At 43.5% G+C, this 57,671-nt stretch carries 57 protein-coding genes; 8 read left to right on the top strand and 49 right to left on the bottom strand.

Features of this window, described 5'->3' with window-relative positions; all coding sequences use genetic code 11:
• Nucleotides 1–457: 457 nt before the first annotated feature.
• The gene (gene proC / locus V1500_RS18540; RefSeq protein ID WP_409301531.1) at nt 458–1,312 is read left to right on the top strand and encodes a pyrroline-5-carboxylate reductase; all 855 of its coding nucleotides are present in this window, start codon (nt 458–460) and stop codon (nt 1,310–1,312) included.
• A gap of 93 nt (nt 1,313–1,405) precedes the next feature.
• Nucleotides 1,406–2,422 carry an NADPH dehydrogenase NamA gene (namA, locus tag V1500_RS18545; RefSeq protein ID WP_409301532.1) on the top strand — a complete coding sequence of 339 codons (1,017 nt, stop codon included), beginning with the start codon at nt 1,406–1,408 and terminating at the stop codon, nt 2,420–2,422.
• 142 nt (nt 2,423–2,564) lie between these two features.
• Here the strand turns inward: namA and V1500_RS18550 are convergent, their stop codons facing one another.
• From V1500_RS18550 to V1500_RS18565, 4 genes are all read right to left on the bottom strand, one after another.
• Nucleotides 2,565–2,801, bottom strand: a complete 237-nt coding sequence (locus tag V1500_RS18550; RefSeq protein ID WP_409301534.1) for a hypothetical protein — start codon at nt 2,799–2,801, stop codon at nt 2,565–2,567.
• 119 nt (nt 2,802–2,920) lie between these two features.
• Nucleotides 2,921–3,046: a hypothetical protein gene (locus tag V1500_RS18555; RefSeq protein WP_409301535.1), complete on the bottom strand. Its 126-nt coding sequence runs from the start codon at nt 3,044–3,046 to the stop codon at nt 2,921–2,923.
• Entirely contained in the window at nt 3,043–3,987 is a 945-nt protein-coding gene (gene rnz, locus V1500_RS18560) for a ribonuclease Z (RefSeq protein ID WP_409301537.1), read from the bottom strand. Before rnz ends, V1500_RS18555 begins: the two co-directional genes overlap by 4 nt.
• Before the next feature lie 20 nt (nt 3,988–4,007).
• Nucleotides 4,008–4,133: a hypothetical protein gene (locus tag V1500_RS18565; RefSeq protein ID WP_409301538.1), complete on the bottom strand. Its 126-nt coding sequence runs from the start codon at nt 4,131–4,133 to the stop codon at nt 4,008–4,010.
• A gap of 186 nt (nt 4,134–4,319) precedes the next feature.
• Here V1500_RS18565 and zwf point away from each other — a divergent pair, with 186 nt between their 5' ends.
• Nucleotides 4,320–5,819, top strand: a complete 1,500-nt coding sequence (gene zwf, locus V1500_RS18570; RefSeq protein ID WP_409301540.1) for a glucose-6-phosphate dehydrogenase — start codon at nt 4,320–4,322, stop codon at nt 5,817–5,819.
• Nucleotides 5,820–5,926: 107 nt separating this feature from the next.
• On the top strand, nt 5,927–6,139 hold the full coding sequence (locus tag V1500_RS18575) for a hypothetical protein (RefSeq protein ID WP_409301542.1): 213 nt from the start codon (nt 5,927–5,929) through the stop codon (nt 6,137–6,139).
• A gap of 486 nt (nt 6,140–6,625) precedes the next feature.
• Here the strand turns inward: V1500_RS18575 and gndA are convergent, their stop codons facing one another.
• From gndA to mce, 5 genes are all read right to left on the bottom strand, one after another.
• Complete coding sequence (gene gndA, locus V1500_RS18580; RefSeq protein ID WP_409301543.1) at nt 6,626–8,038, bottom strand: NADP-dependent phosphogluconate dehydrogenase; 1,413 nt, start codon at nt 8,036–8,038, stop codon at nt 6,626–6,628.
• Between the two features lie 102 nt (nt 8,039–8,140).
• Entirely contained in the window at nt 8,141–9,409 is a 1,269-nt protein-coding gene (locus tag V1500_RS18585) for a DNA polymerase IV (RefSeq protein WP_409301545.1), read from the bottom strand.
• Nucleotides 9,410–9,653: 244 nt separating this feature from the next.
• Entirely contained in the window at nt 9,654–10,775 is a 1,122-nt protein-coding gene (locus V1500_RS18590; protein WP_409301547.1) for a tripeptidase T, read from the bottom strand.
• 86 nt (nt 10,776–10,861) lie between these two features.
• Nucleotides 10,862–12,412 carry an acyl-CoA carboxylase subunit beta gene (locus V1500_RS18595; protein WP_409301549.1) on the bottom strand — a complete coding sequence of 517 codons (1,551 nt, stop codon included), beginning with the start codon at nt 12,410–12,412 and terminating at the stop codon, nt 10,862–10,864.
• Nucleotides 12,409–12,831 (bottom strand): methylmalonyl-CoA epimerase, encoded by a 423-nt coding sequence (mce, locus tag V1500_RS18600; RefSeq protein WP_409301550.1) that lies wholly within the window; start codon nt 12,829–12,831, stop codon nt 12,409–12,411. Before mce ends, V1500_RS18595 begins: the two co-directional genes overlap by 4 nt.
• A gap of 188 nt (nt 12,832–13,019) precedes the next feature.
• Here mce and prli42 point away from each other — a divergent pair, with 188 nt between their 5' ends.
• A complete protein-coding gene (gene prli42 / locus V1500_RS18605) occupies nt 13,020–13,115 on the top strand; it encodes a stressosome-associated protein Prli42 (protein ID WP_409301552.1) in 96 nt (31 codons plus the stop codon).
• Between the two features lie 173 nt (nt 13,116–13,288).
• Here prli42 and V1500_RS18610 read toward each other — a convergent pair whose 3' ends face one another.
• The 12 genes from V1500_RS18610 to V1500_RS18665 all read right to left on the bottom strand — a co-directional run bounded on the left by V1500_RS18610 (nt 13,289) and on the right by V1500_RS18665 (nt 29,762).
• Nucleotides 13,289–13,798 (bottom strand): L,D-transpeptidase, encoded by a 510-nt coding sequence (locus V1500_RS18610; protein ID WP_409301554.1) that lies wholly within the window; start codon nt 13,796–13,798, stop codon nt 13,289–13,291.
• Between the two features lie 49 nt (nt 13,799–13,847).
• Nucleotides 13,848–14,816 carry an aromatic acid exporter family protein gene (locus tag V1500_RS18615; protein ID WP_409306041.1) on the bottom strand — a complete coding sequence of 323 codons (969 nt, stop codon included), beginning with the start codon at nt 14,814–14,816 and terminating at the stop codon, nt 13,848–13,850.
• A 64-nt stretch (nt 14,817–14,880) separates the two neighbouring features.
• On the bottom strand, nt 14,881–15,318 hold the full coding sequence (locus V1500_RS18620) for a BrxA/BrxB family bacilliredoxin (protein ID WP_409301555.1): 438 nt from the start codon (nt 15,316–15,318) through the stop codon (nt 14,881–14,883).
• 223 nt (nt 15,319–15,541) lie between these two features.
• The gene (gene meaB / locus V1500_RS18625) at nt 15,542–16,660 is read right to left on the bottom strand and encodes a methylmalonyl Co-A mutase-associated GTPase MeaB (protein ID WP_409301557.1); all 1,119 of its coding nucleotides are present in this window, start codon (nt 16,658–16,660) and stop codon (nt 15,542–15,544) included.
• Nucleotides 16,660–18,852 (bottom strand): methylmalonyl-CoA mutase, encoded by a 2,193-nt coding sequence (scpA, locus tag V1500_RS18630; protein WP_409301558.1) that lies wholly within the window; start codon nt 18,850–18,852, stop codon nt 16,660–16,662. Before scpA ends, meaB begins: the two co-directional genes overlap by 1 nt.
• A complete protein-coding gene (locus tag V1500_RS18635; RefSeq protein WP_409301560.1) occupies nt 18,839–20,722 on the bottom strand; it encodes a methylmalonyl-CoA mutase family protein in 1,884 nt (627 codons plus the stop codon). Before V1500_RS18635 ends, scpA begins: the two co-directional genes overlap by 14 nt.
• Before the next feature lie 239 nt (nt 20,723–20,961).
• Entirely contained in the window at nt 20,962–22,245 is a 1,284-nt protein-coding gene (locus V1500_RS18640) for a dihydrolipoamide acetyltransferase family protein (RefSeq protein WP_409301562.1), read from the bottom strand.
• A gap of 101 nt (nt 22,246–22,346) precedes the next feature.
• Nucleotides 22,347–23,330 carry an alpha-ketoacid dehydrogenase subunit beta gene (locus V1500_RS18645; RefSeq protein ID WP_409301564.1) on the bottom strand — a complete coding sequence of 328 codons (984 nt, stop codon included), beginning with the start codon at nt 23,328–23,330 and terminating at the stop codon, nt 22,347–22,349.
• Nucleotides 23,331–23,342: 12 nt separating this feature from the next.
• Entirely contained in the window at nt 23,343–24,338 is a 996-nt protein-coding gene (locus V1500_RS18650) for a thiamine pyrophosphate-dependent dehydrogenase E1 component subunit alpha (RefSeq protein WP_409306043.1), read from the bottom strand.
• Nucleotides 24,339–24,366: 28 nt separating this feature from the next.
• On the bottom strand, nt 24,367–25,788 hold the full coding sequence (gene lpdA, locus V1500_RS18655; protein ID WP_409301567.1) for a dihydrolipoyl dehydrogenase: 1,422 nt from the start codon (nt 25,786–25,788) through the stop codon (nt 24,367–24,369).
• Nucleotides 25,789–26,053: 265 nt separating this feature from the next.
• Nucleotides 26,054–27,151, bottom strand: a complete 1,098-nt coding sequence (gene bcd, locus V1500_RS18660) for a branched-chain amino acid dehydrogenase (protein WP_409301569.1) — start codon at nt 27,149–27,151, stop codon at nt 26,054–26,056.
• 538 nt (nt 27,152–27,689) lie between these two features.
• A complete protein-coding gene (locus tag V1500_RS18665; protein WP_409301571.1) occupies nt 27,690–29,762 on the bottom strand; it encodes a sigma 54-interacting transcriptional regulator in 2,073 nt (690 codons plus the stop codon).
• A gap of 159 nt (nt 29,763–29,921) precedes the next feature.
• On the opposite strand from V1500_RS18665, the gene V1500_RS18670 reads away from it, so the two are divergent.
• On the top strand, nt 29,922–30,152 hold the full coding sequence (locus V1500_RS18670) for a DUF2627 domain-containing protein (RefSeq protein ID WP_409301573.1): 231 nt from the start codon (nt 29,922–29,924) through the stop codon (nt 30,150–30,152).
• A gap of 62 nt (nt 30,153–30,214) precedes the next feature.
• Here the strand turns inward: V1500_RS18670 and V1500_RS18675 are convergent, their stop codons facing one another.
• From V1500_RS18675 to V1500_RS18810, 28 genes are all read right to left on the bottom strand, one after another.
• A complete protein-coding gene (locus V1500_RS18675; protein WP_409301575.1) occupies nt 30,215–30,943 on the bottom strand; it encodes a glycerophosphodiester phosphodiesterase in 729 nt (242 codons plus the stop codon).
• Between the two features lie 697 nt (nt 30,944–31,640).
• Nucleotides 31,641–32,435 carry a sporulation transcription factor Spo0A gene (spo0A, locus tag V1500_RS18680; RefSeq protein ID WP_409301576.1) on the bottom strand — a complete coding sequence of 265 codons (795 nt, stop codon included), beginning with the start codon at nt 32,433–32,435 and terminating at the stop codon, nt 31,641–31,643.
• Between the two features lie 262 nt (nt 32,436–32,697).
• Nucleotides 32,698–33,999 (bottom strand): SpoIVB peptidase, encoded by a 1,302-nt coding sequence (gene spoIVB, locus V1500_RS18685; RefSeq protein WP_409301578.1) that lies wholly within the window; start codon nt 33,997–33,999, stop codon nt 32,698–32,700.
• A 120-nt stretch (nt 34,000–34,119) separates the two neighbouring features.
• A complete protein-coding gene (recN, locus tag V1500_RS18690; RefSeq protein ID WP_409301580.1) occupies nt 34,120–35,838 on the bottom strand; it encodes a DNA repair protein RecN in 1,719 nt (572 codons plus the stop codon).
• Nucleotides 35,839–35,859: 21 nt separating this feature from the next.
• Nucleotides 35,860–36,309 carry a transcriptional regulator AhrC/ArgR gene (gene ahrC / locus V1500_RS18695; RefSeq protein ID WP_409301582.1) on the bottom strand — a complete coding sequence of 150 codons (450 nt, stop codon included), beginning with the start codon at nt 36,307–36,309 and terminating at the stop codon, nt 35,860–35,862.
• A gap of 237 nt (nt 36,310–36,546) precedes the next feature.
• Nucleotides 36,547–37,407, bottom strand: a complete 861-nt coding sequence (locus tag V1500_RS18700; protein ID WP_409301584.1) for a TlyA family RNA methyltransferase — start codon at nt 37,405–37,407, stop codon at nt 36,547–36,549.
• Nucleotides 37,408–37,411: 4 nt separating this feature from the next.
• Nucleotides 37,412–39,304, bottom strand: a complete 1,893-nt coding sequence (dxs, locus tag V1500_RS18705; protein WP_409301586.1) for a 1-deoxy-D-xylulose-5-phosphate synthase — start codon at nt 39,302–39,304, stop codon at nt 37,412–37,414.
• Between the two features lie 540 nt (nt 39,305–39,844).
• Complete coding sequence (locus V1500_RS18710; protein WP_409301588.1) at nt 39,845–40,738, bottom strand: polyprenyl synthetase family protein; 894 nt, start codon at nt 40,736–40,738, stop codon at nt 39,845–39,847.
• Nucleotides 40,739–40,742: 4 nt separating this feature from the next.
• Nucleotides 40,743–40,976, bottom strand: a complete 234-nt coding sequence (locus V1500_RS18715) for an exodeoxyribonuclease VII small subunit (RefSeq protein WP_409301590.1) — start codon at nt 40,974–40,976, stop codon at nt 40,743–40,745.
• Nucleotides 40,969–42,324 (bottom strand): exodeoxyribonuclease VII large subunit, encoded by a 1,356-nt coding sequence (gene xseA, locus V1500_RS18720; protein WP_409301592.1) that lies wholly within the window; start codon nt 42,322–42,324, stop codon nt 40,969–40,971. The genes V1500_RS18715 and xseA overlap by 8 nt, the downstream gene beginning before the upstream one ends.
• Before the next feature lie 148 nt (nt 42,325–42,472).
• Complete coding sequence (gene folD, locus V1500_RS18725; protein WP_409301594.1) at nt 42,473–43,345, bottom strand: bifunctional methylenetetrahydrofolate dehydrogenase/methenyltetrahydrofolate cyclohydrolase FolD; 873 nt, start codon at nt 43,343–43,345, stop codon at nt 42,473–42,475.
• A gap of 54 nt (nt 43,346–43,399) precedes the next feature.
• Entirely contained in the window at nt 43,400–43,792 is a 393-nt protein-coding gene (gene nusB / locus V1500_RS18730; protein WP_409301596.1) for a transcription antitermination factor NusB, read from the bottom strand.
• 492 nt (nt 43,793–44,284) lie between these two features.
• Entirely contained in the window at nt 44,285–44,689 is a 405-nt protein-coding gene (locus tag V1500_RS18735) for an Asp23/Gls24 family envelope stress response protein (RefSeq protein ID WP_409306044.1), read from the bottom strand.
• A 33-nt stretch (nt 44,690–44,722) separates the two neighbouring features.
• Complete coding sequence (gene accC / locus V1500_RS18740) at nt 44,723–46,075, bottom strand: acetyl-CoA carboxylase biotin carboxylase subunit (RefSeq protein WP_409301598.1); 1,353 nt, start codon at nt 46,073–46,075, stop codon at nt 44,723–44,725.
• A gap of 15 nt (nt 46,076–46,090) precedes the next feature.
• Complete coding sequence (accB, locus tag V1500_RS18745; RefSeq protein WP_409301600.1) at nt 46,091–46,594, bottom strand: acetyl-CoA carboxylase biotin carboxyl carrier protein; 504 nt, start codon at nt 46,592–46,594, stop codon at nt 46,091–46,093.
• 706 nt (nt 46,595–47,300) lie between these two features.
• Entirely contained in the window at nt 47,301–47,867 is a 567-nt protein-coding gene (locus tag V1500_RS18750) for a SpoIIIAH-like family protein (RefSeq protein ID WP_409301601.1), read from the bottom strand.
• A 15-nt stretch (nt 47,868–47,882) separates the two neighbouring features.
• Entirely contained in the window at nt 47,883–48,551 is a 669-nt protein-coding gene (gene spoIIIAG, locus V1500_RS18755; protein WP_409301603.1) for a stage III sporulation protein AG, read from the bottom strand.
• A 1-nt stretch (nt 48,552) separates the two neighbouring features.
• A complete protein-coding gene (gene spoIIIAF, locus V1500_RS18760) occupies nt 48,553–49,167 on the bottom strand; it encodes a stage III sporulation protein AF (RefSeq protein ID WP_409301605.1) in 615 nt (204 codons plus the stop codon).
• A gap of 17 nt (nt 49,168–49,184) precedes the next feature.
• Nucleotides 49,185–50,378, bottom strand: a complete 1,194-nt coding sequence (gene spoIIIAE / locus V1500_RS18765; protein ID WP_409301607.1) for a stage III sporulation protein AE — start codon at nt 50,376–50,378, stop codon at nt 49,185–49,187.
• Nucleotides 50,379–50,442: 64 nt separating this feature from the next.
• Nucleotides 50,443–50,832 (bottom strand): stage III sporulation protein AD, encoded by a 390-nt coding sequence (gene spoIIIAD, locus V1500_RS18770; RefSeq protein WP_409306045.1) that lies wholly within the window; start codon nt 50,830–50,832, stop codon nt 50,443–50,445.
• 13 nt (nt 50,833–50,845) lie between these two features.
• A complete protein-coding gene (spoIIIAC, locus tag V1500_RS18775; RefSeq protein ID WP_409301608.1) occupies nt 50,846–51,049 on the bottom strand; it encodes a stage III sporulation protein AC in 204 nt (67 codons plus the stop codon).
• 21 nt (nt 51,050–51,070) lie between these two features.
• On the bottom strand, nt 51,071–51,586 hold the full coding sequence (spoIIIAB, locus tag V1500_RS18780) for a stage III sporulation protein SpoIIIAB (protein WP_409301610.1): 516 nt from the start codon (nt 51,584–51,586) through the stop codon (nt 51,071–51,073).
• Nucleotides 51,587–52,510 carry a stage III sporulation protein AA gene (spoIIIAA, locus tag V1500_RS18785; protein ID WP_409301612.1) on the bottom strand — a complete coding sequence of 308 codons (924 nt, stop codon included), beginning with the start codon at nt 52,508–52,510 and terminating at the stop codon, nt 51,587–51,589. It abuts the gene before it with no gap.
• 290 nt (nt 52,511–52,800) lie between these two features.
• Nucleotides 52,801–53,358, bottom strand: coding sequence for an elongation factor P (efp, locus tag V1500_RS18790; RefSeq protein WP_409301614.1), 558 nt, complete (start codon nt 53,356–53,358; stop codon nt 52,801–52,803).
• A 19-nt stretch (nt 53,359–53,377) separates the two neighbouring features.
• The gene (locus V1500_RS18795) at nt 53,378–54,439 is read right to left on the bottom strand and encodes a M24 family metallopeptidase (RefSeq protein ID WP_409301616.1); all 1,062 of its coding nucleotides are present in this window, start codon (nt 54,437–54,439) and stop codon (nt 53,378–53,380) included.
• Entirely contained in the window at nt 54,440–54,886 is a 447-nt protein-coding gene (gene aroQ / locus V1500_RS18800; RefSeq protein ID WP_409301618.1) for a type II 3-dehydroquinate dehydratase, read from the bottom strand.
• Between the two features lie 24 nt (nt 54,887–54,910).
• On the bottom strand, nt 54,911–55,099 hold the full coding sequence (locus tag V1500_RS18805; RefSeq protein WP_409301620.1) for a hypothetical protein: 189 nt from the start codon (nt 55,097–55,099) through the stop codon (nt 54,911–54,913).
• Nucleotides 55,100–55,183: 84 nt separating this feature from the next.
• Nucleotides 55,184–55,708 carry a YqhR family membrane protein gene (locus V1500_RS18810; RefSeq protein WP_409301621.1) on the bottom strand — a complete coding sequence of 175 codons (525 nt, stop codon included), beginning with the start codon at nt 55,706–55,708 and terminating at the stop codon, nt 55,184–55,186.
• A 205-nt stretch (nt 55,709–55,913) separates the two neighbouring features.
• On the opposite strand from V1500_RS18810, the gene V1500_RS18815 reads away from it, so the two are divergent.
• Together V1500_RS18815 and V1500_RS18820 are read left to right on the top strand one after the other, a co-directional pair.
• On the top strand, nt 55,914–56,867 hold the full coding sequence (locus V1500_RS18815; protein ID WP_409301623.1) for a DUF1385 domain-containing protein: 954 nt from the start codon (nt 55,914–55,916) through the stop codon (nt 56,865–56,867).
• A 251-nt stretch (nt 56,868–57,118) separates the two neighbouring features.
• Entirely contained in the window at nt 57,119–57,520 is a 402-nt protein-coding gene (locus tag V1500_RS18820; protein WP_409301624.1) for an SA1362 family protein, read from the top strand.
• Nucleotides 57,521–57,671 lie beyond the last annotated feature (151 nt).

Consider the following 57,671-nt stretch of genomic DNA (forward strand, 5'->3'; position numbering starts at 1 on the left):
ATATTACCTCTTCCAAAATAAAATGTCATTATTTTCACATAATTAATCTTCTATTTACAGAAATTCCCCTGCAAAAAGAGGTTGACAAAAGGCCTGTCCATGCCACATAATCACTAGTAATTTAACATTTCGGCACTTGAGTAAGGCCAGTAAATACCATATGGCGAAAGAGAGTGAAGCCCTCCGGCTGAAAAGCTTCACCGTCCTCTATTGTATTGAACCTACCTTATGAGCCTTCAGGACAACCTGACGTAAATTCGGCGATAACGGATCTAAAGCTGCATCTTCCGGCAAAAACTGAAGATGAACAAAGGTGGTACCACGGAAGCATGGCCTTTCGTCCTTTACGGATGAAGGGCCTTTTTGTTTTTATTGCCGTTCGTTTCACATTTAACGGGTGGATAATTTCCTAATTCGATGCGCAAATACATCATTACTGATCAAGGAGGGGATAATCATGAAAAAAATCGCATTTATTGGTGCGGGTTCAATGGCTGAAGCCATTATATCAGGATTGATAACCGGGGGTGTTGTCACCCCGAGCCAAATATATGTTAGGAACAGAAACAATCAGGACCGCCTTGCCAAGCTAAAACGGCAGTACAAAATAAATATTTGCACAGCACTGGATGAACTTCTTGAAGGAGCCGACGTTGTCTTATTAGCTGTAAAACCGAAAGATGTACTCGCAGCAATGAATACGATCCATCCCTATATCCAGGAACACATGTTATTCATCTCTGTCGCAGCGGGAGTAAGTACAAAAAGCCTTGAGGAAGTTTTGCAGAAAGAAATGGCTATTGTGAGGGCCATGCCGAACACATCTGCTGCTGTTGGAAAATCCGCCACGGCGATTGCTGCGAATAAATATACCGATCAAAGCCAACTGGAACTGGCAAAAAGATTATTCGATACCATCGGCTTAGCAACCGTTGTGGATGAGCATCATTTGGATGGCGTAACTGGTCTATCCGGAAGCGGTCCTGCTTATATTTATTATCTGGTTGAAGCAATGGAGAAATCATCAGAAAGTCTTGGCCTGGATAAAGCCACCTCAAAACAGCTCATAATCCAAACATTGATTGGGGCGGCTGAAATGCTGAACCGGACGGAAAAGACACCTGCCACGCTTCGGAAAGAGGTTACATCGCCTGGAGGGACGACTGAAGCTGGCATAAAGGTATTGGAAGCACATGGTGTCAAGGAAGCCCTGATCTCGTGCATACAGGAAGCAGCACTGCAGTCTCAGCGTATGGGAATGCAAATCAGCAGCGAGATGCTGCAGCCAAAAGCCATCAAAAAAAATGCATAACCTATCACGCAAGTCAAAGCTTTGGATTTTGTTCCCACTCCATTGCTATACTATCCTTGGATAAAAATTCTAGTTTCCGAGGAGATGAATCTTGTGAGTGCTAAGCTATTGTCACCCTATACCGTTAAAAATGTCACATTAAAAAATAGAATTGTGATGTCGCCAATGTGCCAGTACTCATGCCCTGAAGAAGACGGCATAGTACAAAATTGGCATAGAACCCATTATACGAGCCGGGCAGTTGGTCAGGTAGGACTGATTATTGTCGAAGCCACAGCAGTTACCGCCCAGGGAAGGATTTCCCCAAATGACCTTGGCATATGGAGCGATGACCATGTCCAGGGATTGAGGGAACTGGTGAACTTAATGAAAGAACACGGATCCAAAACGGGAATCAAGCTGGCACACGCAGGAAGAAAATCCGAAGTAAAGGAAGAAATCATAGCACCTTCCTCCATCGCTTTCAACGAGAAATATAAAACTCCACGGGAAATGACAAAGCAGGATATTGAAGAGACCATCAAAGCGTTCCAAATAGGTGCCATCCGCGCTAAAAATGCCGGGTTTGATATAATCGAACTTCATGGCGCTCATGGATACCTGATCAATGAATTCCTTTCGCCACTTAGCAACAAAAGAACGGATGAGTATGGCGGCAGTTCCGAAAATCGCTATCGCTTCTTAAAAGAGGTCATAATATCTGTCAAAGAGGTTTGGGATGGTCCGCTATTTGTCAGAATATCCGCGCATGATTATCAGGAAGACGGCATGACAGCCGAGAAATACACAGAAATGGCAAAATGGATGAAGGAAGACGGGGTGGATTTGATTGATGTTAGTTCCGGTGCTGTGGTTCCTGCATCTATCAGGCCTTATCCAGGCTACCAGGTTCCGTTAAGTGAGACCATCAAGCATGGGGCCCGCATCCATACAGGCGCCGTTGGCTTAATCACAACAGGAGTTCAGGCGGAGGAGATTCTCCAAAACGATCGTGCCGATTTAGTATTTATTGGACGTGAATTGCTTAGAAATCCATACTGGGCAAGGACTGCAGCGCAGGAAGTCCGAGGTGAAGTGGAAGGACCCATCCAATACCACAGAGCCTGGTAGCAGACTAGCAGCAGGTTATCAGGCTTTTGCAAGAATAATATCTGTATGAAAATAGCATCCGACAAAAAATCGGATGCTATTTTCATACCCCCATATTCTTACTATACGGCTGGCCTGCCCGTCCAGCACTATTTCAAATACATCAGGATTGGTCATCGCCATCAATTGTTCGAAGCCCATGGGAATCATCTAAAAGCTTTAAGAGAAGAGTGAGAAGATTGCCATGCGTGCCTGCGACAAGGATAGATTTCGGCAGGCTTTTAACATCATCAAGAAACTGTGCCGCCCGCGCCATTCCCGGGCGATTTGACTCTCCGCCCTCGATGATTAAATCCAGATCATCAAAAGAGCTGCGCAGGACCTCCTGCAAATTATCCAATGACCTTTCGCTCATCATTCTTTCTGCAAGCCTTATATCATTCATGACAGGAAGCGATGTGGTTGTGGATAATGGCTGAATTGTATCCAGCGCCCTTTAAACGGGTCGAATAGACTTTATCAACCTTCGGTGCCCATAAAGAATTCAGCAAGATTTACAGACTGCTGTTTTCCAAGAGCAGTAAGGAGAGAAATGGCCGGCTGACCTTTGGCCAGTGCATGCCGAATGAGATATAAGCGTTTCATTCTTCCAGCCTCCCGTCTACATAAAGAGGAATCTTAACCCTCATTAAATCGTGGGCGACGACCGTTTCAGGAAAAATGGCGGCACTCTCCTTTTGAAGGGCCTGGGAATCCTCCAATGTATAGCGGGAACTGATATGTGTGAGAATCAGCTTTGCAGCGTTGGCGTCTTTTGCAATTTGGGCAGCCTGAGCCGTAGTGGAATGAAAGTAGCTGTAGGCCATCTGTGTTTCATTTTCAGAAAATGTAGCTTCATGTACAAGATAGTCTGCATCCCTTGCAAGCTGAACGGCATTTTCACAGGGCCGGGTATCACCAAGGATTGCGATCACCCGGCCTCTTTTTGGCCTGTCAAGGTAATCGCCCCCATTCAGTACACGTCCGTCTTCCAGTGTAATGGTTTCTCCGCTCTTTAAAGCTTTGAAATGCGGTCCTGGTTTAACCCCTTCATCCTTCAGCTTCTCCACAAGAAGACGCCCTGGCCGCTCCCTTTCAGCAATCCGATATCCAATAGTGTATATGCCATGTTCAAGCGGAAGTGCTGATACAATAAACTGTTCATCTTCAAAGACCGTACCCTGTTTTATTTCCATAATGGATAATTTGTATCTTAAATGAGTCCCGCTTACCTTCAAACTGGTTTGAATGTACTCTTTAATCCCCTTTGGCCCATAAACTGTAAGCTCATCCGTGCCCCCCTGGAAAGAACGGCTTCCTAGCAGTCCCGGCAGTCCAAAAATATGATCCCCATGTAAGTGCGTTATAAAGATCTTTTCTATTTTCCCGGGTTTTACGGGAGTCCTAAGAATCTGATGCTGAGAGGCTTCTCCACAATCAAACAACCAGCTTGTTCCCCGTTCTTCCAGCAGCTGCAGCGCTATAGAAGATACGTTCCTCGCTTTAGCCGGAACTGCTGCACCTGTCCCTAAAAATATTAAATCCACACAAAAACCTCCGTACACTTTTAATCTCCTGGTTTGCCCAGGATGAAAATTCCTGTCTTAACTATAGCATAAATGTCGCCGCTTAGCCGGAAGGACCATCCCGGTCCCTTGTATTCGTTAGACGCAGCGGATTTGTGTAATTCCATCCAACACAGTCCCCAATCCGATTATTTTACTCACAAAGAATATAATGATATTCTTTGAAAAAGAATAACAAGGTATAACGCAATACGTTTGCGTTCCAGCCCAACAAACCTTACAATTTGTATTTGATGGGTATGCCAAAATAGTGAACATCAAGAGTGATCAAATAGAAAAGTGAGGTCCTGACTTTGGAACAAAACAATAAACCAACTGCATTAATCATGATTTTTGGAGCCACGGGCGATTTAGCCAAGCGGAAGCTTTTCCCTTCCCTATATAGATTATTCCAAAAAAATAGTATCGACAAATTTGCGGTAGTAGGTGTCGCGCGCCGCCCATTAACGAACCAGGAGTTCCAGGAAAATGTGAAAGACTCCATCACCACATTTACAGACGCCAAAGAAAATATTGATGAATTCGTATCCCATTTTTATTATCATTCTCATGACGTTTCTAGTTCAGAATCTTACATACAGTTAAAAGGGATTTGCGACCGGCTCGACAGCCACTATGAACTTCAAGGCAACCGTATTTTCTACCTGGCTATGGCTCCTGAATTTTTTGGTACCATCGCAGAACAAGTAAAAGAGCAAGGTCTTACAGATACTCAAGGCTATAAGCGTCTTGTGATCGAAAAGCCTTTTGGCCATAGCTTTGAATCGGCGCTTGAATTAAACGAACGGATTAGGACTGCATTTGCAGAAGATGAAATTTACCGGATTGACCATTATCTCGGCAAGGAAATGGTACAAAACATTGAGGTCATCCGTTTTGCTAACGCATTGTTTGAACCATTGTGGAACAGCCGCTATATTTCTAATATCCAGGTTACCTCCAGTGAGATTCTTGGTGTGGAAGAACGCGGACGGTACTATGAAAAAAGCGGGGCACTGCGTGATATGCTGCAGAATCATATGATGCAGATGGTTGCTCTTCTTGCGATGGAACCGCCGATTAAATTAACAACTGATGAAATCCGCAGTGAAAAAGTGCGCGCACTCCGTTCCCTTCGCCCTATGTCCAAGGAAGAAGTGGGCAACTATTTTGTAAGGGGTCAATATGATGCCGGTACAGTGAATGAAAAAGAAGTCCCTGCATACAGAACAGAACCTATGGTTGACCCAAATTCAAATACAGAAACATATGTAGCTGGTAAGTTAATGATTGATAACTTCCGCTGGGCTGGTGTGCCGTTCTATATCCGTACAGGAAAAAGAATGGATGTTAAATCAACATATATCGTGGTACAGTTTAAGGATATACCTATGAATCTATACTACAAGACGGGCGAAACACTGCATCCGAACCTCCTTGTAATCCATATCCAGCCAGATGAAGGAATCACCCTCCTTCTCAATGCCAAAAAGACAGGAAACGGTGTGAAGTCTACACCTATTCAATTGTCTTACTCCAACAAGGGCGTGGACAGCCTGAATACTCCTGAAGCGTATGAAAAACTATTGTTTGATAGCATGCGCGGAGATGCCACAAACTTCACCCATTGGGATGAAGTAGCGCTTTCATGGAAATTTGTCGATACAATATCTGAGGTTTGGGAAAACACAAAAGATGAAACATTCCCTAATTATCCGGCTGGCACTACCGGACCAAAATGCGCAGATTATCTCCTTGCAGAGGACGGCCATTTCTGGTGGCCTGTGGAAAATCTTGACCTGCAGGATTGCTAAAAAAAGCTCAGCCTTGAAAAAGGCTGAGCTTTTTTGTTAGTTACCAAGGGAGCTTTTAAGTGTGTTTATGTATAATCGTGCTATCTGGTCAGGAGGCACCCCTTTTTATGAATCTGTTTTTTATGGCCAGCACTTTATCACTTTTTACTTTCGTCTCAGAAGGGGCAGAGTTGTCATTCAGCCAGTATGATACCCCTGTTTCAAACAATGCCAGTAAAAGAAATACACATATCAGCACCCATATCACAAGCATTCAAGACCTCTCCTTTTTACTTTCGAAAGCATTTCCTGGTTCTTATATAGATGGTATGTATGGTTGAATTTGACTTTTATTAGTCAAAAACGCATCGCACTAGTAATTCTATGAATATATATTGAAATGTATCCAGGCGTATAACCATATTATTCAGCTGGCATGTATTGAAGGAACCTGCTCAAAAGTTATTAGACATAATATCTGTTTTGCATATACCCTATATTATGAAGATATAAACCAAACTTGATAAATTCCGGACGTATCTTCCCGATTGCTGTAAAAAGCCGCATCCAGTCTGTCGTTTTACAGCAAATTGCTGCCCCCTTTTATTAGTGTGGCCGCTATTCTTCTGCTCTCGTTTATTTAATCCAGTTAGTACAATTGATTGAAAAAAAACACCCCCAAACCGAAGCCAAATTGGCAGTTTAGGGGGTGTTTTATTTTTTCGGTTTATGAAACATCTGTGTGGCAAATCATATTTACTGTTCGTGTATGCCTGTCAAACTGTGTTGTAAAAAATGAACAGGAAAATACGCCGACGCCGTTTTAATTATTTTTCCATCCATTCAGTATGGAACGTACCGTCTTTGTCTATCCGCTGATAAGTATGTGCCCCGAAATAATCGCGCTGCGCCTGAATCAGGTTGGCAGGAAGGGTTTCTGTCCGGTAGCTGTCATAATAAGCAAGAGCAGCAGAGAAGCATGGTACAGGAATACCGTTCATGACTGCTGCAGCAATCACTTCACGAAGGGCTGATTGATACTGGTCAGCTATTCCTTTAAAGTACTCATCCAGGAGCAGGTTGTTCAGGTTTCCGTTTCTATCGTAGGCATCTTTAATCTTTTGCAGGAATTGTGCACGAATAATGCAGCCCCCGCGGAAAATCATAGCGATTTCTCCGTAATTCAAATCCCAGCCGTATTCCTGTGAAGCCGATCTCATTTGGGCAAATCCTTGTGCGTAAGAGCAAATCTTGCTCAGATATAAAGCTCTCCTGATATTTTCTATGAACTCCTGCTTATCACCCTGGAACGGGGATGTCTCAGGTCCAGTTAAAATCCTGTTTGCTTCAACACGTTCCTCTTTCAAAGCTGAAATAAATCTGGCGAATACTGATTCAGTGATGATTGGCAGAGGGACTCCCAGGTCAAGCGCACTCTGGCTTGTCCATTTTCCAGTTCCCTTTTGGCCCGCCTTGTCCAAGATGACATCAACCATTGGTTTCCCTGTTTCTGGGTCATACTTTTTGAAGATATCTGCTGTAATTTCTATTAAATAGCTGTCGAGCTCTCCTTTATTCCATTCTGCGAAAACCTCATGCAATTCTTCTGCATTCAGTCCCAGCAGGTTTTTCAAAAGGAAATAGGACTCAGAGATTAGCTGCATATCCCCATATTCTATCCCATTATGAACCATCTTTACGTAATGGCCGGCTCCATTAGGGCCAATGTATGTACAGCAAGGTTCACCGTCTACCTTAGCCGAGATATCCTTTAAAATAGGGGCTACAAGTTCATACGCCTCACGCTGTCCTCCAGGCATGATTGATGGACCTGTAAGCGCTCCTTCCTCTCCCCCGGACACGCCAGTGCCTATAAAATGGATTCCCAGCTGTTGCAGCTCTTCGTTACGGCGCTGAGTATCCTTAAAAAATGTATTTCCTCCATCAATAACGATGTCTCCCTGTTCAAGCAAAGGCTTTAATTGCTCAATCGTGGCATCGGTAGGTTTTCCCGCCTTAACCATCAATAAAACCTTGCGCGGCTTTTCCAGGGATTGGACAAATTCCTCCAGGTTATACGCCGGAACAATATTCTTTCCCTCCGCTTCGCGCATCATTTCATCTGTTTTCTCTCTAGAACGGTTGAAGACAGAAATAGAATAGCCGCGGCTTTCAATGTTGAAAGCAAGGTTCTTTCCCATGACTGCCAGTCCAATTACACCAATTTGCTGTTTTGCCATTTTTATTCTTCCTTTCACTTTTTATTTGAAAACCTCTTATTAAGGATTTGTTTACTCAGACGTAACACACAAATGCACTTAAAAGGAGATGATCCGACAATTTCAGTCTTGCAGTCTGCTATCCTTTAAAGAATAGTTATCAAAAAAATCCTTGCTGAAGCTTGTGTCCGCTCCCGAAGCAGTCTCAGCTTTAACCCCTTTTTGGATGATCTCCGGCCCATATTTGACTTTCAGATGATCGACCGCTTTGATTAAAGGTTCCTTTGCCGCATCGTCATGAAAGGAAAACAAATCGAGCTGCTTAAATGCAGACTCTCTCTCCACAACATCGAACGCAGTTACTCCTAACAGTCTGATTGCTTCGCCATTCCAATTTTTTAAGAATAATGAGTTTGCTAAGTCATGAATTTCCGTGACACTGGAAAAGGGATTCTCGGCTATTCTGCTCCTTGTTATAGTCGTTCTATCCTTGTAACGGATTGTAACACCAATTTTTTGTCCCAGGAGTCCTTTATTTTTGAGCCGGACGGCAACCTTTTCTGAAAGCTGTTTTAATGTGTCAATAAGCTCTTTTTGATTAGAGGAATCGTGCGGCAAAGTCGTAGAATTGCCGACACTTTTGTAATCAAAAATGGACTCGGGATCGACAGGCCTTTTATCAATTCCATTGGCCCTTTCTTTTAAACGAATGCCATTTATGCCGAGGACATTCCTAAGTTGAACATCGTTTGCAGCCGCAAGGTCGCCTATGGTGAGTATCCCGATCTTCTCCAGTTTTTCGGCCGTTTTAGCGCCGATTCCATGCATGTCGCCGACTCCAAGGGACCATAATAAATTCGGAACATCCCTTTTTCTTAAAATGGTGATTCCCAAAGGTTTCTTCATATCAGAAGCTGTTTTGGCCAGGAATTTATTAGGGGCAATACCTATGCTGCAGGGCAGGTCCATTGTTTCATAGATCCTAGCCTGGATACTTTTGGCAATTTCCAGCGGCGACCCTAAATGTGCACAGCCAGAGATGTCGAGGTAGCCCTCATCGATAGAAACAGGCTCTATGCAATCGGTATATGTCCTTAGTAAATCGAATATCGCAAGGGAGGCTTTTCGGTACCTATCGAAATTCGGCTTTCGGATTATGAGCTGTGGACAGAGTTTTTTTGCCTGCCAGATTGGCATAGTCGTTTTTACCCCAAATTTCCTGGCTTCATAGCTGCAGGTTACGATAATTCCCCTGCGTTCTTCCACATTGCCAGCAATCGCAAGCGGCTTTCCTTTTAATGAGGGATCATACGCCATTTCAACGGAGGCATAAAAGCTATTCATATCCACATGTAGAATGACCCTGCCATTTTTCGGATACATGCCATTCACTGTTACCCACCACCCTTGCTTATTCCTTTATTGTAACAAAACTTGTTCCTGCTTACACTTTTTAGCCCATATTGTCCGGCTGGTTGTACAGGGCTTGCGGCCAGTCGGAATGAATCCGGGATATATAAGGGATATCAAACTATCTAAAGTGCTCTAAAAGAAAATACAGCCATCTATAAGATGACTGTATTTTGATTGGATTATTCAATAGCTGCAGTGCGCCTCCCTAAGCCAAGCTTTATTTTTATTGGCCCGCTACCTCCCCGATAATCGCAATCACCATCTCTGCAAGCTTGGATAGCTCTTCAAGCGGCATTCTTTCATTTGTAGTGTGGATTTCTTCATATCCCACGGCAAGATTTACGGTAGGGATGCCGAAGCCAGCAATTATGTTTGCATCGCTGCCGCCCCCGCTTTGCTGCAGTTCAGACGGGCGGCCGATCTTGTCGGCTGCTCTTCTTGCTACTTCCACCACATGGTCTCCTGCTCCATACTTAAAGCCGGGATACATTACCTTTATTTCAACCTCTGCCCGGCCTCCCATTTCGACAGCAGCTGTTTCGAAAGCTTCTTTCATTCTGGCAGCCTGCTCTTCCATCTTCTCAGGAATCAATGACCGTGCTTCAGCAAAGATTTCTACGTAGTCACAAACGATATTGGTTTGTGTTCCGCCTTCAAAACGGCCTATATTGGCAGTGGTTTCACTGTCAATTCTTCCTAACGGCATACGGGAGATTGCCTTTGAAGCAATTGTGATGGCTGAAACCCCTTTTTCAGGTGCGACACCTGCATGTGCTGTCTTGCCGTGAATGTATGCATTAACTTTGGCCTGTGTAGGGGCAGCAACAACAATGTTTCCAACCTTACCGTCACTGTCAAGGGCATAACCGTATTTGGCAGTCACTAACGAACGGTCAAGTGCCTTGGCTCCAACCAGCCCTGACTCTTCGCCGACCGTGATGATAAATTCAATGGTACCATGTGAAATATTCTGCTCTTTCAGGACTCGGATGACCTCCAGCATGACAGCAAGTCCGGCTTTATCATCAGCACCAAGGATCGTTGTTCCATCAGAAACTACATATCCATCCTTAATGGACGGCTTAATTCCTTTACCAGGCACTACCGTATCCATGTGAGATGTAAAATAAATCGTATCAGCTGTATCGACTGTCCCTTTTAGCGTGCAGACCAGGTTTCCAGCGCCATGACCAGTTTCTGAAGCAGTATCATCTTCAAAAACATCCACACCAAGATCTGAAAATTTTTGTTTCAGGACTTTTGCAATTTCAGCCTCGTGTTTTGTTTCAGAATCGATTTGGACTAATTCCATAAATTCGTCGACTAATCGCTGTTCGTTGATCAATTATAAAACCTCCAAGTTATATGTACGGTTATAAGTATACCCCTTCAGAATGCGGCCGGGCAAATTTCTGATTCGGCCTGATATTTCTACAAGGGAATGTTTCCATGCTTTTTAAATGGCCGTGATTCCTTTTTGTTACGCAGCATGTCAAGCGCTTGAATAAGTTTAATCCTTGTTTCCCGGGGATCAATGACGTCATCTACCATCCCCTGGCTCGCTGCCACATATGGGTTGGCAAATTTTTGGCGGTATTCTTCAATTTTTTGTGCTCTCGTCTCCTCTGGATTCGGGCTGTTCTGAATTTCCCGTGCAAAAATGATGTTCGCTGCTCCCTGCGGCCCCATTACCGCTATTTCTGCATTGGGCCAGGCAAACACGAGGTCAGCTCCGATCGACTTGCTGTTTAATGCAACATAGGCACCGCCATAAGCCTTTCGTAAAATAACTGTAAGCTTAGGGACAGTAGCTTCAGAATAGGCATATAAAATTTTGGCTCCATGGCGGATAATGCCGCCGTGCTCCTGTTTAACCCCTGGAAAAAATCCCGATACATCCTCAAACGTTATAATCGGAATATTGAACGAATCACAGAAACGAATGAATCTTGCTGCCTTGTCTGATGAGTCTATATCGAGCCCACCGGCCATATTTTTAGGCTGGTTGCACACGAGTCCAACAGAGTCCCCCTTTATCCGGGCAAAGCCGACAACAATGTTTTTCGCAAAATCCTTTTGTACTTCCATAAAAGTGCCGGCATCCACAATTTCATTTACCACAGTCCGGACATCGTAAGGTCGCAACCCATCGAATGGAATTGCATCCGTTAAGTCAGCGCGGTAATCATCTTCATGATCAGCCTCCAGACGCTCCGGCTTTTCTTCATTATTTTGCGGCAGGTAGCTTAAAAGCATCCTAACCATGCCAATAACTTCTTCTTCCGTTTGGCCGCGGAAATGGGCATTGCCGCTGATGCTATTATGCACCTGTGCCCCGCCCAGGTCCTCAGAGCTTATTTTTTCGCCTGTTACCGTTTCAATCACTTTTGGACCAGTAATAAACATTTGACTTGTCTTTTCTACCATGAAGACAAAATCCGTAATCGCAGGTGAATACACCGCTCCCCCTGCACATGGTCCCATTATGACGGATATTTGCGGAATAACCCCTGAGTAAATGGCATTTCGATAAAAAATATGCCCATATCCATCCAGGGAAACAACTCCTTCCTGGATGCGTGCACCTCCTGAATCATTGAGCCCGATAAACGGGGCTCCATTTTTGGCTGCAAGATCCATAACATTGGCTATTTTCTTGGCATGCATTTCTCCAAGAGCCCCGCCAAACACTGTGAAGTCCTGTGAGAATAAATAAATGGGTTTTCCGTTTACTTTTCCATAACCCGTGACCACGCCATCCCCGGGACCCTTCACTCCGTCAAGCCCGAAATCCCGGCTGCGATGTTCAATGAAAGGATTCAGCTCGATGAAGCTTCCCTCATCGACCAGCAGTTCAATCCTTTCCCTTGCAGTTAGCTTCCCCTTCTCATGCTGCTTATCAATTCTTTCATCTCCGCCGCCTAACTCAACTTCCCTGCGCCTGTCATATAACTCATTAATTTTCTCATAAATATCTGTCATAAGGATTCCCCCTCTACATGCTTCGGCTCACAAAGTTCGAACAAAATCCCTGATGTTGTTTTAGGGTGAAGAAATGCAATTTCTGCTCCATGTGCTCCGACTCTTGGCTCCTGATCTATCATTCTCAGACCCTTTTCTTTCAATTCCTGGATCCTATCTTTGATATCTTGGACACCCAATGCAATATGGTGGACCCCCTGCCCTCGTTTTTCGATGAACTTGGCAATCGGGCTATCTTTAGTAACCGCTTCCAACAATTCCAGCTTAACATTTCCCGCCGAGACGAAAGCCACCCGTACTCCCTGGCTTTCCACTGTCTCCAATCCCTCGAGCTTCATTTGATACACGTCAGTATATAAGGGCAGGGCTTCCTCCAATGAATTCACGGCTATTCCTATATGATTGATATCTTTAATCATAAAAACGCCTCCGTCTGCTTGCGCATAATTATTGAACCATAACAATATTCTACAAATATCCGCAAAAATCCTTCCGCACCAATTTCTTAATCATACCGATGACTAATCTTCCAAAATAAAAAATCGCTTGTCCGGACATAATGTACACGGTACAATTAAACTAATGAATCCTAATAGAGGAGAGAGTTATGAGAAATAAACGTTTAAATAAGATCATAATCTATATAATGCTGATATCCATGCTGTTAACGACCCTCTTATCAGGAGCAGCGTTTCTATTATAGTAATCTGATACTTGTATACTTCCTTCAAGAAAGAAGAGCTTACAACCTATTTATTAGCACCACTGGCGGCATTAGGCAGTATGGCTCGGTATTTACCAGGAAAGATTTAAAAGAAAATGAACAAGCCTCAAATAGTAAAAAGGCAGGAGTGATCATCCCATTCCTGCCTCTTACTATTTTATTGCGCCGTATTCTCTGGCCATCAATTCAAAGCTTTTGTTTGATCTTGTGATCAGTACCTTTGTTCCAATCTTAACTTTGGCATATAATCGTTCCACATCTTTGTTCTGCAGCCTTACACATCCATTTGATATATATCTTCCTACTGTCCATGGCTGGTTCGTACCGTGTATGCCATAAATCCTTCCGTCCGTACCGAGGGCATCAAAACCAATCCAGCGTGTGCCCAGAGGGTTTCTTGGGTCGCCACCAGGTATATTTTGCTTGCGGAAATAAGGATTTACAGCTTTTACCTTAACAGTGAAAAATCCTTCCGGGGTCAATTCATTGCTGCGCCCCGTACCTGCAGACACTACTTTCTGCACCTTATTGCCCTGGATGAATGCAAGCTTATTATTTGCTTTGTTCACGATAATTAGAGGCTCGCCGGGATTTACCCTGGGCGCATCCGGAAAGAAGTAAGAAATAGAAAAGGCAAGCAGCAAGGATACCAAAATCTTCATGCAGATCCACCTTTGGTGTTTTCCCTTAGTGTTTGCAGGCAGCAGAGTTTTAATTCCCCTTGTTTTTGACTGGTATTCCTTTGAAGGAATGCTTGAGCTTCAGGTATTCTTCCATTTCCTTTACCAGCTGGAGCAGCGCCGCACGTGACTCGAATTCTTCCCTTGTGCTTGGAAGCTCCATTTCCCTATAGTCTGCCTTTAGTTCTTCAAGCTGTTTTAAGTAGACAATAGCTGTATTTTGGGGATGGACATTTTGGCTTAATTTTTCAATAAAGTCAGCAAGAAGGCTGCTTTGCTTAACCTTAGCAGGAATGTTCGTAACAAGCTGTAGGATTCTTTCAATAATCTCAAACTGTTTTTCCCTCATGGTAAAGTAATGATAGTAGATATTCTCATCGCGGAGGAAGTGGTTCTCCACATCCCGGAATGCCAGTGATTTCGCTTCCGACAGGAGTTTATTCGTGTCCGTAATTTCCTTGCCATCCCAATCACTGTTGTCAGTCCGAAGATAATTGACGATCTCCATTAAAATAATGCTGAAGTTTTTCTCTATCCGGATTTGATATTCAACTAGTTTATTTTCCAGGCTTGGCATATACAGATTCATGATGAGCGCAACTCCGATACCGATGATGATGAGGGCCGTTTCATTCATAAGGAGTTTCCATGTAATATCCCCTGCCGAATATAAGTGCAGGATGATCACACTGCTGGTCACAATGCCTTCATTAATTTTTAACATGACTGTCGTAGGTATAAACAATAATAGGAGAAGTCCGATGACAATGGGATTGTATGCCAGCAGTTCAAAGAGAACAGCTGAAAACCCCATTGCCAATATACAGGCCTGGAAACGGGACCAGGAAGCGCTCAATGATTTTTTCTTGGTGACCTGTATACATAATATGGCTATTATGCCCGCAGATGGAAAATTGTGCAGGTCGAAAAATTGCGCAATGATAATTGCCAGAGCTGTTCCCAGCGCTGTCTTGATCGTTCGATATCCGATTCTAAATATATTTCTCACCCTTTTTTTTCAAATCCAAATGCCATTAATAAAAAAACCCGAAAATAATTCGGGTTTAAATTTCCTCGCAATATTGATCGAAATAAGTTTGAAGCTTATTGATTACCGACATTGGATCATGGCCTTCAATTTCATGCCTCTCAACCATTGTAAGAAACTTTCCGTCCTTTAATAACGCAAATGATGGGGAAGATGGCGGATAGCCTTCAAAATATTCACGTGCCCTTTCAGTAGCAGCTTTATCCTGCCCTGCAAAAACAGTCACAAGATTGTCAGGACGCTTGTCATAGTGAACGGAATGAGCCGCAGCTGGTCTGGCAATGCCACCGGCACAGCCGCACACAGAATTTATCATGACAAGGGTGGTTCCTTCCTTAGAGAACGCCTCTTCCACTTCTTCCGGGGTCTTTAATTCATTATATCCAGCAGCCGTGATCTCTTTGCGAGCCTGGCTAACCACATCATTCATTAAAAAGTTAAAATCCATACTCATGGAAACAATGCTCCTTCCAAAATAAGTTCTACAATATACATAATATCAATTGCGCAAAATGGTTTCAATCATTTAGGAACATTATAAATTTATGTTTATCAAAACGGCACGATGGGAATGATAACAATACATCTAGAACCATACCCCTAACTCCCTAGAATGGATAGCAGGCTCCCCTGCTATCCCTATTTTTTTTCCTGCGAAAAGTGAGTCACTCTATATGTTAGCGGTGTGATAAAAATTCTGCAAAAGATTCCTGAACAGCCTTTGTTACTGTCTTTTTTCCGGCCATTACCTGGTTTTCAAGGATCGGCAGCAGATTCTTTACTGTTCCATCGTTGAAAAACGTTTTTTGCAGCTGTTCATTGATTAGGGAGTATAGCCAATCTTTCAGTTGCAACCTTCGTCTTTCTTGGTAGATCCCATTTTCTTTAGTCATTTTGGAAAATTCAGTGGTGATTTCCCAAATCTCCCTGATACCATTGCCGTTGATTGAGGAACAGCAGGTTGCCTGGGGAGGCCATCCCCTTGTTGCGGGCTGAAGAAAATGGAGAAAGCGTGTATATTCTTTGCTTGTTTTCTTGGCAAGCATTTCATTGTCGCCATCTGCCTTATTTACAACAATGAGGTCTACCAGTTCCATAATCCCCTTCTTCATGCCTTGAATCTCGTCCCCTGCACCTGTCAATACCAGCAGCATAAAGAAATCCACCATACCTCTGACAATTGCTTCACTTTGTCCCACCCCGACTGTTTCCACAAGTATTACGTCAAAACCTGCTGCTTCACATAGCAGCATGGTTTCTCGCGTTTTTCGATGGACGCCTCCCAGCGTTCCTCCTGACGGCGATGGGCGTATGAATGCCTGAGGGTGGCGCGCAAGCTTTTCCATTCTCGTCTTATCCCCAAGAATGCTGCCTCCGTTAAGGGTAGAACTGGGGTCGACTGCCAAGACGGCCACCTTGTAGCCCAGCGAACAGAGGAAAATTCCAAATGTCTCGATGAAAGTGCTCTTGCCTGCTCCTGGAACTCCCGAAATGCCAATCCTGATAGAATTTCCTGTAGAAGGAAGAACAGATTGCAACAGCTCCTGCGCCTGGATCATATGGCGGTCGGCATTACTCTCTATAAGGGTGATCGCTCTCGCAAGCTTTGCCCGGTCCCCGGAAACCAAACCCTTTTGAAGATCATCAAGATCAAGTATGCCTTTTTCTTTCCTGATAAACCTGGCCTTTTGATTAGGTGCCTTCCCTTTCTCGGGGACAGAGCCTTCTCTTACAAAGGAAGCGAAATGTTCCGTGTCATTGTCGTCAGCCCACTCAGGTCTTTTTCCTTCAGCCATTACTCAGACACTTCCTCATAGCCTAGCCTTTTATATATTTCTGTCAGTACAATTTTGGCTGATTGCGGAATGATGGTTCCCGGCCCAAAAATTGCTGCAGCTCCATTTTCATACAGATAATCATAATCCTGCGCGGGAATGACGCCGCCAATAATCACCAGGATATCTTCCCTCTCCAGCCTTTTCAGCTCGGAAATTAACTGTGGAAGCAGTGTTTTGTGTCCTCCTGCCAATGAACTCATCCCTATTACATGGACATCATTCTCCACAGCCTGAAGGGCAGTTTCCTCAGGAGTTTGGAAGAGCGGACCGATATCAACATCAAAACCTAAATCTGCAAAAGCAGTCGACACAACCTTGGCTCCGCGGTCGTGGCCATCCTGCCCAAGCTTTGCCATAAGCAGCCGCGGCCGCCTTCCTTCATTTTCAAGGAATTGGGCCGTCATTGACCTGACCTCTTCAATCTCCTCATTTTCTGAATAGGCTGAACTGTATACACCGCTGACAGACCTGATGGTAGCTTTATGCCTACCAGATGCTGATTCAATAGCATCTGAAATCTCGCCAAGAGTGGCCCTGGCCCTGGCAGCCTGTACGGCCAGTTCAAGAAGGTTGCCTCTGCCGGATACAGCCGCATCAGAAAGTGCCGAGAGAGCGGTATCTACTGCTTCCTGGCTTCGTGTTTCCTTAAGTGTCCGAAGCTTCTCTATTTGGCTCTGCCTCACAGCTGTATTATCAATCTCCAGTATTTCCAATGGGTCTTCCTTATCTAGCCTATACTTATTTACACCAACAATGGTTTCAGCTCTGGAATCAATCTGGGCCTGACGCCTTGCTGCTGCTTCTTCAATACGCATTTTCGGCAGGCCTGTTTCGATAGCCTTTGCCATGCCTCCAAGCCCTTCTATTTCCTCCATATGCATCCAGGCACGGTCAATCAGCTCATTTGTCAGTGTCTCCACGTAATATGAGCCTGCCCATGGATCAATTACCTTGGTGATTCCTGTTTCCTCCTGCAGGTAAAGCTGTGTGTTCCGTGCGATTCTTGCAGAGAAATCAGTCGGCAAGGCTATGGCCTCATCCAGTGCATTGGTATGTAGGGATTGTGTATGTCCAAGTGCAGCTGCATGTGCCTCGTAAAGCGTCCGAACAACATTATTGAAGGGATCCTGCTCTGAAAGGCTCCATCCCGATGTTTGGGAATGTGTCCTAAGAGCCAGTGACTTTGAGTTTTTTGGATCGAACTGTTTCATGAGTTTTGCCCAAATAAACCTGGCTGCCCTCATCTTTGCAACTTCCATGAAGTAATTCATCCCTATCGCCCAGAAAAAAGACAATCTCGGAGCGAAGGAATCAACCGGTATGCCCGCCTTTAGCCCTGTCCTGACGTATTCAAGTCCGTCTGCCAGCGTATACGCCAGCTCAATATCCGCTGGAGCCCCTGCTTCCTGCATATGATACCCAGAAATGCTGATGCTGTTGAATTTCGGCATATATTTTGCCGTATATTCAAAAATGTCAGCAATTATCTTCATCGACATTTCTGGTGGATAGATATATGTGTTACGGACCATGTACTCTTTTAGAATATCATTTTGAATGGTGCCTGATAGCTTATCCTGAGTCACCCCCTGCTCCTCCGCTGTGACTATATAGAATGCTAAAATCGGTAACACCGCTCCATTCATGGTCATGGAAACCGACATTTGATCTAGTGGAATACTCTCGAAAAGCGTCTTCATGTCCAGGATGGAGTCTATCGCCACTCCTGCTTTGCCAACGTCCCCTACCACCCGGGGATGATCGGAATCGTACCCTCTGTGCGTAGCCAGATCGAACGCAACCGACAAGCCTCTCTGGCCCATCGCCAAATTCCTGCGATAAAAAGCGTTTGATTCCTCGGCGGTGGAAAACCCGGCATATTGCCGTACAGTCCAGGGACGGTTTACATACATCGTCGGATATGGACCTCTTGTGAAGGGGGCAATTCCGGGCATGCCGCCCATATGTTCGAGGCCATCAATATCCTTGGCTGTATATAGAGATTTGACTTTTATGCCTTCGTTGGTTTCGAACAGCATGGCTTCAATTGTATCCTGTGTTATTGTGCTGTTTCTATGTTTCTGTGTATCTGCCGAAAGGCCATTATGCTGCCGTGAAGGATTAATACTTGCGAAATCAGGTGTTCTCATTTGTTACCTCCAGATCCTGCATCAAATTCCTAAGCCAAACAACGGCATTTTTTTTGATAGAAATAAAATCGGAGACTCCTGCCTCTGTTAACTGTTCTGTAAGACTGTCTGGCTGTTGTCCTGCAAGATATACTTTGCACCCCGGCAGCTGTGTTTTAATAGCTTCCACTATGGATTTGGCAGTTTCAGAATACTCTTCATCACTTCCGCAAAGGCAGTAAACTGGCAGCGGATGATTTTTGATGAAATCAAGTACCTCTCCCAGGCTCAGGCATCCAGGGCTTTCCAATGTATCGACGCCTCCCGCTGCAGCCATTGCTCTTATAAAATCCATCCGCTGTTTATAGGCTTTGAGTTTCCCTACATTTACGATACCGATTTTAGGGAATTCACCGGTCTGCTTTTTATAGTTAATTGCCTGAAGACGCAGTGACTCATATTCTTCTGCTATCCTCCTGCTTTTAAGAGGAGGGATAGCCATACATTCACCTTCAGCGTTGCGAGTTTCTGCTTTAAAGGCTGGAGACGATTCGATCTGTTCGGCAAGGTTTGCATATACATTCGTTCCAATGATGCTGGCTTTTCGCTCTGCCGCATTCTTAAGTCTTTTACTGTAAACCTTGTCAACTTCATGCTGCAGGGACCCGTTCTTCAGGATGGCCAGTATGCCGCCTGCATTTTGTATTTCTACAAACAGCTTCCAGGCCCTATCTGCCAGTTCATCTGTCAAATCTTCTACATACCATGATCCGCCTGCCGGATCTGTGACCCTGGTAATATGGGTTTCTTCTTTAAGGATGAGCTGCGTATTTCTCGCAAGCCGTTCCCCAAGGCTGCTGGCCTGCTCCGTTTGACTGTCAAAGGGCCTTACCTGCAAGTATTGGATTCCTGCCAAGGCTGCGGAAAAAGCAGCATTGGCTGCCCTTAAAATATTCACATGCTTATCGAATAAGGTTTCCATAAGACTTGATGTTACAGCATGGATCTCCATTTTAAACGCTTCAGGATCTACCTCGTAGGCCTGTGCCAGCAGGGCGAATAATCTTCTCCCAGCCCTTAATTTTGCAATGTTGAGAAAAAACATGGAGTCAATGGCATATGAAAATATCATGCTGCGAGCCAGGTCTTCTATACTCTGCCCATTCCTTTTTCCTTCCTCCAAATACTGTACAGCCTCTGCTAAACTATATGCCAGCTCTTGGACCGCATCGGCTCCAGCATTATGATAGGATTCAGCTTTAATAAGTATGAATCTGACACGAGGCAGTTCTGCTGCCTTTTCTTTCAAATCATTAAACCATCCGTCAAAGAATATATCTGTCTCCTCAGGCAGCAGCCCCTTTTCCGCCCAGCCCGCAATCGGATCCTCCGCTAAAGCTCCTTTAATTTCTTCTTTTGAGATGTTTTGCTTTTGACAATATTCAAGAAAAGATGACGTAAACTCCTTCCATTTTCCGTTTGTATCTATGAAAATAGGCAGTTCCTCTAAATTGAGTTCTTTAAAAAGTTCTTCGGCTGGTGTTAGCAGCAATTTCTCCGAAAAGGTTATTACATCCTGGCCCCTTGATAAGGCAGCATGCATGTTCCGATTCGCAGCGCTGCCATCTTCCCCGGATACAGGCTGGCATATCCTCCAGGGCCTTTCCATATATCCGTTCTTATAAATGCCCCTTGTAAAAGGAAATTGACCTGGATATTGTTCCATTAATCGATCTTCATCAATATAAAGCGGATGGAGAGTAATTCCCTCATATGTATCTGTTACAAGTGAGGCAACGCTTTTCCCTTTCATACTGCTTTCGGCGGCTTCCTTCCATTCTTCGATGGAAACAGTCGGAAAGCTTTGTTTTTTTACATCCTCAAACTTCATGTCAGCGCTTTCTTTTAGAAGTACGGCTTCGATCATCTTCGTATGACGCTGCCCTCTCGGTCGAAAGCTATCCTCCCCTCGACTAATTTGAAATTACATAAGATTCTAAATTATATTTTAGAGAATAACAGGAAAACGTGCAAACATAATCGATTGCATCCACCCCTGCCAAAATGCCGTTGTTTTGAGGCTATTGGCCGCAGACAGACAAAAACACCAGCTAAAGCCGGTGCTTTTCCTCAATATATGGCGGTGTTCTCAACAGAAGTCTTTTCGACAATGTCCTTAACCCTGGCCAAAAATCGGCCGCAAATCAGCCCATCCAATACCCTATGGTCGAGCGACATGCAGAGGTTGACCATATCGCGGACCGCTATCATATTGTCGATGATTACCGGCCGTTTCACGATTGATTCTACCTGCAGGATTGCCGCTTGAGGATAATTAATAATCCCCATCGACTGAACAGATCCGAATGATCCCGTATTATTGACTGTAAAGGTGCCGCCCTGCATTTCTTCGGATTTTAATTTCCCCGAACGAACCTTTTCTGCAAGCTCATGTATCTCCCTGGCGATTCCCTTGATCGACTTTTCATCGGCATTTCTTATAACAGGAACGAAAAGGGCATCCTCGGTAGCGACCGCTATGGAAATATTAATATCTTTCTTCTGAATGATTTTATCGCCTGCCCACATGGAATTGATCTGCGGAAATTCCTTTAAAGCCTGTGCCACTGCCTTTACGAAAAAAGCAAAATAAGTTAGGTTATAGCCTTCCTTTTGCTTAAAATCCGTTTTTAATGCATCCCTATATGCCACAAGATTAGTTGCATCAGCCTCAACCATTGTCCAAGCATGCGGCGCCTCGTGCTTGCTGCGAAGCATATTTGCAGCAATGGCCTTCCTCACTGGGGAAACTGGTATTTCAATATCCCCCGCTGCGGCAGGCATCGATACCGGCCCTGCATTATTAGGCGCTAAAACCGGAGCCGCTTCCCTATCTTGCATTCCCTGGAGCTTTGTATCATGTTGTTTCTGCCCGGCTTTCGGAATGTTTCCAGATTCCACAAGTTTCAGCAGGTCCTTCCTTGTGATTCTGCCTTCACGGCCGGTACCTGTTACCTGGTTGAGATCGATTCCATGCTGCTGTGATATTTTCAAAACCGCCGGCGAGAATCTGGCTTTCTTTCCATTTTCGCCCCTTCGCTCCTCTGGCTCTTGAACAGCTGCCAGCCCAGAAGAGGAAGCTTCCAGGTCTGATTTCGGGCCGGAAATATCCCCGTCTGTTTCTATGGTACAAATAGCCTCTCCAACCTCCAGAGTCTCATCCTCTTTCGCCAACAATTCCTTGATTGTCCCCGTGAAAGAAGAAGGGACTTCCGCATTCACTTTATCTGTCATGACCTCTGCAATCGGGTCATATTTATTAACATGGTCACCAGGTTGTACAAGCCATCTGGTAATTGTTCCTTCAGTCACACTTTCACCAAGCTGGGGCATTTTCATTTGCTCGATTGCCAATATGAAGACCTCCTTATAAAATTGATGCGGCTAGATGCGGATTAAGCCGCACAGCTGGTTCCGCAGCTATAACCCGCAAAAATATTCCCTATTTCTGCTGGTTAATATTCAGCAAGGTCCCGCATCGCTTTTTCCACCTTGTCGGGGTTGACCATAAAGAATTTCTCCATGGCAGGTGCATATGGCATTGCGGGCACATCCGGACCCGCGAGCCTCATGATAGGTGCATCAAGCTCGAACAGGCAGTTTTCTGCGATGATGGCAGCTACTTCGCCTATAATGCTCCCTTCTTTGTTGTCCTCGGTGATGAGCAGTACCTTTCCTGTTTTTGATGCGGCTTCGATAATTGCCTCTTTATCAAGAGGATATACCGTACGCAAATCTAATATATGAACTGAAATACCATCGCTCGCAAGCTTTTCTGCAGCCTGTAGGGCAAAGTGGACACATAGCCCGTATGTAATGACAGTAATATCGTCGCCTTCCCTTTTTACATCTGCCTTTCCGATCGGCAATACATAGTCATCGGTTGGAACCTCACCTTTGATCAACCGATAAGCCCGCTTATGTTCAAAGAATAGTACAGGGTCGTCATCCCTGATGGCAGCCTTCAAAAGCCCCTTTACATCATAAGGAGTAGAAGGCATCACAATTTTCAGTCCGGGCTGGTTGGCAAATACTGCTTCGACGGATTGGGAATGATAAAGTGCTCCGTGGACTCCGCCTCCATACGGAGCACGAATGACTATAGGGCAATGCCAATCATTATTCGACCGGTAACGAATTCTTGCTGCTTCAGATATAATCTGATTAACGGCAGGCATAATGAAATCCGCAAATTGCATTTCCGCAATAGGGCGCATTCCATACATGGCAGCTCCTATGCCCACTCCTGCAATAGCCGATTCAGCGAGTGGAGTATCTATGACCCTCTGTTCTCCAAATTGATCATAAAGTCCTTGTGTGGCCTTGAAGACCCCGCCTTTCTTCCCGACGTCCTCGCCCAGCACAAACACCCGGGGATCTCTTTCCATTTCTTCACGGATCGCCATCGAGACAGCATCTATATAAGGTATTACCGGCATTTGAATTCCCCCTTATTCTTGTGCATATACATGCTTTAATGCCTCCTCAGCGTTTGAGTATGGTGCATTTTCGGCATAATCAGTGGCTTCGTTTACCAATTTCATAACTTTATCATTGATTTCTTTTTCCAACTCATCATTTAAAACGCCAATCTCTTTTAAATAAGCACCAAAAGTTATGATCGGGTCCTTTGTTTTTGCTGCTGCCACTTCATCGGGAGCGCGATAAGTGCGGTCATCATCATCACTGGAGTGGGCAGTAAGCCTGTAAGAAACGGTTTCAATGAGTGTTGGTCCTTCTCCGCGCCTTGCTCTGTCGGCAGCTTCCTTGACTGCCTCGTATACTTCAAGCGGATCGTTGCCGTTGACAGTTACTCCCGGCATCCCATATCCAATCGCCCTATCTGACACCTTTTCACAAGCTAGCTGCTTTTCGATCGGAACGGAGATTGCATATTTGTTGTTTTCACACATAAATATCACAGGAAGTTTATGGACGCCGGCAAAGTTTGCGCCCTCATGAAAATCTCCCTGATTGGAAGATCCCTCCCCAAAAGTGACGAATGCAACAAGGTCCTTTCCTTCCATCCTGCCCCCAAGCGCTATTCCAACTGCGTGCGGCACCTGAGTAGTTACAGGCGATGAACCTGTTACAATTCTGTTTGTCCGCTTGCCGAAATGCCCGGGCATCTGCCGTCCTCCTGAATTCGGGTCTTCAGCTTTTGCAAAGCCCGAAAGCATCAGCTCTTTGGCGGTCATCCCGAAAGTGAGTACAACTCCTACGTCCCGATAATAAGGCAATACATAATCTTTTTCCCGGTCAAGTGCAAAGGAAGCCCCTACTTGGGCAGCTTCCTGGCCCTGGCACGATATGACGAAGGGTATTTTTCCTGAACGGTTCAAGAGCCACATACGTTCATCGATCCTGCGTGCAAGCAGCATTGTTTCGTACATCTCTAACACGGAATCATCGTCAAGGCCCATTTGTTTATGTCGATTTTCAGCCATCATATTACCTCCCTAATTTGTGAGTTTATTAAAAATGGATAGCCCGCCCGTCAACTGCCAATGCAGCCTCTCCCATCGCTTCAGACAATGTCGGATGAGGATGTATTGTTTGGGCGATTTCCCACGGCGTGGCGTCCAGCACCTTTGCGAGTCCAGCCTCTGAAATCATGTCTGTTACATGAGGCCCAATCATATGTACTCCTAGAACATCATTCGTCTTTTCATCAGCAATGATTTTCACGAACCCATCCGAATCACCATATACCAAGGCCTTGCCTATAGCTTTAAAAGGAATTTTGCCGATCTTAAGGCTGTATCCCCTTTCCTTTGCTTCTTGTTCGGTAAGGCCGACGCTCGCGGCCTCCGGATTAGAATAGATGCATTTCGAAATAAGAGAATAGTCAATCTTATGCGGCTGTTTTCCTGCGATATGTTCTACTGCCGTTATCCCTTCGTGTGATGCAACATGAGCCAGCTGGAGACCGCCAATACAATCGCCAATCGCATACATATGTGATTCCTTGGTTTGAAAGAAGTCATTGGTCTGGATATATCCATTGTGGATTTGGATGTCTGTATTTTCTATACCAATTCCTTCGACATTGGCCTTCCTTCCGACCGAAACAAGGATTTTTTCAGCCGTAAACGAAGTTGTTTCTCCTTTGATTGCTGCAGAAATGGATACATTTCCATCTTTCAAAAGTGTTTCTGCCAATACCTTGGCTCCGGTGATGATGTTTACTCCCTTTTTCTTCATTAACCTGAGCATTTCTTTGGAAATATCCGCATCTTCTGTCGGAATAATCCTATCTGCATATTCCAGCACGGTAACCTCTGTTCCAAAATCAGATAGCATAGACGCCCACTCGATCCCTATAACCCCTCCGCCTATAATAATGATTGATTCAGGCAGATTTTCCAGATCAAGAGCTTCGTCGCTGGTAATTACATAAGTTCCGTCAACCTCCAATCCTGGCAAAGACCTTGGCCGGGAACCAGTTGCAATGACGACATTCTTTGGCAGCAGGATTTCATTTTCTGTACCATCATTCATCTCAACAGAGATAGTACCGGGCATAGGTGAAAATATGGAAGGTCCCATTATTCTCCCAATCCCTTCATAAACATCAATCTTCCCTTTATTCATCAGGTGCTGGACACCCTTATGGAGCTGGGCCACAATTGCGGCCTTCCTCTCTTGGACCTTCAAAAAATCCAGGCTCACAGCTTCCGTTATTACGCCGTATTCCTCACTCTTCCTGGCTGTGCTATACACTTCTGCACTTCTTAACAATGCCTTTGAAGGGATACAGCCTTGGTGGAGACATGTACCGCCAAGTTTCCCTCTTTCAACGACAGCAGTTTTTAATCCAATTTGGGACGCCCTAATGGCAGTTACATAACCGCCCGTACCGCCGCCTAATATGACGAGATCATATTCCTGAGCCATAATGAAGCCTCCTGCACGATTAATAATCTTGATTTACTAACAAAAACCTTTTGATATCCTTTTTCCTATATAAAAGAGTTCGTCTTGATATTTGATAGCTGAACCGATGTTGACTCCGTGCTTTCTGCATCTTGCGTTCCCTTATCGAACAACACGATACCATGTCTGAACCTTAACATTTTACCACCCATCCTATGGGGTGTTCTAATGGGCAGAGGATGGCAGGCTTGGACGGCAGCCATCAGTTTGACCCATAAAAAATTGCTTACCTTCGGCCGCTTAGGATGTTTTTCTCATTTCGCAAAAACTGGCTTCGGGAATTTCTCATCCGCTCGATCCGTTCTTCTGCCATTCTATCCGCGGCAAGGTACGTAGGAATGCCATCACGCTTTGAAATTTCCATGACTTTCTCTATGTTGTTATATACGGTTTCTACCTTTTTAAGGGCACGCTCAGCGTTATAGCCATACAGTTCGTCTGCTACGTTAATGACTCCCCCGGCATTAATTACGTAATCAGGCGCGTACACGATCCCTAATTCATGAATTTTATCCCCGTGCACTGTATCCTTTAGCTGATTATTAGCCGCTCCAGCAATAACCTTAGCCTTAATTTTGGGAATGGTAATGTCATTTATCACTGCTCCGAGCGCACACGGAGCATAGATGTCGCATTCCACCCCGTAAATTTCATTTGGATCGACTGCTTTTGCACCGAACTCTTCAACTGCGCGCTGCACGGGATCCTTATTAATATCGGTAACGATCAATTTTGCCCCTTCTTCATGAAGGTGGCGGCACAAATTATACGCAACATTGCCGACACCCTGGACTGCAACTACTTTTCCTTCTAATGAATCGGAGCCGAACGCCTGCTTAGCTGCAGCCTTCATTCCCCGGTATACTCCATAAGCAGTTACTGGTGAAGGGTTTCCGGAGGAACCGAACGCCGGTGAGATCCCGGTGACAAAATCTGTTTCTTCATGGATTAAATCCATATCCGCAACAGTTGTGCCTACGTCTTCTGCTGTTATATAACGGCCGTTCAATCCCTGTATGAAGCGCCCAAAAGCGCGAAACATCTCTTCGTTTTTATCTTTTCTGGGGTCACCAATGATAACTGTTTTTCCACCGCCCAGGTTTAATCCAGCTGCAGCGTTTTTATATGTCATGCCCCTTGCAAGACGCAAGGCATCTTCTATTGCGGCTTCTTCTGATTCATATGTCCACATTCTAGTGCCACCGAGTGCAGGACCGAGTGTAGTATCATGAATGGCTATTATGGCTTTTAATCCTGACTGCTTATCTTGACAAAATAAAATTTGCTCATAATCATATTTTTCCAGATATTTAAAAATTTCCATGAGTAATTCCTCCCGAAAATGCTGTGGGTTATTTGCTTGATTGTAATGTTCAGCAGCTAAATACATGCTGTAGTCTATGCCTGCTCAACAATACATCTTTACGATTTTGGATATCGAATTTCTTGGAATATTATATAGCAAAAGGATCCTAATCAGGAAAACCATACGATCTAAACCGACCATGGTTCAATACGAAAAGGAATTTGCCCTCTGACGCGTGACTTTCTTTTATGCCGCAATTTAGCTTGCTGAGTTGTATCCGGAACTTCTATTGCACCGCACCGGTCTTGCAGATAGATATGAATAGTAAAAACCCTATCAGGCAATGAAATTGGATAATTCCCTATACTGCTGTATCTTATCACTCCTTGTTTTGGCCTATCCGCGACAATTGTTTGTGAACCAGGGTGTATTCGGTGCTAATAAGAAACCACAATATAATAATGCAAGTTTTGTGCCAAAATTTAATTTTTAAAACCCGTTACCTTTATATTCGATTCTCACTTAATCACCTGCATTTTTTTGCATACCATGCAATTTATTGCATGCTGAATTTTTCAAGGTGATGTTTCTCAATTTTATAATATAAATTCCGAATCGAGATTCCTAATTGTTTCGCAGCAGCAGTTTTGTTCCCCTGGCAGCTAATCAGGGAGTGTTTGATTGCCTCCATTTCGTAATGCTCAAGGATTTCGGAAAGTCTTTTTCCATCACGGACGTTTTCTTCAGACATTCCATAACTGGTTAGCTTATCATTAACTTTAAGAAATTCAGGCAGATGCTGGCCATCCATAACCGTCTCATTACTTTTCATAAAGATGATGGCTCTTCCCAAAATATTTTCGAGCTCCCTGACATTTCCTGGCCAATAATATTGTTTTAGCTTTTCAATCGCACTTTCCGTTATACCTTCAATGCTCCTGCCATATTCTTGATTGATTTTTTGAATCAGATGAACACAAAGCTGTCTGATATCTTCTTTTCTTTCCCTGAGAGGCGAAATATGTATAGGGATCCTGTTAATTCGGAAATAAAGATCCTCCCTAAATGTACCGGCCGCAATGGCCTTCTCTAAATTAAGATTCGTAGCCGCGATAACACGTACATTGATGGCGACCGGTTTTGTACCGCCTACTCGGACGATCTCGTTTTCCTGCAGCACCCGCAGCAATTTAGCCTGAATGTTCGGCGTGAGCTCCCCAATTTCATCAAGAAAGATACTCCCATTATTCGCTTCCTCAAATAACCCCCGCTTACCTCCTCGTCTAGCACCAGAAAAGGCTCCCTCCTCATAGCCAAATAACTCACTTTCCAAAAGGGACTCTGAAATAGCCGCGCAATTTACCCTGAGAAATTTATTGAACTTCCTTTCACTGGCATTATGTATAGCATGGGCAAAAAGTTCTTTTCCTGTCCCTGATTCCCCTCTCAGAAGTACAGTGGCCGGAGTCTTGGCGCTCAATCTTGCCTGATCAACAGCCAGTGCCATTTCAGCTGATTCTCCGATGATATCTTCGAACGAGTATTTTGCTTCCAGTGTCCTGATGATTTGCCTGGCTCGATCCAGCTCCTGGTTCAGCTTCTGGATTTCCGAAACATCATGGATAACACCTACACTTCCTTTAAGCCTGTTATCTACAATAATGGGGGCTACATTTACGATGACATCCTTCTTCATCGGGCCAAGACGCATATTGACACCCCTGACTGGCCTTCTGGTCTGCAGCACGCGCATATGCATGCTTTCTCCTTCATAAATGTCGGTATTGGCAGGCTTCCCTATAACCTCTTCCTTCTTCAGCCCTGTAATCCTTGTATAAGCAGGATTAATCAGGATTCCGCGGCCGTCCTCATCGACTACCGAAATGGCATCATCACTGGATTGGATAATTGCCTGAAGCATCGTTTGTATTTCTTTTAAGTCAGTAATTTCTTCTGCAAGTTTTACTACCTCTGTTATATCCTTAAATACCGCAAAAGCCCCAATCACTTCGTTATTTTCGTCAAGCAAGGGACTTCTTGTTGTAATGATTTTCAATCCATTTTTAAGTAGCTGTTCCCGATTAAGCTCCATCCTTTTTGTCTGGATGGTCCTTGGCAGCAGGCTCCCAGGAATGACATCCGTTATGTGTTTCCCTATTACTTCTTTGCGATCCGCTTCGGTCATTCGTTCTGCGCTCCGGTTAAACAGGATGATATATCCTTGTTTGTCTACTACCACCATTCCATCATTTGTCGCATTGAAAATGAGATCGTGTTTATGCTTTTCTTTTTGCAGCTTATCGATCAGCGCTTTTTTCTCATCAAAAAGTTTTGCGATGATAAATGCGACGCTTCCTGGAATTAGAAGCGCGCGCTCCGGTCTATTTGTTCTTATGTCTTCAAACACCGATGAATCATTCGTTGTTTCAATAACGATGTCAATATTGTTATGTAAATGACGTTTCCAATCATTCCCTGTTTTGATGCCCAATTTTCTGCTAAGCAGAATCCCCGGCGCCTTCTCATCTATGTCGATCATATAGTCAATCAAAAAGCTATCGCTTTCAAGCAAAATCTCCAGAATGGCTGTGCCCCCTTTGCCTGCTCCGACTATCATTACATTCTGCATAGGTATCCCTCCCGAGGCTTCATTTTATGTTGCGAGAAAGAATGTGCGCAATTTCTTGCATATGTACCATTATTGTATTAAATGCAGGACGGCTTGACAAATTCTCATTATGACTTATCATTTTTGTGTGTGATATTTTTATAAAGGGGAAACACATGTATGAAACGATTAATCGCATTTTTGATATTGTTTGTCCCCGGGGTATTGGCTGTTTATGGCATTAAAATTATGAGGGATATGCTATTTGGCATTTTACAGACTCCTTACCCTGCACTTTGGCTTCAATTCTTAAGTGGATTTGTTTTATGTGTCGGAGGAATTGGATTTATAAGCGGTTTTATTCTGCATCGGGATAGAAAGAAAAATAAAGTACAGAACAGGTTTAGATAACAGGATTTCCGACCTGACGCCAGTCTAAAGGTCCGCCTCTGTAAGCGGACCTTTTTTTGTATCTATCTAATCTGTCTGCGAAGCTTAACAGCCCGACCGGGGTAATCTGTGATCAAGGCACTGCAGTTTATCGAAAACAAGGCTTTCATTTTTTCTTTCATGTTAACTGTATAGGGCCTGACCTTTATCCCGGCATCAATTGCTGCTGTAATTACAGAAGCGGGGGCAACATTCATATTCGGGTGCATACCCCTCGCACCAATCGAGGCAGCATATATCCAAGGCATAAAAAGGGCATCTCTGTAAAGCGGGGCTGTTTCCATTTCAGGGTCAAGCCTATAGCAGTGGACAAGGCTGTAATGATTAAATGAGGACAAGATCATTCTTGTCTCTAGACCCCATTTGCGTATCTGCTGTATTAGCTTTTCCTCCATGCCTGTATATGGAATTGTATTACCTTTTAATTCGATGTTGCAGGCAAGCGTGTTTCCTGAAAGCCACTCAAACAGCTCATTTAGAGTCGGAATACATACAAAGCCGTACTTACTGCCAAATTTATATCCAGCATGAAATTTTTTCAGTTCTTTGTATGTGTAGTCTTTTACATTCCCATGTCCATTGGTTGTCCTGTCAAGAGTTTCATCATGGATAATGACAAGTTGTCCATCCTTGGTCATTTGTATATCACATTCGATGCCGTCAGCTCCTTCCTTTTCCGCCTGAACAAAAGCCACCATCGTATTTTCAGGATGTGTACCCGAAGCCCCTCTGTGAGCAAAGATCTTTGTCAAAATCGCCTTCCCCCTTTTATGAACAGGCAAATTCCCATTAACCGTTTTTGCTTAATGCACAGGCTGCCTGAGAAGCATAAGCCATTTTCTCTCCTTGTTGCCAGTCTCCGCAAGACCCTACGGTCTTTCTATTTGCCTGCCCAGTCTTGTCGTCTTTGGATTATGTTTTTTCAAAAGGCCAATTCGTCCTTTATGGTTCATGTCTGCGGTTCAATCCTAATCCGTATCCGGTAATAGCTAACCATTGTGTGTATAGATTCTTGCAGTGCTACCCGGGGCTCACTTAATGTTTATGATGCAAAACCAACCAATATACGAAATGGATAAAGCCTGCCAGGGGCTGACAGCCGCCCAGTTAATCAGCCGGCTCAAATAGATTACCTGAGGAGTACATGCTTATAAAAGGGTAAGAAGAAAAAGCCCATAAGGGGAAAACCAGCGGGTGTGCCAGGGAGGGACGCGATCTCGGTGAATAAAGGCGGCTCTAATTATTCTCTCATTTATGTTTATGCCAACCATCATTTCATGGCTAAATGCCATGCATGATTTTACATTTTTACATAACAAAGACGCCTGGGCAGATAGCCAGAGCGTCTTTACAAAAAGTCCAGTCTAAGGCATCAAGAAACTGTACAAAGAAAGGTATATGGTCACCAACGACAGTGATAAAAGGCAAATATAAAAAATTCTTACTCTATCAAGAAGCTTTGTGCTCGAGTCTTAATTTATCTGCGACCATTGCAATAAATTCGGAGTTTGTAGGCTTTGCCTTGGACATACTTACCGTATATCCGAATAAAGATGAAATAGATTCTATGTTGCCGCGGCTCCAGGCTACTTCGATGGCATGGCGAATGGCCCTTTCAACCCTGCTTGCGGTTGTATTGTACTTTTTAGCAATATCGGGATATAGAACTTTTGTAATAGAGCCAAGCAGTTCTATATCATTATAAACCATAGATATAGCTTCCCTTAAGTATAAATAACCTTTTATATGGGCTGGCACACCGATTTCATGGATGATGCTTGTAATGCTGGCGCTTAGGTTCTTCGGTTTCGACTCTGTCTGACTGCTGCGGTAGCTTACCTGAGATGACTTTTTGATAAGGTTATTGGTTTTTCCGCTTACCTGGCGGATATGATTTGCTAGATTTTCCATATCAAATGGTTTAAGGATGAAATATGATGCACCAAGGTCCACAGCTTTCTTGGTTACATCCTCCTGGCCGAATGCAGTGAGCATAATTACATTGGGTACCGGCCCTTGTTTGGTTTCACGGAGTCTTTCCAAAACTGCCAGACCGTCCAGATGAGGCATGATGATATCCAGAATTAGTATATCTGGCTCCACTGATTCAAGCATATTCAGGCAATCCTGCCCATTATGGGCCACGCCGATCACTTCCATATCTTCTTGAGACGATATATATTCATCCAGCAAGGATACAAGCTCTCTATTATCATCCACCACGCACACTTTTATCTTTTTCAATCTTGATTTCCTCCTCAACTACAATTGGTCGTAATTTCTATTTCTCTTACATCTATTGTAAATGAACTTTTCGACAATGGGAATGGAATTCCTGTCTATTTTCAAAAAATAATACAAAATCGGGAATATACTCTCGATATCTCCTGTTTTCGACGCAATTCGATATAATACTTCTTTTTTGTCGAATTTTATTATTATTTTTAATGTATCGCGAAAACTGGCATAAAAACACCCTGCCTTATGGCAGGGTGTAAAAAACAGCCTAGCTTGCTTTTGGATGATGATGCGCTTTTTCATATATATTGATTCCAGCTTCGTTTAACATCCATTCGATATGGACACCATACCCGCTCGTGGGATCATTAACGAATACATGTGTCACTGCGCCAATTAACTTTCCATTCTGGATAATGGGACTGCCGCTCATACCCTGTACAATTCCGCCAGTTTTCTCAAGAAGCTTTTTATCGGTTACCTTTAGGACCATTCCTTTTGTAGCAGGAAGCTTCTGAGGTATCGTACTGACGATTTCCACGTCAAACTCTTCTACATCAGTGCCGTCAACTACGGTCAGAATCTTGGCAGGACCCTCTTTTACCTGATGGGACAATGTAATGGGAAGCGGACGATCTATGACCCCATTATCTATTTTTTCATTTAACTTTCCAAATATGCCAAAAGGGCTGTTCCGTTTTATATCGCCGATTACCTTTCGGTTGGATGAGAAGCGAGCCAGTTTTTCACCTGGGTCTCCATTGCTGCCTTTTTCTATGGACGTCACCGTAGAACGGACAATCTGTCCATCTTTTACAACAATGGGCTGTTTTGTATCCATATCAGAAATGACATGTCCAAGCGCACCGTATTTTTTGGTACCCGGGTGGTAAAATGTCATTGTACCGATACCCGCCGCTGAATCTCGAATATACAAGCCAAGCTTGTAGTTCCCTTCGTCCCTGTCTTTCAAGGGTGTCAGGGTGGTTCGGATCAATTGTTTTTTCCGGTTTATTACAAGCTTAAGGGGCTCTCCGTTGTTTCCTGCAGCTTGGACAAGCGGGCCCACATCTGACATCTTCTTTATGGTAACCCCGTTAATCTCTGTGATAATATCGCCTACACGCACATGCGCCGATTCTCCTGGTGATTTCTTGCCTTGCTGCGTATCGACCAGATGGTGGCCTACCACTAAAACTCCCAGTGTGTTTAATTTCACTCCAATGGACTGGCCGCCTGGTATCACCTTAAAGTCCTTAAGCACTTCAACGTCAACTTTTTTTATCGGGAAGCCTGCAAAATCCAGCAATAGTTCATGGGTACCAGGCTTCTCTGCTGAAAGCGTGAGCATGGTACCCAATTCGCTGACAGACGCTCCTGCGCCGGGTGTTGACATCTCTGCTGTTACAGGCAAGGAATGGGGAAGGTTATATTGTTCGCCTTCAAATAGCACGATTTTTCTAGGCATTGAGATAAATTCACGAAGTGGCTGGTATAACCCTAAAGCTAATAGCAAAACAAGGAGAATTCCACCGGTTACTCTGTTGATCCATAACTTCAATCCATTCACTCTCCTCGTTTCCTTCTTAGGTTACAGTTATAATTTAGCCTTCGCGACAATCATTTATAACTTTGGTTCAAAATAAAAGCTATCCGTATTTGGATAGCTTTACATAGCAGGACAGATAGACTATCTGCCTGATTTAACCTTCTTCAATTTTTTTGCCTGCTGCAGCAGTTCTTTTGCGTGCTTTTTGGTAAGATCGGTAATCTCAACGCCTGAAATCATCCGTCCGATTTCTTTAACCTTATTGGTCTGGTCAAGCGGCTCTACTGACGTTCTCGTTCGGCCGCCCTCTATCTCCTTTGCAATAAATAAATGAGTATCCGCCATTGCCGCAACCTGTGGAAGATGAGAAATGCAAAGTACCTGGGAGTCTACCGCTACCTTGTAAATTTTTTCTGCAATAGATTGCGCAACTCTCCCGCTTACCCCGGTATCGACTTCGTCGAAAATGATGGAGGTAATACCTTGATGCTTGGAAAAGATGCTTTTTAACGCTAGCATGATCCGTGACAGTTCCCCTCCTGAAGCAATTTTGGAAAGGGGCTTCAGAGGTTCACCGGGGTTGGTCGAGATGTAGAATTCAATCACATCCAGGCCTGTGCGCTGGATATCGGCTTCTGCAAGATCATCAAATGCCGATGTAAGGAAGCGAACCTCAAAAACGGTCTTCTCCATATATAACTCTTTAAGTTCCTGATGAATCTGATCGGTCAGCCGGTCAGCAAATTTTCTTCTCAGCTCAGAAAGATTCTTTGCTTCCAGCATTAAATCTTCCTTTATCTCGCTAATTTCCTTATCCAGCTTTGCGATATGGGTTTCTCTATTTAAAAGTGTTTCGATTTCTTCCTCGATTTGTGCCCCATATTCCACTATTTCATCGATCGTTTTCCCATATTTTCGTTTTAATTGATTGATTTCATTCAGTCTGCCCTCAATAAAATCCAGGCGTACCGGATCATACTCAAGGGAATCGAGTTCCGTTCTAATGGATGCTATGACATCTTCCAGGAGATAATAGCTATTGGAGACTGTTTCAGACACCGATTTCAGGTTTTCATCAATCCCTGCAGCAGTATCCAGATTATTCATCGCCACTGAAAGCCAGTCCATTCCGTGCTGTTCTCCCCTTAATGCTTCATAAGCAGCCTGCAGGGAATCATAAATTTTTTCGAAATTATTAATGCGCTTCCTCTCTTCAGTCAACTCTTCATCCTCTTTGAGCTTGAGATCGGCCTTCTGAATCTCCTCATGCTGAAACTGTAGCAAATCAAGGCGATGAACCATTTGCTGCTCATTCTGACTTAGTTTTTTTAGCTGTTTAACCGCTGTATCATAACGCTTATACAGATTTTGATATTCAAGCAGGGCAGATGAAACTGTTTCTCCACCGAATTGGTCCAGCAGCTGGAGATGGAGCCTCTCGTCCATCAATTCCTGATGCTCATGCTGGCCATGAATATCTATCAGTGTCCTTCCAATTTCCCTAAGAACAGAAATCGTAACAAGCTTTCCATTGACCCTGCATACGCTCTTGCCGCTGCTCGCCATATCCCGTCTGAGGACAATCATATTGTCACTGATCTCAATCCCAAATTCTTCAGCTTTGGAAACGACAGGATGTGAGTCATCATCAAGCTGAAAGAGTCCTTCTATTTCAGCCTTTGCTTCCCCATGCCTTACAAACTCGGCCGAGCCTCTTCCACCAACAAGAAGATGGATCGCGTCAATAATGATGGATTTACCTGCTCCAGTTTCCCCGGTTAATACAGTTAAGCCCTTATCAAAAGAAATCGAAAGGGCTTCAATAATTGCAAAGTTCTTTATAGATAATTCAGTTAACAAGCTCGACTCACCTCTCCCAGTTTAGAGCATGTCCAAAAATTTATTTGATATCTTCTTTGCGTCCTCGGGAGTACGGCAGATAATGAGACATGTGTCATCACCGCATATAGTTCCCAATATTTCCTCCCAGTCCAGATTATCGATTAATGCCCCTATAGCCTGGGCATTACCAGGAAGCGTCTTCATCACCAGTAAGTTTGATGCAGAATCAATCCGGACAAATGCGTCGATCAGCATCCGCTTTAATTTCTGAAGAGGATTGAAGCGTTGATCTGCAGGAAGGCTGTACTTATATCGGCCATCCATCAATGGCACCTTCACAAGATGCAATTCTTTTATATCACGTGAAACAGTTGCCTGAGTGACATTAAAACCGGCACTTTTTAGTTCATCTACTAGGTCATCCTGTGTTTCTATATCATTGTTAGCGATAATTTCCCTGATTTTTATATGCCGCTGTCCTTTATTCATTTTACCAAAAGCACCTCACGAAAAAAATTATGGCTACGTCCATAATAGGTTATAAACTCATGTTATCTAATTTATGGATAATTGTACATTGATTTCTCCATATTTCTTATCTATACTACATATTTCGCCCTTTTCAGTAAATTATCCTTTTTTCACTCCTGTTATCCCCCGATGGTCAAATAAAAGAAATCGGAAAATGATCCTTGAACATAATGGCACAAGAAACTCCGGCAACAGTCAGTCACCGGAGTTTTTATCTGTTTCCTCTTGCTTATTATTTTTCAACTCGAGATGTGCTTGTTCAACAATGGATTCGATACTTCGGGAAAGAAGCATTTCTCCCGGTTGTCCAGTTCCGCTCCAATATAAATGCAGCAGGAATTCAATATTTCCGTCACCGCCTGTAATAGGCGAGAAGGATGCATTCTTGATGTCATATCCTTCGTTCATTGCGAATTGAATGATTTTATCCATGACTTGGATATGCACTTTTTGATCACGTACAATCCCTTTTTTTCCGACCTGATCTCTTCCTGCTTCAAACTGCGGTTTGACCAGCGCTACTATGTCACTGTTTGGAACAAGCAGCGTTTTCAGTACAGGTAATATTAACGCAAGTGAAATAAAGGATACATCAATGCTTGCAAAGTTCGGCATTTCTCCATCAAGGTCAGAAGGAGTCACGTAACGGAAATTAGTCCTTTCCATTACCCTGACGCGTTCATCCTGCCTAAGTTTCCAGGCTAGCTGGTTGTAGCCTACATCAAGTGCATAAGACATTTTTGCACCGTTTTGTAATGCACAATCTGTAAAACCTCCGGTGGAAGCTCCTATGTCCAAAAGCACCTTATCCTGAACGGATATGTCAAATGTTTTTAAAGCCTTTTCAAGCTTAAGGCCCCCTCGGGAAACATAAGGCATGACCTTGCCTTTTATAGTAAGGTTCAGGTCCACCGGAACTTTTTCTCCTGGCTTATCCAGCCTTTCCTCGTTTCCATATACGAGACCTGCCATGATTGCCCGCTTTGCTTTCTCTCTTGTTTCGGCCAGGCCTTTTTCTACAAGTAAAACGTCAAGCCGTTCTTTTTTCACTTTCATGCTGTCATGCCCTTTTTTGCTTTTTTGGTGTGATTTTTATAATTTTTGTTACCGCATTTTCCACTGTTAGTCCGATATCCTGAAGCAGCTTATCCACACTTCCATGTTCGATAAATTCATCGGGGATCCCGATACGGTCGATCGTTGCACCGTCATACCCCTGTTCATGGGCAAACTCAATAACTGCACTGCCAAACCCTCCCTGAAGGACGGCCTCTTCGATTGTCAACACTGGCAGTTTTTCCTGGAAAATGTCATGTAGCATCGATTCATCCAGCGGTTTTATAAACCGGGCATTGACCACACGGACTGAATATCCTTGTTTTTCCAAAGTTTCCGCTGCCTTCAGCGCCATTGGAATTGTTGTTCCGAAAGTAAGAATTGCTGCATCCGTACCTTCTTTAAGTACCTCCCAGCTGCCTATAGGAATTTCCTTAAGCTCGGCATCCAAAGGAACCCCTATACCGTTCCCCCTGGGGAATCTCATTGCAATCGGTCCGGCATTGTAACGGATTGCGGTATTCACCATATGCTGCCCTTCATTCTCATCTTTCGGCATCATTAACACCATATTCGGCATTGGCCTTAGGAATGTTATGTCAAAAACACCCTGATGGGTCTCTCCATCCGCACCAACGAGTCCGGCACGGTCAATGCCGATGAATACGTTTAGATTCATGCGGGCAATATCATGAAGTACCTGGTCGTAGGCCCGCTGCAGGAATGTCGAGTAGATTGCCAAAAACGGCTTCATACCTTGGGTAGCAAGGCCTGCTGCAACCGTCGTGGCGTGCTGTTCAGCAATCCCCACATCGAACATTCTATCCGGAAACTCGCTTGCAAATCCCTCCAGCTTAGATCCGACAGGCATAGCAGGGGTGATCGCTACAATGCGGTCATCTTCCCTTGCAAGTCTCCGTACCGTCTCACTTACGAGCTTGCTCCAGGCAGGCGGCTGGTTTACCGGTTTTACAAAAGCCCCTGTTTCAATTTTATATGGTCCCGTACCATGCCATGTCCCGACTTTATCAGACTCAGCGGGGTTATAGCCTTTCCCCTTTTTGGTGATGACATGCAATAATATTGGACCCTTTGTCTTCTTCGCATAACGAATATTTTCAATCAGATCTTCGTAATTGTGGCCATCTACAGGTCCCAGATACGTAAAACCTAATTCTTCAAAGAAAATACCGGAAACGAGAAGGTACTTTAAGCTGTCTTTCACCCGTTCTGCTGTAGCCGCCAGTGCCCCGCCTACGGCAGGGACTTTTTTCAGCAGCCCTTCAAGTTCATCCTTGACCCAATTATATTTTCCTGCTGTACGAAGCCTTCCAAGGACATTGTGCAATGCACCTACATTTGGTGCTATGGACATTTCATTATCATTAAGCACCACTATGATATCTTTCTTTTCGTGTCCAATATGATTCAAGGCTTCCAAGGCCATGCCGCCTGTAAGAGCCCCGTCCCCAATAACCGGAAGGATATAGCTTTTTTCCTTTTTTAAATCGCGGGCAATAGCCATTCCCATTGCCGCTGAAAGCGATGTAGAGCTGTGGCCCGTCTCCCATACATCATGCTCACTCTCTGAACGTTTCGGGAAACCGCATAGCCCCTTGTATGTCCTTAAACTGTCGAACTGTCCTGCCCGACCGGTAAGTATTTTATGAACATACGACTGATGCCCGACATCCCATAGGATTTTATCCTCCGGGCTGTTAAATTCCTTATGCAGTGCAATGGTCAACTCCACAACCCCCAGATTGGGGCCAATATGACCTCCTGTAACCGCAAGCTTTTCAATTAAAAAATTGCGGATCTCCTGGCTGAGTTTTTCCAGTTCTTCATTGCCCATCCTTTTAAGAAAGGATGGATCCTTTATTTTTAGAAGATCCAAACAGGATCACTCGCTTTCATTAATATTGTACCTGACAACTGTTTCCCTATTTAAAAACAGCCGCCGGCACCTAGGCGATAACGGCGGCTTGTGAAAAGCTGTGTTTGGAAACATTGTCAGGCATATGTAGACATGTTCCCTGCACGCTAAATCGAATAAGTAAAGTATTTTACTTGTTGTGGATTGTCAATTTTACCTTGTTTTTAAAAAATGCATTTATACACCAACATATTATTGAATGTCCTGCTCCAGCGCCTGGCCGCTTGCCGTTACACTTCCTTCACGAGCAGGTTGCAAAGGAAGTTGACTTATTGTCTTATACAGGCCCTGGCAGAACAGAAAGCTTCATCATTTCTTCGTTGTCTGCAAGGATAAAAATTCACCATGAGTATAACATACTAAGGGTTTTATAACAAATTTTCACGATATACGGTAAATTTCACCCATTTTTTCATTGAGAAGGGAAGATGCAGAAGAAGAATTCCTTGAATGGAGTCTTGCCTCGGTTTTTATTAATATTCAAACTGCTTGCTTATCCATTCAATGATCTCGTACCGCAATCAGATCGGTGATTTCCTTCAACAGTCCAGTATTGATTTCCAATTGATCCAGCTGCTGATGTGCGCCTTGTATATGCTCCATAAGCTTAAGCTTGGCTCCTTCCAGTGTCAGCAAGGAAGGGTAGGTGCTTTTGTTATTTCCAGTATCACTGCCGACCGGCTTACCGATCAGCTCTTCGGTACCTTCAATATCAAGGATGTCATCCCTAATTTGGAAAGCCAGCCCTAAATGGTACGAGAACTCGTTCAGACGGCTTTTCTGCCGCTCACATGCCCCCGACAATATCGCTCCTGACAATACACTGGCACTCAGCAATTTCCCAGTCTTATGTTCATGTACGTACTCCAATTCCGATAGGGTAAGCTGTTTATCTTCCCCTTCCAGGTCAGCCACCTGGCCTCCAACCATCCCCTCTGCCCCGGACGCTTTGGCTAGTTCAGCAATTATCTCAAGCTTCATTTCCGGAGAAACACGCAGGTCATTGATCTGGGCTATAATTTGAAAGCTATAGGTTAATAAGGCATCTCCGGCAAGTATGGCGTTCGCCTCACCGAATATCTTATGGTTGGTCGGTTTTCCTCGTCTTAAATCATCATCATCCATACTCGGAAGGTCATCATGGATTAAAGAATAGGTGTGGATCATCTCTATCGCGACCGCTGCGGGAATGCCTATTCCAGGCTCTTTTCCAAAGCACTTGAGCACGGCTAGGAGAAGCAACGGCCGGATTCTTTTTCCTCCGGCGCTCAGGGAATAAGCCATTGCATTTTTTAAGACTGCAGGAGCTTGAAGATTTTTCACAAACTTAATGAGCTCTTCCTCCAGTATTGCTTTTTGTTGTCGCGAAAATGATGTAAATGCTGCGTTGGCCAACTTGTTATTCCTCCTCTTGAACCGTAAACCCGTCCAATTCCCCATCTTCCCGCAATATTTGGGTTAGCTGTTCTTCCACGGACTTTAATTTTTGATGGCAAAGCCTGGATAAATCCATTCCCTGTTTATATATCGAAATGGCTTCTTCAAGAGGTACATCCCCCTCCTCAAGCTTGTCTACTATACGTTCCAATTTTTCCATAGCTTCCTCAAATGTCATTTCTTGCTCTTTAGTCATTGCTTTTTCTCTCCTTTATATCTCGGACTTCGCAGTGAAGATTGCCATCCTTTACCTGAACGACGATATTTTCGCCTATAGACACTTGCTCCGTACTTTTAATCAGCTGCTCCTGGTCAGTAAAAACAAGCCCATATCCCCGCTCCATGATTTTAAGAGGACTGAGTGCTGACAGGGTAGAAGTCATTTGCACAAAATTCCTCGTATTTGTTCGCAGATTATTCTCCATTAAGCGGTTAAGCGTTTTTTTATGCCTTTCAAGAGATTCCTTTACTCTCTCAATATTTTCATGCGGATGCTGTTTTTTTAGAGCAGCCGTCAAGGTTTGAATACTATCATTTTTTTTCAGGAAATAGCGGCGGCTTTCTCGTTTAAGCCTCTCCATCCCCTTATCAAGCTGCTCTAGTTTTTGCTCATACATCTTCCGCGGATAACGAAAGGCATACGATTTCTCCAGCCTGCCAAGCTTCGTGCTTTCAATATTTACAATCTCCTGCATGGACCTGGTCAACAGGTTTTTTCGATTCATTATTCTTTCGAGAATCTCATTCATGTGCGGTACTGCAAGCTCTGCCGCCCCGGTAGGTGTTGGCGCCCTTAAATCAGCTACAAAATCAGCGATTGTAAAGTCCGTTTCGTGTCCTACTGCGGAAATGATCGGTATCGCTGAATCAAAAATCGTTTCTGCTACTATTTCTTCATTAAATGCCCATAATTCTTCAATAGAGCCTCCCCCGCGCCCGGCTATCAAGACATCCGCTTCTTTTCGTTCATTGGCTATGGAAATTGCTCTGGCAATAGATTTCGCCGCATTATTCCCCTGGACCAATGCCGGATAGATTATGATATTTACTACCGGATAGCGCCTTTTGACCGTTATTAAGATATCCCGCAGTGCCGCTCCAGTCGGGGATGTAATAATGCCGACAGTTTTCGGGTAAACAGGCAAAGGTTTTTTATGGCGCGGCGAAAACAATCCTTTTTGTTCCAGTTTTTTCTTAAGCTGCTCATAGGCCAAATATAAATCCCCCACTCCATCTGGGGACATCGCCTTCACATATATCTGATACTGGCCGCTTTGCTCATAGACGGTTATATCGCCCCTGAGAAGCACCTTCATGCCGTTTTCGGGCTTGAATTTAAGCGATGCACTATTGGCGGAAAACATGACTGCAAGCAAGCGGGCCTTCTCATCCTTCAGCGTGAAATACATATGCCCGCTGGAATGTTGTTTAAAATTTGAAATTTCACCCCGTACATACATGTTTTGAAGATGGGGGTCTGCATCAAATTTTCTCCTGATATATTTTGTAAGAGCACTGACACTTAAATAGTTGTCCTGATCCATTCAATATTTCTCCTTAAAACGATATATCGTTGGTGTTAGCGCCTATCTTGTATAAGTAAGTTTATAGAATTAAAGAAGTTAAAAAAGCTGTCACTTGTCATTATAAACAAGTGTACAGCTTCTTTTAAGTATTTACGCATATTTTGTATCAATTTAATGCTTCCAGTGCAATTTGCCGTCTTCTCCCTGCTGCTTTTACTGTATTCTTAATAAGCATAGTAATAGTCATAGGACCGACTCCTCCTGGCACAGGAGTTATGTATGAAGCAATTGCCTTTACCTGATCATAGTCAACGTCCCCGCAAAGCTTGCCCTCATCGTTTCTGTTCATCCCAACATCAATCACGACCGCACCTTGTTTTACATGGCCGGCTGTAATCGTATTCCTTTTCCCGACGGCAGCTACTAAAATATCGGCCTGCTTTGTATGTAATGCTAAATCATCTGTCTTGGAATGACAATAGGTTACTGTTGCATTTTCATTAAGTAAGAGCTGTCCGGCAGGCTTGCCGACTATATTGCTTCTTCCTACGACAACAGCATGCTTTCCTTCCAGGTCAATTCCAATATATTTAAGCATTTCCACAACTCCATATGGCGTACATGGAAGAAAAGCATCCTGCCCAGTCATCATTCTTCCAATATTAATCGGATGAAATCCATCTACATCCTTTTCCGGGGATATCGCTTCAATGATATCCTTTTCGTTGACATGTTTTGGAAGGGGCAATTGTACAAGTATACCGTGGATACTCTCATCATTATTAAGTTCGTTGATTTTATCAATTAGATCGGATTGTGAAACAGAATCGGCAAGTTGGATTAAAACTGAATGCATCCCCAAATCCTTACATGCCTTCTGCTTGTTTGCCACATATGTCTTGGAGGCTTGATTGTCTCCAACAAGGATCACTGCCAGTCCGGGAACGATGTTTTCTGCAAGAAGCATCTTCACCTCTTGTTCAATTTTCTTCCTTATTGCTTGTGAAATTTCTTTACCATCAATTATTTTAGCTGTCATGTGGCACATCCTCCTTAAATTGAATGGCGAAAAAGAAACTGCGGCAACTATTTATTATGATATGATATCATCTTTGACCTTTGATAAAACAGCATTAACGAATCGGCTCGACTGGTCATCACCGAATTTCTTGGCTATTTCAATGGACTCATCCAGTGCGACACTTACCGGAACATCATCGCTGTATAGCATTTCGTACACAGCAATCCTCAACAGATTTCGATCAATATGAGCAAGGCGCTCGAGCTTCCACTTTTCAAGATTACCCCGCAAAAGCGAATCAATCTCTTCTTTATGTTCTATCGTTCCATTAATTAAGGTTTCCAGATATTCGCTCGATTCTTTTCCATTTAGTACGCTTTCAAGCGCATCCGGGACTTCTGCTTTACCAATTTCGATCTGATAAAGTGCCTGCAGAGCTTTTTCACGGGCTGTTCTTCTTTTCATTAATTTAACTCCTTTACATCGTCTATTATATATGAAATATCGAATAAAAACGAACAATAAATATATAAACCAATAATAATATTAGGATTTTGTTAGACGAGCTATATTATGATCGCGAAATTCCATATATGAATCTTAAGTCGCATACGTTACACTCTAACAGAAAAAACTGCTGTTGAGAAACTTTTTTTATATCTATAGCCTTTACACTTTTAATGTAGTTCATAACATTGACGGTGTTCTTTTAATAGGCACTCTATAGGACAGCCGCAACCGTATTCAGGCAAAAACCGAATCGAATGGTTGTTTCCCTTGAATTTTGAAACTCAGGTAATAGCTGCTCCATAGTATGTCAGGGCATAATTAATTTATTAAAATGGTTTTCTCTGCTTGAATCTGTCACTAACTTTCACAGAAAATTATTTCTGTATTCTTAAAGGAACCCTATGAATGACAAAACCCGGCCAGCAGCCGGGATTTTGTCATTCAACCTTACATTTCGTGTTCGATTTCCAACTCTTGCTTTGCATTCTCAAATTGAATCCCAACCACATGGACATTGACCTGGTCAGCCTCAAGAGCTGTCATGTTAAGAAGCGCCTCACGTATATTGTCCTGAACCTCTTGTGCTACCTTTGGAATTGAAACCCCGAATTTCATGACGCAATATAAATCAACTTTAATTCCCTCGCCGGATAGGTCAACCTTGACTCCCTTGCCATGATTCTTCTTGCCAAGCCGCTCAACAACACCTGAGGCGAAACCGCCACGCATATACGCAACACCCTCTACCTCTCCCGCTGCAATTCCAGCAATGACCTCAATCACTTCCGGGGCTATTTCAACTTTCCCAAGTCCATTATAGCTTTCATTCATTTCAAGCATCTGTGTTTCCATTTCACTCATACATAACACCTCCTGTTCTTAACATTATGAATCCATCACATCGTATAATTCAAGGAATTTTGTATTAAATTCCCCGGACACAAACTGTTCATGCTGCATTAGCTTCAAATGGAAAGGAATCGTTGTATGAATTCCCTCAATGACAAATTCACTTAATGCACGTTTCATTTTTTCAATGGCTTCTTCGCGGGTATCGCCATAAACAATCAATTTAGCAATCATGGAATCATAATAAGGCGGAATAGAGTATCCCGGATAAGCTGCCGAATCCACTCTGACTCCAAAGCCTCCCGGCGGCAGGTACATCTTTATATTTCCTGCAGACGGCATAAAGTTCTTTTCGGGATTTTCCGCGTTGATTCTGCATTCAATTGCCCAGCCATTGAAAGTGACATCTTCCTGCTTCAAGCTTAATTTCCTGCCTGAAGCCACATGAATCATTTCCTTGATCAAGTCTACACCCGTCACCATTTCCGTAACAGGGTGCTCCACCTGGATACGGGTATTCATTTCCATGAAATAAAACTTCCGATTATTATAATCATAGATAAACTCAACTGTACCTGCTCCTGAGTAGTCTACGGCAAGGGCAGCCTTTACGGCAGCTTCACCCATTTCAGCGCGAAGCTCGCTGTCCAGTGCAGGAGATGGAGTCTCTTCAACCAATTTCTGAAGCCTGCGCTGGATGGAGCAATCCCTCTCACCCAGATGGATGGCATTTCCATAAGAATCCGCCATTACCTGGATTTCTACATGCCTGAAGTCTTCAATATATTTTTCAATATAGACACCAGGATTGCCAAATGCTGTCGCGGCCTCCTGCTGGGTAATACGGATTCCGTTTACAAGGTCTTCCTCTGTCCTTGCAACACGAATACCTTTTCCGCCTCCCCCTGCAGTTGCTTTAATAATCACCGGATAGCCAATCTCTTGGGCTATTTGTTTTGCGTCATCCGTATCTTTGATGATTCCCTGTGAACCAGGAACGATAGGAACGCCCGCTGCTTTCATTGTCTCCCTTGCAACATCCTTCGTACCCATTTTAGATATAGCTTCAGGGGAAGGCCCTATAAAGATAATGCTGCACTCACGGCAAAGCTCGGCAAAGTCCGCATTCTCAGCAAGAAAACCGTATCCAGGATGAATGGCATCTGTCCCTGTAAGCTTGGCTGCACTGATAATATTCGCAAAGTTTAAATAGCTGTCCTTTGAAGAAGTCGGCCCTATGCAATAGGCTTCATCAGCCAGCTGGACGTGGAGAGCCTCCCTATCAGCTTCCGAGAAAACAGCCACAGTTTCAATCCCCAATTCCTTGCATGCACGTATGATCCTGACAGCTATTTCTCCTCTGTTTGCAATCAATATTTTCTTAATCATTTATAACACAGCTCCTTATTCTGGCTTCACTACAAACAACGGCTGGCCATACTCCACCAGTTGGCCATCCTTAACCAGAATTTCTACGATCTCTCCGTCTACTTCTGATTCTATTTCGTTGAAAAGCTTCATGGCCTCAACAATACAGACGATGCTGCCAATTTTAACTTTTGAACCGACTTCTACATATGTACCCTGATCTGGAGATGGTGACGCATAAAACGTACCAACCATTGGGGAAGTGATTTTATGTAAGTTTTCTTGAGTTTCTTCCTTTGTCTCCTGGGCAGCAGGAGCTGCAGGCGCTTCATTATTTGGTGCTGCGGCTTGGACCTGTACAGCTGCCGGCGCTGCAGCCTGAACAGGCTCAGGTGCCTGCTGATAGACTACGGATACTGGCTGCTCCGGGTTTGTTTTTTTCATTTTAATTTTTGTACCGTCTTGTTCGTAAACAAATTCATTGATGCTAGATTGGTCTACCAATTTAATAAGTTCTCGTATTTCCTGTACCTTTAACATTCCGGCACCCCTTGTCAACAATTTTTATCTTTTATATACATATTTAGATATTGCGAAGCCTGAGTCATATTTTATGACTAGCTACTAATATCATACGATAACATCTTAACAGAATTCAATAGATGGGTAAATCATATCAACATGGTTAGACTTATTATTATTCATTTTTAGAAATATTGCGAACAAAATTAACAGGTACTTCAAAAAAAGAAATATAACATTGATACTAGGCATAAAGACATGATTTTATACAAGTGTTGATTGACTTTTGTATAAATATTAACAACGATGAATAGGATGGCATTATCTGCTCCAGCTTGGTTATCTAACTATCATTGCCTAAATGCCTGCTTTACCAAAACTCTCTATTTTGGCATCGGAATTTGATTCTTCCTTACAGCATCAGTTTCTGCGGTTCGGGCATTCCAAAAGAGGTGCCATTTTAGTTTCAGTAGCCTGATAATAAATATACAAACTAAGGTATCTGATTCCCCACATTTACTAGTATACCTTTTCCCTCTCAACCACTGCTATTGAAATGAATCGACCGCCAAGACTGCCTTTTGGCCTAATTGAATTTTTTTTTGCTTCCTGCAGGAACTTCTATAGACCTGCATTCCTATATTGCTTTGGCTATTTTCGTCTGTATCAAAGTAAGGAAATAAAAAGACCCATGCAACAGAGAGCATGGGTGTATGTTGAAAAATTATTTTTGTGGCTGGAATTCCACTGCAATGTTTGGCAGCTGATCGAATTCCTTAGAGACGAGCTGGATAATATCATCGGCAGCCTTCTGATTCGGCTTGTCAGCCTTGACCATAATGTTCACATTATCACCGTCAATTCTGACCAAGGCTGCATCATAATCCATCGTCCCTATCAAAGTTTCCAGGATTCCTTCTTTTTCATCTACTTTATTTAGCTCCTCCAAGGAATCCATTGCTTTATTTCTTTCCTCGGCAGATAGCTCCGTATTCGCAAGTGCCATATTTAACTCTTCCCTCAGCTTTTCCCTGCTGTCTGTTATTTCCATTCTTAAAGCTTCGAAGGCATCATCATCTCCTGCTGCCTTCGTAACAACGGAGGCCCCTTTTTTTGTTTTTGCAGTTTCTGCTTTTCCACTTTCCTGTTTCACTTCCTGAGTATCCTCTTTTTGATCGGTAGCAGCCAGATCACCCGGTTTTTGCTCAGGTGTAGTCAAATAGTAGACAGATAATACAACAACAAGGCTAAGCATTGTTAATAACCACACTGTTTGTTTTTTTAATAGCATACTAGTTCTTCCTCCTTATTTTTTTGGCATGACCGAAACCCTGTGGCTCGGCACATCCAATGTTCTCGTAACGGCTTCCACTATCCATTTTTTTACTTGTATATTATCCGCCCCTTTCGCTACAACAAGGACTCCCCTGATTTTAGGCTTTTGTGTTTCCAGAACAATAGGTCCTTCTTTTTCCCCATCGCGAATTATGACCAGCTGCTCTTCTATGTTGGTATCCTCCACTGTCCGTTTTCCGCCTTCCTGATCTGTTTCATCTGTTACTTGTTTTTGGGTATTCTTATTCTTTTCAAATATTTTTCTCTCTGAAGCATCCACATTGACAACTACCTTTACATCAGATACTCCTGCAATTTGTTCTAAAGCCCCCTTCATTTCTGATTGAAGGTACTTTTCATAATCCTTGATCGATTTGATTTCTGTTGATTCCTTTCTGCCAAATGCAGGTACGTCCTCCTGCTGCTGTTCGCTAAAAACCGCCATTCCACCAGGACTGTCTGAAGCAGTGTTATCCTTGCCTGCTGTAAGGAAGTTGCCTGCCATCATAATCCCGACTCCAAAAATCAAAACTATAAACACATACAGATACAGAGATGGTTTTCGCTGTTTGGGGTCAGCATCCCTATTAATATTAATAAGCTTGTTCAGCCAGGTGAACGGTCCTTTATCTTTTCCCATATCATAATCCACCCCTTTCCCCGGCTATCTCAATGATTTCTGGTTTTACGGACCATGCAGCTGCGAGGAACTGTTTAATTTGGTCTGTATGGTCTGAGTGGGGCTGTGGGGAATTCCCCGTATCAATTTCTATTTTCTCGACTGCCTCTATCGTATCTGTCTGCTTTTTTGTCTGCTCTAAACTCAGGACTATTTTTTCTACATCTTCTGTTTTTTTGGGCTGCTGCCCGTTTTTTAGTTCGATTTTTTCAATTTGCATCACCATCTCGTACTTGTCCATCAACTCCTCTTTGACATCCGCTTCCATATCTGCAGCCATTTGTTTTAAAATATATGCTTGTTGGGAGGCTTGTATTTCTTTTTTCTTCATTTCCGTTAGATTTTCCAAATTATTAGGCTGACCCTGTTTAAAGTCGACGGTCGCTTTGGCAAGCAACTGGTCAAAATCTGTATGGAACAAGTTGAGGATTGGCGATATGATGATCGCAATCAATAGGAGACCAATCACCATCTTTGCATATTTCTGCATGGCAGAACTGGGAAGCAGCATGTCAATAACCGTAGCCAATAGAACGAATAATATGATATTAGTGATCCATCCAGTTAAAAACTCCAACTATCCCGCCCCTCTTTCTACCGCACCATTAACGTAATATTCCCGGCGGCTATGATTACGGTAATGCTTAAAAAAAACATTAAGGACACTATTGCAAGAGCTGCAAAAATATAAACCATGCTTTTGCTGATTATGTCCAGGCATTTGATCACAGGCCCCCCTCCCAATGGCTGGAGCAGGCCTGCGGATAATTTATATATAAATGCAATAGTAAGTATTTTAATTGCCGGAAATGCTGTGATTAATAGAAGAATCCCGACCCCTGCCATACCTACTGTATTTTTCAGCAGTACCGATGCATTGATGACAGTATCAGTCGCTTCGGTAAACATTCGCCCGATAACCGGAATAAAGTTGCCGGTAATGAATTTGGCGGTCCTGATCGTAATACCATCAGCAACTGCAGAGGAGGCTCCCTGGACAGATATTACACCTAAAAATACGGTCATAAAGGTACCCAAAAGCCCAATAGCCCAGTTCCTTAACATCCCTGCAAGCTGTGTTACCTTATACTGCTCACTCAAAGTACTTACGATGCTCAGAATTGCTGACAGGAATAGCAGTGGCAGGACAACAAATTGGACTAAAAGTCCGCTTGTATTCATCAGAAACAACAACACAGGATGGAAAAATGCGGCGGAAATCACTCCTCCGGACGCCGCTATCATGGCAAGCAGCAGCGGAATCAATGCCATCAAAAAGGAGATCATCAGCTCGACTGTTTCTTTTGTATATGTGACTGCGATATGAAAACTGTTAAGTGCCAATATAATCAGCACCATAAATACAATTGCATACGCTACTTTGCTTACTGAGCTTTGTTCAAATGCATTTTGAAGGGATTGCAGAAACATGCTCAAAATGGTCAACAAAATTAAAGAACCTAAGAGTTTTCCGTTTACAAGAAGTTCGTGAAAAATGAATTTCCCAAGTCCTTTGAACCACTCGCTGAAGGAAAATTTCTTTTCTCCACTGATAAAATCCATGAAGCTCCCCTTTTGGCTCTCTGGCAGGAAACCTCCATACTCTGTAATGATGTCATCCCAGAACTTTTTGATTTCTTCTACACCAAGCTTGTCTATTTGTGACTGCACCAGGTCAGACTGCATGATTGGTTCTGTGCCGGCCTTTTCTGAAGCTTGTACAATATCGGCATGAAGTAAAAACAGAAAGAGAATGGAAAAAAAAAGAAGCCGCGTGTGCTGTATCATCTATTTCACCCACCTGCCACCGTAATGATAAAACGTTTGTAAATAGTTAATTGAATGGGCATCATCAGCTCGGAATAAGCTTAATGATTGTTTCGATAATCACTGTAAGAATCGGAATGGCCATTGCCAGAATCAATATTTTCCCTCCGAGCTCGATCTTTGAAGCAATCGAGCCCTGGCCAGCATCCTTGGTAATTTGTGCGGCAAACTCAGCTATATAGGCGATGCCGATTATTTTTAGAATAGTCTCCAGGTACACCATATTGACTTTCGCATTTACCGCAATCTTTTCAAGCATCATGATAATTTCGTATATTTTGTCTGCCAAAAATAAAAAGATGGAGCAGCCGACAAATACTACTAACAGAAAGGCAAGGTTGGGCTTTTGTTCCTTGAGGATCAGTGCAAGGAATGTAGCCGTAAGTGCAAATCCGACTATCTTTAGGATTTCAATGGCCGAGCCCTCCTTATTGGAACAAAAAGACAGATTTAATTTTTTGGAACAGATTTTCAACGATGGAAGCAACCATAAATAATATATAGATGAAGCCAAACAGGGTGACCCACTGGGCATATTCCTTCTTGCCTACCTGGTCAAGAATTGTATGAAGAAACGCAACGACAATTCCGACTCCTGCGATTTTAAAAATAACATCCACTTCAATACCCATCTTGATTCCTCCATTTATCGCCTAAATAAGCAGGATAATTAAAAGCAGCCCTGATAAAAATCCAAGGCTTTTTACCATTTTTTCGTATTTCCCCTGTTTGTCTATCGCATCATTCTCTTCGCGTTCCAGATGAGTAATCGCAAGCAGAATCTGTTTTTGCTGATGGTATCTGTCATGCCTGCCCAGGGTCTCCCCGAATTGTGATAATATTTCGAATTCCCCTTGTTTCAACGCCAGCCATCGCCATATTTCACTGAGACTTTCAGACCATGCGGACTTCACAGTGGTCTCACCTGCTGATAGTTTGATCGCAAATGATTCAAAGAAAAGGGACATTGGTTTGGGCATTTGTCTGGACAGCTTTCTCGCTGCTTCAGCAAGAGGAGTATGGCCGTACATGATTTCCGCTTCCAAAGATTGCAGGGCCACTTTTAGCTGCCGAAGCTGACGCGGCCGCTGGCTTAAATGCCTGGAGGCCTCAAATCCGAGCCATGTGGTTGCCAGGATAATGATCACTGCTCCAAAAAGTTTGAACATTTACGTCACACCTGCCTCTTCCATCACTCTGTCTCCATTCTGATTCAATATTTGAAAACTTCTTCCGTATGAGTTGTCCAATTTCATTACAATAAATCGTTCAAATACTCTTTGCTGGAACAATGCTGCTAGGTTTGGCCTGTTTTTGACATCATCTACCGAATGACCATGGACCGAAATGATCAATTTGATTCCTGCATTGACCGCTTCCATTACCGCAGCTGCATCCTCAATCCGTCCGATTTCATCCGCAACAAGTACCTCCGGTGACATCGAACGGATTAACATCATCATCCCTTCCGCCTTGGGACAGCTGTCCAGAACATCTATTCGAGGGCCAAAAGTAAGCTGCGGAATCCCATACACACAGCCGGCAATCTCTGATCGTTCATCCACCACCCCTACTTTTCTGGCTGTTATCTTCCCATCCTTACTGCCGGATGATATAAATCTGGCAATATCCCTCAGCATAGTGGTCTTTCCTGTCTGCGGCGCGCCAACGATCAAGGTGTGATGATAGTCTGCTGTATAAATATGTGGAATGATTGAATCCGCCGCACCAATTTTTTGGCGGGCTATTCGAATATTAAAAGAAGAAATGTCCCGAATGGCTTTCACAGCACCATTTTCCAGGATGACTTTCCCCGCGAGTCCTACCCTGTGGCCGCCTGCGATCGTTATATAGCCTCGCTTCAGTTCCTCCTCGAGTGTGTATAAGGAAAATTGGCTTAAATGACTCAGTAACTGGGCTGCATCTTCCGAATCCACAATACAGGGTAAAAATCTGGGCTCTCCGGCAATAGCAATTTCAAGGGGACGGCCAATCCTGATTCTGATTTCTTCCATGTGGTCCGCAAGCACGGCAGGCAAAGTACGAAGAATTTCTTTAATTTTTTTTGGCATCAGTGCCAGGACTGTTTCCATTTTGTTCTCCTCCCGTTGAACCTGTTTCATTATTTAAAATGTATGCCTGTCTCGCAGCTTTATGACTGACATAGGGTCATAGCTTTTCATGCATACATTCTATTTCTATTACAGCTTAGAGACACCTGGGGGGGCAGCTTGCTATATATAACAGCTTCCGCTTAGAACAAGCGAAAAAACCCGGAGAACAAGTCTCCGGGAAATGTGGAAATATATTAACTTATGAGGATGCTATGATTGCTGCGCCGAGAGGAGAAAAAGGCTGCCAGCAATGCCGGCAGCCTTTACTCTTATGCACGTGATACGTAAGAACCTTCTGTTGTATTAATAATTAGGCGATCGCCCTGATTGATAAAGAATGGAACCTGAACTGTCAGCCCCGTTTCAAGGGTTGCAGGCTTTGTTCCTCCAGATGCTGTATCCCCTTTGATTCCTGGTTCAGTTTCTGTTACTTCTAACTCAACTGTATTAGGAAGCTCCACACCAAGTGTTTCACTTTGGAACATCATAATATGAACTTCCATGTTTTCCTTCAAGAATTTTAATTCCCGCTCAATGCTCGCAGATGGAAGCTCAATTTGCTCATACGTTTCATTATCCATGAATACGTGATTATCACCGCTTGCGTATAGATATTGCATTTTCCGGTTTTCAATATGAGCCTTGCTTACCTTTTCACCCGCACGGAATGTTTTTTCCTGAATGGCCCCAGTACGAAGGTTGCGAAGCTTAGAACGGACAAACGCTGCCCCTTTTCCCGGCTTTACGTGCTGGAATTCTATTACCTGCCAAATTCCATTGTCTACTTCAATTGTAAGGCCTGTGCGAAAATCGTTTACAGAAATCATGTTTGTTTCCTCCTACATGTTACAAGATTAATAATTCTTTTGTTGAATGTGTCAAAGACTCGTTGCCCGAAACCGTAATAATTGTATCATCTTCTATACGGACTCCGCCAAGCCCCGGTACATATATGCCCGGCTCAACAGTAACGACCATTCCCGGCTCCAATACAGTATCGGATTTGAATGAAAGTGCAGGGCCTTCATGGACCTCCAGCCCGATCCCATGACCGGTCGAATGGCCAAAATACTCTCCATATCCCTTTTCATTGATGAAATTGCGGGTAAGCGCGTCAGCTTCTTTACCTGTCATTCCCGGTTTGATTCCTGCCATGCCCCGAAGCTGGGCTTCCAGAACGATATCATATATATTTTTCATTTCTGTACTTGGCTGGCCAACCGATACCGTACGTGTGATATCAGAGACATACCCTTGATAGTATGCGCCATAGTCAAGAGTAATCAGGTCGCCTTTTTCAATGACCTTTTCTGAAGCGACACCATGCGGAAGAGCCCCCCGTACACCAGAAGCCACAATCGTATCGAATGAGGAAGAGGCAGCTCCCTGCTTTCTCATAAAGAATTCCAGCTCATTGGAGACCTCCAGCTCAGTTAATCCCGGATGGATAAATTCAACAATATGCGCAAAGGCCGCGTCAGCAATCTTTGCGGCTTCCTTTAATATCTTAATCTCAGATGGTGCCTTAAGCAAGCGTAACTTCTCTAGCAAACCGGACACCGGCACAAGTTCACCTTCAAAAGCTTCCTGATAGGACTTAAATGCTGCATATGTAAGATGGTCCTGCTCAAATCCAAGCTTTGTGATGCCCATTTCTTTTGCTTGCTGGGCCGCTTCTTCCACTATGGAGCCTACATGCTTTATGATTTCAAAATCAGGAGCCTGTTTTGCAGCCTGCTCGACATATCGAAAGTCTGTGATGAACTTGGCTGCATTTCGGGAAACAAGTACGATTCCCGCACTGCCCGTGAAGTTGGATATGTACCGCCGATTAAAGGAGCTTGTAACCAACAATCCGTCTAGGTTCACCTTTTCCATTAAAGAACGTAATTTCTCTAGTTTCTCCATCTATTTTCTCTCCTTTATTATCTCTATCATAGCCTGCAAAGCGAGCTCATAACCCATCAAGCCCAAGCCAACTATTTGCCCGGCGGTCACCGGAGCGGTCACCGATGTATGCCGGAAGGATTCCCTTTGATGAACATTTGAAATATGTACTTCTATTACCGGGATAGTAATCGATGCAATGGCATCGCGGATCGCATAGCTGTAATGGGTATAGGCTCCAGGGTTAAGAATGATTCCATCCTGTCCATCATCCTCGGCCCAATGCAGCTTATCGATGATATCCCCTTCATGGTTCGACTGAAAGGCGGTAAGAGCCGCATCATATGTACCTGCCTTTTTTAACAGCATTTCCTCCAAGTCTGAAAGGGAAGTACTGCCATACACCTCCGGCTCCCTTTTTCCCAACCTGTTCAGATTGGGGCCATTTATAAGCAATATTTTTTTCATATAATCACACGCTTCTTTCCTGTCTTACTGCAGCCGCACAGCCACCCGGAAGTCATAGGCATCCAGCTTGAGCGGTTGCGGAACAGTCCCCCCATCTCTGCCTGTGCATGACAAGGCTGGGTGAGCACCTTCTGTTTTTCTTTCCCCTCTGTATACGTTCTTATTAATTGCCTTGCTTAATTTACCGATCTTCAAAGGCATGCATGGCTTCATTCGCCAAAACAACCTGGAAATACATAGAAAAAGAATGTTCAATAAGAACATTCTATCATAATTAACAATTGTCTTACTACCTTTTTAAGGAGTGCTTCCCTGTGCAGAAGATTGCTTATTCCTCTTGCTTTCTTCGATTTCCTTATTCTCATATGAAATGGTATAGCCGACAAACACACCATAAATTATAAAGATACAAACACTCGTAATAATGGATGTAGCATTCAGGTGAGCATAAGATGGCAAATCAGAAAAAATAGGCCTGATGACAAATAATAATAAAAGCCATAAAGCCAGCCCATATACCATTCCAGCAATGATTGTTTTAATTTTTTTAAAAAGCAGGCAATACACCAGCGCAGCAATTATGGATAATCCCGCAAAAATCAATAACGAAATAGCCAGCCCCAGCCAGCCTTCTACCCAGCCAGCCCTTGTCCACGAGGTCAGGATGAATTTGGGCCCTACACTCATGAAATTAAAATAATAGGCAACCTGTGCAATGAAACTCCAAATTAGCCCTCCAAAAAATCCAATGATGATGGAATCCTTGAACAGAGACCTGTTAATTTCTCCTCCATTTTGACTGTTTTTAAGTTTTTGACTCATATCGCTCGTTCACCTCCGGCTTTTAGTATGTCCTTAAACAGCCGAATATTGCTTCCTTTGCTCCATTTCATTCATTACTAAAAAAATTGGCTGTTACAAATTGTACAAAAATACTGTTGTTTTTAGTATGATTAGATTAACCATGCAGGCAGTTTCTACTATGGAATAATCGCATGCAGTGAATTCAATATAGGTTGGTGTAGAAATGACTGAGTTTCAAAAACCGGTTTACGGAGGACAAGCAGTGGTGGAAGGTGTCATGTTTGGCGGCAAGCACCATACCGTGACAGCGGTACGCCGCAAAGATACTTCCATTGAGTATTTCAGGGTACGTCGTGGATATAATCCATTGCTTGGCAAACTTAAGAAAATCCCTTTTCTTCGGGGAATCGTAGCTTTAATTGATTCAAGCGCAAACGGCTCTAAGCATCTAAATTTCTCGACGGAGAAATATGATATTGACCCAAAGGATGACCAGAGGGCAGCTGAGGAACAGAAACAATCTACCTCAAAAATTGCAATGTGGCTGGGTGTAGCGGCAATAGGGATTATTTCATTTTTATTTGGCAAGGTTTTATTCACCCTCATTCCTGTCTTTCTTGCAGCATTAACAAAACCTGTATTTGAGAGTGATCTTGCGCAAATCTTTATTGAGAGCCTTTTTAAGCTCTTCCTTCTTTTCTGCTATATTTATTTTATTTCGTTCACGCCGCTCATAAAACGGGTGTTTCAATATCATGGGGCAGAGCATAAAGTAATCAATTGCTTTGAGAGCGGTAAGGAACTTACAGTGGCCAATGTTCAAAGCTCATCCAGACTGCATTACCGCTGCGGCAGCAGCTTCATTCTTTTTACTGTTTTTGTAGGCTTTTTTGTATATGTCTTCTTTCCTACAGATCCATTATGGCTAAGGGTAGTCATCCGGCTGCTGCTAATTCCGGTCGTGCTTGGAATATCCTTCGAAGTGTTGCAGCTGACGAATAAATTGCGCGACGTCCCTGTGTTAAGGTATCTGGGATATCCAGGATTATGGCTTCAGCTCTTGACTACTAAAGAGCCTACAGATGACCAAGTCCAGGTCGCACTTGCGTCCTTCAATGAGCTCTTGAGAATGGAAAAAGACACAGAACAAGGTTTAAAGACTGGGGATATTGTGTAAAAAATAAACATAATATGAAATGAAACCCCTGACACTGCGATAAAATCTCCTTATTGGAAGGTTCAGGCTCCTGCTTAAAGCCTGGCTTCGATAATAGCCGCGAATCTTTGATTATACAGGACACCCCGCCCAAGCTACAAACCCAGCTTGCAGGTAGTTTTGATACTATATCAAAGAGCCAAAATAAATTATAAGATTTAAGTTTAAAAATATCTATTTTTGCTCAAGATGCTCCTAAGGAGGTGTCTTTGTTGAATCGTTCGGTAACATACTTCATTTACTGTATAATCGCTCTTGGTATGATTGGACTAATTGGACAGCTGGTTTACAATCCTGTCGGACTATTTAAAAACCTGCTGATTATTGTTATCGGTGCGGCAATTGTCTATTTTATATACAGGCAATTAACAAAGGGGAAACCTGAAAGGAAAGAGCAGCAAGCATTCTCAAAAGCAGCCCGGCAATCGAAAAAGAGACAGAAAAACAAAAATGCTTCCATCCATGCAAAACGAGATAATGTCGCCAGTATATCCCAAGCAAAATCTTCCAAATCTTCCTCTGCCAGCAAGATAAAGATGCGGAAGAAGTCCGATATACATTTGACCGTGATTGATGGAAAGAAAAATAAAAAGAAGAATCGGGCGTTATTTTAAACGTCCGATTTTTTTATTTAGGCAATTTTAAAGTTTTATAATTTTACCTGACGAACCGTAACTGGTATGGCATACTCACCTGCTATTAGAGGGGCGAGAAAGATGGAAGCGCTCGTCCAGCCTCAGCATGAGAATGCAGGCTAAGCTTATC

The sequence above is a fragment of the Peribacillus sedimenti genome, assembly GCF_046237635.1.
GTDB lineage: Bacteria > Bacillota > Bacilli > Bacillales > DSM-1321 > Peribacillus > Peribacillus sedimenti.

Bases quoted from the DNA above. Each gene is read 5' to 3' on its own strand.
- V1500_RS18805 (WP_409301620.1), bottom strand. From the start codon at position 55,099: ATGAAGCCATGCATGCCTTTGAAGATCGGTAAATTAAGCAAGGCAATT.
- V1500_RS18670 (WP_409301573.1), top strand. From the start codon at position 29,922: ATGAAACGATTAATCGCATTTTTGATATTGTTTGTCCCCGGGGTATTG.
- ahrC (WP_409301582.1), bottom strand. From the start codon at position 36,309: ATGAATAAAGGACAGCGGCATATAAAAATCAGGGAAATTATCGCTAAC.
- V1500_RS18795 (WP_409301616.1), bottom strand. From the start codon at position 54,439: ATGGAGAAACTAGAGAAATTACGTTCTTTAATGGAAAAGGTGAACCTA.
- xseA (WP_409301592.1), bottom strand. From the start codon at position 42,324: ATGGATCAGGACAACTATTTAAGTGTCAGTGCTCTTACAAAATATATC.
- folD (WP_409301594.1), bottom strand. From the start codon at position 43,345: ATGACAGCTAAAATAATTGATGGTAAAGAAATTTCACAAGCAATAAGG.
- bcd (WP_409301569.1), bottom strand. From the start codon at position 27,151: ATGGAAATTTTTAAATATCTGGAAAAATATGATTATGAGCAAATTTTA.
- V1500_RS18610 (WP_409301554.1), bottom strand. From the start codon at position 13,798: ATGAAGATTTTGGTATCCTTGCTGCTTGCCTTTTCTATTTCTTACTTC.
- V1500_RS18635 (WP_409301560.1), bottom strand. From the start codon at position 20,722: ATGAAGTTTGAGGATGTAAAAAAACAAAGCTTTCCGACTGTTTCCATC.
- V1500_RS18565 (WP_409301538.1), bottom strand. From the start codon at position 4,133: ATGGAATTACACAAATCCGCTGCGTCTAACGAATACAAGGGACCGGGA.
- spoIIIAG (WP_409301603.1), bottom strand. From the start codon at position 48,551: ATGGGAAAAGATAAAGGACCGTTCACCTGGCTGAACAAGCTTATTAAT.
- V1500_RS18595 (WP_409301549.1), bottom strand. From the start codon at position 12,412: ATGACAGATATTTATGAGAAAATTAATGAGTTATATGACAGGCGCAGG.
- spoIIIAB (WP_409301610.1), bottom strand. From the start codon at position 51,586: ATGTTCAAACTTTTTGGAGCAGTGATCATTATCCTGGCAACCACATGG.
- V1500_RS18750 (WP_409301601.1), bottom strand. From the start codon at position 47,867: ATGCTATTAAAAAAACAAACAGTGTGGTTATTAACAATGCTTAGCCTT.
- accB (WP_409301600.1), bottom strand. From the start codon at position 46,594: ATGTTAAAGGTACAGGAAATACGAGAACTTATTAAATTGGTAGACCAA.
- V1500_RS18700 (WP_409301584.1), bottom strand. From the start codon at position 37,407: ATGAAAGTGAAAAAAGAACGGCTTGACGTTTTACTTGTAGAAAAAGGC.
- V1500_RS18810 (WP_409301621.1), bottom strand. From the start codon at position 55,708: ATGAGTCAAAAACTTAAAAACAGTCAAAATGGAGGAGAAATTAACAGG.
- proC (WP_409301531.1), top strand. From the start codon at position 458: ATGAAAAAAATCGCATTTATTGGTGCGGGTTCAATGGCTGAAGCCATT.
- V1500_RS18575 (WP_409301542.1), top strand. From the start codon at position 5,927: ATGAATCTGTTTTTTATGGCCAGCACTTTATCACTTTTTACTTTCGTC.
- spoIIIAA (WP_409301612.1), bottom strand. From the start codon at position 52,510: ATGGAAACAGTCCTGGCACTGATGCCAAAAAAAATTAAAGAAATTCTT.
- V1500_RS18715 (WP_409301590.1), bottom strand. From the start codon at position 40,976: ATGACTAAAGAGCAAGAAATGACATTTGAGGAAGCTATGGAAAAATTG.
- prli42 (WP_409301552.1), top strand. From the start codon at position 13,020: ATGAGAAATAAACGTTTAAATAAGATCATAATCTATATAATGCTGATA.
- V1500_RS18735 (WP_409306044.1), bottom strand. From the start codon at position 44,689: ATGGAAACACAGATGCTTGAAATGAATGAAAGCTATAATGGACTTGGG.
- gndA (WP_409301543.1), bottom strand. From the start codon at position 8,038: ATGGCAAAACAGCAAATTGGTGTAATTGGACTGGCAGTCATGGGAAAG.
- V1500_RS18665 (WP_409301571.1), bottom strand. From the start codon at position 29,762: ATGCAGAATGTAATGATAGTCGGAGCAGGCAAAGGGGGCACAGCCATT.
- accC (WP_409301598.1), bottom strand. From the start codon at position 46,075: ATGATTAAGAAAATATTGATTGCAAACAGAGGAGAAATAGCTGTCAGG.
- spoIIIAE (WP_409301607.1), bottom strand. From the start codon at position 50,378: ATGATACAGCACACGCGGCTTCTTTTTTTTTCCATTCTCTTTCTGTTT.
- aroQ (WP_409301618.1), bottom strand. From the start codon at position 54,886: ATGAAAAAAATATTGCTTATAAATGGCCCCAATCTGAACAGGTTGGGA.
- nusB (WP_409301596.1), bottom strand. From the start codon at position 43,792: ATGAAAAGAAGAACAGCCCGTGAAAAAGCTCTGCAGGCACTTTATCAG.
- V1500_RS18620 (WP_409301555.1), bottom strand. From the start codon at position 15,318: ATGAGTATGGATTTTAACTTTTTAATGAATGATGTGGTTAGCCAGGCT.
- meaB (WP_409301557.1), bottom strand. From the start codon at position 16,660: ATGGCTGAAGGAAAAAGACCTGAGTGGGCTGACGACAATGACACGGAA.
- mce (WP_409301550.1), bottom strand. From the start codon at position 12,831: ATGATTAAAGATATCAATCATATAGGAATAGCCGTGAATTCATTGGAG.
- V1500_RS18815 (WP_409301623.1), top strand. From the start codon at position 55,914: ATGACTGAGTTTCAAAAACCGGTTTACGGAGGACAAGCAGTGGTGGAA.
- scpA (WP_409301558.1), bottom strand. From the start codon at position 18,852: ATGAGAACACCTGATTTCGCAAGTATTAATCCTTCACGGCAGCATAAT.
- lpdA (WP_409301567.1), bottom strand. From the start codon at position 25,788: ATGGCTCAGGAATATGATCTCGTCATATTAGGCGGCGGTACGGGCGGT.
- V1500_RS18555 (WP_409301535.1), bottom strand. From the start codon at position 3,046: ATGAAACGCTTATATCTCATTCGGCATGCACTGGCCAAAGGTCAGCCG.
- efp (WP_409301614.1), bottom strand. From the start codon at position 53,358: ATGATTTCTGTAAACGATTTTCGCACAGGCCTTACAATTGAAGTAGAC.
- V1500_RS18650 (WP_409306043.1), bottom strand. From the start codon at position 24,338: ATGGCTGAAAATCGACATAAACAAATGGGCCTTGACGATGATTCCGTG.
- V1500_RS18645 (WP_409301564.1), bottom strand. From the start codon at position 23,330: ATGCCGGTAATACCTTATATAGATGCTGTCTCGATGGCGATCCGTGAA.
- spoIIIAC (WP_409301608.1), bottom strand. From the start codon at position 51,049: ATGGGTATTGAAGTGGATGTTATTTTTAAAATCGCAGGAGTCGGAATT.